Consider the following 55916-nt stretch of genomic DNA (forward strand, 5'->3'; position numbering starts at 1 on the left):
CCTTTCAGGAGGGGCGCCCCCATCGCCGTACCGGGAGCCGGGCTCAGCCCGCGAGGATCTTCTTCACGGCCGCCGCGACACGGCCGCCCTCCGCCTGGCCGGCGACCTTGGGGTTCACGATCTTCATGACCGCGCCCATGGCCCGCGGCCCCTCCGCGCCGGCCGCCTTGGCCTCCTCGACGGCCTGGGCGACGATCGCGTTCAGCTCCTCGTCGGACATCTGCCGGGGCAGGTAGGTGGCGAGCACCTCACCCTCCGCCTTCTCCCGCTCGGCCGACTCGGCACGACCACCCTGGGCGAAGGCGTCCGCGGCCTCGCGCCGCTTCTTCGCCTCCTTGGTGATCACCTTCAGGACCTCGTCGTCGGAGAGCTGACGCTTCTCCTTGCCCGCGACCTCCTCCTTCTGGATCGCGGCGAGCGTCAGCCGGAGCGTCGAGGAGCGGAGCTCGTCGCGCTCCTTGATCGCGGCGTTGAGGTCTTCCTGCAGCTTCGACTTGAGCGTGGTCATGACGTCGATTGTCGCAGGTGTGCACAGCCGGACGCCCGTTGATTTAAGGGGCGGTCGGACGCGGGGTCCCGACGGGGTCTGACACGATGGTCGTATGCGCGCGCGATACGGAGTACCCCTCGGCATCACGGCGGTCGCGGCCGCCGGTCTCCTCTACTCGGCCGGGTTCGAGGCCCGTTCCTTCCGCCTGCGACGGGTGACCGTCCCCGTGCTGCCCGCGGGCATGCACCCGTTGCGCGTGCTGCACGTCTCCGACATCCACATGGTCAGCGGCCAGCGCAAGAAGCAGCGCTGGCTTCGCTCGCTGGCCGGCCTGCGCCCCGACTTCGTGATCAACACCGGCGACAACCTCTCCGACCCGCAGGGCGTGCCGGAGGTGCTGGACGCGCTGGGCCCCCTGATGGAGTTCCCGGGCGCGTACGTCTTCGGCTCCAACGACTACTACGGCCCCAAGCTGCGCAACCCCGCCCGCTACCTGTTCGAGAAGGCCCAGGGCCGGCACGGGCTGAACGGCAACGCGCCCGCGGTCGGCGTCGTCCACAACCCGTGGGAGGACCTGCGGGACGGTTTCGACGCGGCGGGCTGGCTGAACCTCACGAACACGCGGGGCATGTTCAAGATCGACGGTGCCACGGTGGAGATGACCGGCGTGGACGACCCGCACATCAAGCGGGACCGCTACGTGCAGGTGGCGGGCGGTCCGTCGGCCGACGCGGACTTCTCGATGGGCGTGGCGCACGCGCCGTACCTGCGCTGCCTGGACGCCTTCACGGCGGACGGCTACCCCCTGATCCTGGCCGGCCACACCCACGGCGGCCAGCTGTGCATCCCGTTCTACGGCGCCCTGGTCACCAACTGCGACCTGGACACGGAGCGGGTGAAGGGCCTGTCGACGCACACGTCCGAGGGCCGGACGTCGTACATGCACGTGTCGGCGGGATGCGGGGCGAACCGGTACACGCCGGTGCGGTTCGCGTGTCCGCCGGAGGCGACGTTGCTGACGTTGGCGGGGCGCGAGTAGCCCCACGGAGAGCGCCAGGTCAGCCTCGCTGTCGGCGAGGCCGGGCAGGGCTTCGGCGTCACCCGCACAGCCCACCCGTGATGCCCCATTTGCCCTACATGCCTAGCGTGAGGGCATGACCGCCCCGATACCCAGGGACATCCCGGACCTCCCCGCGATCCCCGGCATCCCCGCGCTGCTGCCCCCGCCGGTCCCCGCCACGGCGGTGGTACCCCCCGTACGCCGCCCCCTGATCGCCGCCTTCCGCCTCCTCACCGCGGCGACGGCGGCGGCCGGGGTGGCGATCTTCCTGGTTCTCGGGAGCCCGCCGCGCGTGCTGAGCCACTTCACGATCCAGAGCAGCATCCTGCTGGCCCTGGTGCTCGTCGCCTCGGCCCGCCGGGCATGGACGGCCCGTCGCCCGCTGCGCTCCTCACTGACGGGCGCGGCACTCCTGTACGTCGTGGTCACGGCCCTGGTCCATCACCTGCTCCTGGCGACTGCGTCGAGCACCTACGCGATGACCAGCACGATGACAGGTACCACGACGTCGGCGCTGCTCCAGACGATCGCCGATCACGTGCTCCACACGGCGGTCCCGATCGCGGCCGTCCTGGATTGGCTGCTCCTCACGCCCCCCGGCCGCCTGCACCTCCGCCAGGCCAGCACCTGGCTGCTGTACCCCATGGCCTACCTGGCCTTCTCCTTCATCCGGGGCGAGTACCTGCTCCCCAGCACGCCGGGCCACTATCTCTACCCCTTCCTCGACGTCGACCAGCACGGTTACAGGAGCGTCCTGGGCAACGCCCTCCTCCTGGGCCTGTCCATCTACGCGCTGGCCGTCCTCGTGGTCGCCCTCGACCACGCCCGTCCGAACCCCGTCCGCCACCACGGCAAAACCGGATTTCGTCTCCAGCCACCAGTGGGCTAAAGTAAACGTCGTCGCCGCGACAGCAGCGACATCGGGGTGTAGCGCAGCTTGGCAGCGCGCTTCGTTCGGGACGAAGAGGTCGTGGGTTCAAATCCCGCCACCCCGACAGTGAAGTACCAGGTCAGGGGCCTGATCCGCAGTGCGGGTCAGGCCCCTGAGTGGTTCCTGGAGATCGTTTGCGAGAAATCTGGGAGAAGATCTTGGTCGGGTTCTCCCAGGAGCAGTCTCCAGTGCCGCAGGAACAGCGGCGCCCGCGCGCCCGATGACCTGCACATTCGCGAATCCCGGGCTCGTAGCTGACCGGTGATACCCGTGCGGGCCGCCAGCCGGTCGGGCTGGAGGCCGCGCATGTGCGCTGGTGGGCGTTCGACGGCCCGGACGACGTCGACAACGGACTGTGCCTGTGCTCGCTGCACCACAAGCTCTTCGACAAGGGCGTCCTCGGTGTCGGCGAGGGCCACCGCATTCTGGTATCCCAGCGCTTCGTCGGCCACAGTACCGCCGCCCGCGACCACGTCATCGCGCTCGCTGACCGACCACTCATCGGACCTCGACCGGGCGCCCACCCCATCGCCGCGACCCACCGCTCCTGGCACACCAGCCAGGTCTTCCACGGCAGCCCACGCCCTGCCACGGCCGCCTGACCGTCGCATCGCCGACCGCGCCCCACTGGTAAGGAGAACGACACCAAGAGTATGGTCTCTTGTATGGCGACGAAAAAGGTAACCGTGACCATCCCCGAGGACCTCCTGGACGAGATCCGCGCGGACGCGGCAGAGCGGGGCCTGTCGGCCTACGTCGCCGAGGCGCTGCGCTCCAAGCGCGACCGGGACCGGCTCCTGGAACTGGTCGACTGGCTGCAGGAAGAACACGGCCCCGTGACTGAGGACGAGCGTGTGGCAGCGCTCGACGAGTTGGAGGATCTGGACGCCGAACACGAGCGGCGCCGCGCCTCCGGACAACGCAACGCCGGAGAGGCTGCGTGAAGAAGCGAGTCGGTGAGCACAGGCAGAGGCCGCTCCGTGTCTTCGTCCTGGACTGTGAAGCTCTCTCCCTGGCCGTGCGCGGTGATCGGAGGATGATCGCCTGGCTCGACCTCGCGGCGCGAGGGGAGGCCGAAGTGGTGACGTCGCCGATGACATTGGTCGAGGCGTACGACGGCAGAACGACCGAACAGCGCTGGGACTGGGTACTGTCCAGGCTCCAGGTCGTCGACATCGGGAAGGACGAAGCCCGCCAGGCACGCCGGCTCCTGGCCGACGCCAAGTTGCAAGGCCACAAGCACGCGATCGACGCCGTGCTCGCCGTGATCGCGCGACAGCAGAAGGGACAGGTCACCGTCTTCACCTCGGACGTCGACGACCTGGAGAAGCTGGTCCCGGACACGATCGTCGTCAAGAAGGTGTGACCCGACCCGCGCCCCTCAAGGGCCCACAGCTGGGATGGCACCAGCCCGGGACCAGTACATCCGGGAGAAGGACGTGGAGTTCACCTCCCTGCCGGCCAACCTGGTGATCTGTTTCCGCCTCCATACGCCAATCGAACGCCGGGAACGGGGGCCGCCGCTACGCCGCCGAAGCGAAGTTCGGCAGGGCACCCACGGCGCGCTCGCTTATGCAAGTGGTATCCAAATGTGCAACCAGAGACGCATCGAGCAACCTGCGCCTCGGCCCAGGGCGGTCCAGATGGCCACGGAGGCCGCACAGTCACCGCGGGCCTACCCGACAACAGCCCCCTGACCTAGCATCAGCGCCCATGATCGCAGTGGTCGTCACGGTCGGGCTGGCCTTCGTCGGGTATGCCGTCACCTATCTCAACGGCCTGCGGCTGGCACAGCGGCAGGAGCGGCTCGCTCGGGTGAATCGGCAGCTCAGTGACTTCTACGGGCCCCTGTTCGCGCTCACTGAGGCCAGCGGTCGTACCTTCGCCGCGTTCATGCAGCGCAACGCCCGTCCTGACGGCAGGTCGCCCTTCGTCCATGAGACGCCGCCCAGCGAGGAGGAGCTCGCCGAGTGGCGGCTGTGGGTCACCACCGTTTTCCTGCCGAACATCCGGTCCATGCGCGACCTCGTCGTCAAGCACGCCGATCTCCTGAGCGAACCCGAGATGCCGCCGCTGCTGCTGCAACTGTGCGCGCATGTCTCGGGCTACGAGATCACGGCCGCCCGGTGGGCGCAGGGCAACCTACGACCAGCACCTTTCGGTGGTGCCGTTCCCCGGTGAGGAGATCGCCGAGTACGCGCGGTCGGAGTTCACGCGGCTGAAGGCGGAGCAGGCGCGGCTGCTGGGGCAGCGGTACACCCGTTGACCAGCCCTGCGTCGACGGCTCGGGCCGTCATGTTCCGCGCGCCGCCGGCCTCCTCGGCAATGTGATCAGGCGGCCCACCACGAACGTCGCCGGGATCGCCGCCGTCGACGCGATGACGGGCCGGAAACGCATGGTCAGGAATTCCGGCGGAAGTAGGAGTTCCGGTGAAATGGGTTGCCGCCAGGTGGGAAAGGAGGAGCGTCGTTACGGCCACGCGAGCCGCCCCGGAGGCGTTCCTGCGGGGCGGCTTGGGTAGGAGCCGGACATGATCTCGAGCCCGGACGCGACCTCGAGCAGCGTTGAGCAACGTCGTTCGGCACCGGTCCCTCCCCACGTGGAGACCGGTGCCGAACGACGCGCGCAGTGGAACTCAGGCTCACCTGTCGAGACCGTCGCCGCCGTCCGGTGACTTCGCGAAAGTTGTCCCAGAACAGACGGCGACTTGAGGTGCCTCTTCGAGCACTGAGCTGATGACCTGCCTGGGCGGCGTGCGGGTGGTGCCCTGCCTGGTCGTGATCCTGCCATTCGGGGCCCGCGACGAGGAGGTTCCGGCGCCCGGACAGCGGCTTCTGCGCAGGTCAGCCGTATAAAGTGAGTTTTCCGGTCCGGATGGCCAGGTGAGGCGGAAGGAAGGGGTGGAGACCTTGGGCTCGGACTCAGGGGCACGCACAGCCTTCGCGGAACGTCTCGCGCTGCTGTACAAGGAGGCCGGCAACCCTCCCCTGAAGAGCGTGTCCGAGGCCGTCGCCCGACTGAGGCGGGTGGACGAACGGGGCCGCCCCGTACGGGTCTCCGCGCAGCGGATCAGCGACTGGCGCCGCGCGAAGAACGTACCGGCTCACTTCGCCGCGCTCGCCGCCGTGTTGCAGGTGCTGATCCCGCACGCCCGGCGGGAGCGGCCCGTGCCGGTCTCCCCCGGACTGTACGACATGGGCCAGTGGCAGCGCCTGTGGGAGCGCGCGGTGGCCGATCCCATCGCCGAGCGTACGGCAGGCGGGGCGAGGGACCCGGACGAGGACGACGGGGCGACCGCCGACGGGGCGCCGGGCGTGCCGGGCGGGGTGTGCCCGTACCGCGGGCTGGCCTCCTACCGTCAGGAGGACGCGCGGTGGTTCTTCGGGCGGGAACGGAGCACGGACGCCCTTGCCGCCCAACTGCGCGCCGCGGAGCGCACGGGCGGTCCGGTGATGCTCGTCGGCGCCTCCGGGGCCGGGAAGTCCTCGCTGCTGAACGCCGGTCTGGTGCCCGCTCTTCGCAGCGGTGCGGGCCGGGAGGTGGTGCAACTGGTGCCGGGGGCCGACCCGCTGGGGGAGCTGACCTGCCGCATACCCGAACTCGCGCCGGTCACCACGGCGCAGGAGCCCGGAACCCCCGGGTTCGCGGACGCCGTACGGGCGGCCCTCGCCGCGTGGGCGCCGGGCGGGACCCGGCCGGTGGTCATCGTCGACCAGTTCGAGGAGACCTTCACCCTCTGCTCCGACGAGACCGGCCGGCGTACGTTCATCCAGCTCCTGCACGACGCGGCCTCCCCCGCGAGGCCCGGGGAACCGGCGCCCGTCCTCGTCGTGCTCGGCGTCCGCGCCGACTTCTACGAGCAGTGCCTGTCCTACCCCGAACTGGCCGACGCACTTCAGCACCGGCACATGGTGCTCGGGCCCCTCACCACCGCCGAGCTGCGCGAGGCGGTGACCGGCCCCGCCAAGGCCGTGGGGCTGGAACTGGAGCCGGGGCTGGCGGAACTGATCGTCCGTGAGGTCAGCTCCGACGGGCCGCGCGGGGCACATGACGCGGGCGCGCTGCCGCTGCTGTCGCACGCCCTGCTCGCCACCTGGCAGCGGCGCAAGGGGGGCCGCCTGACGCTGGCCGGGTACCGCGCGGCGGGCGGCATCCAGGGGGCGGTGGCGGCGACCGCCGAGCGGGCCTGGTCCAGGCTGGACCCGGCCGCGCGTACGGCCGCGCGGCTGCTGCTCCTACGGCTGGTCCGGCTCGGCGAGGACACTCAGGCGACCCGGCGGCGGGGCACGCGGCGGCAGCTCGCGGAGGAGTCGACGGACCCCGGCAAGACGGAGGAGTCCCTCGAGGAACTGGTCCGCGCCCGGCTGGTGACGCTGGACGCGGAGACCGTGGAGATCACCCACGAGGCGCTGCTGCACGCCTGGCCGCGGCTGCGCGACTGGATCGACGAGGACCGGGGCGGCAACCTGCTGCGCCAGCGGCTGGAGGAGGACAGCCGGGCCTGGGAGACGACCCAGCGCGACACCTCCCTGCTGTACCGGGGTTCACGGCTGGAGCACGCCCGCACCTGGGCACAGTCGGCCGGTGACACCTTCCTGACCCGCAGCGCGGTCGACTTCCTGGCCGCCTCCGCCCGGCTGCGCCGGCGCACCGTGTGGATAAGCCGGGGCGCGGTGGCGGCGCTGGTCGCGCTCGCGGTGCTGGCGGTCGGGTCGGCGGTGGTGGCGTGGCAGCAGCGGGACGACGCGGTGTTCGAGCAGGTGCTCGCCGAGGCCGACCGCGTGCAGTACACGGACCCGTCGCTGTCCGCCCAACTCGACCTGGTCGCCCACCGGCTGCGCCCCGACGACGAGGGCACCACGAACCGGCTGGTCTCGATCGTCAACGCGCCGCTGGCCACCCCGCTGCTCGGCCACACCGGCGCCGTCTACCTCACGACGTTCAGCCCCGACGGCAAGCTGCTGGCCACCGCGAGCTACGACCGCACGGTCCGCCTGTGGGACGTGGCGGACCCGCAGCGCCCCAAGCCCCTGGGCAAGCCCCTGGACGCCCACACGAGCTGGGTGAGCACCGCCGTCTTCAGCCCGGACGGCCGCACGCTCGCCAGCGCCTCGGACGACGGCACGATCCGGCTGTGGGACATCCGCGACCCCCGTCACCCGCGCCCGCTCGGCGCGCCGCTCACCGGCCACGACGGCACGGTCTACCTGCTCGTGTTCAGCCCGGACGGCCGTACGCTCGCCGCCGCGACCGAGGACCGCGTCGTACGGCTGTGGAACGTGGCCGACCCGGGCCGGCCGAGCCCGCTCGGCCCCCTCACCGGCCACACCGCCGCCGTACGCTCGGTCGCCTTCAGCCCCGACGGCCGGACCCTGGCCTCGGGCGGCGACGACACCACGGTGCGGCTGTGGGACATGACCGACCGGCGTCGTCCCGAGCGGCTCGGCGACCCGCTGACCGGCCACCGGGCCCTCGTCCACTCCGTCGCCTTCAGCCCCGACGGCCGCAGCCTCGCCAGCGGCAGCGCCGACGACACCGTCCAGCTGTGGGACGTGACCGACACAGGGGACGCGGCGCCGCTCGGTGCGCCGCTCACCGGGCACACCGGGCCCGTGTGGTCGGTGGCGTTCACCCCGGACAGCTCACTGCTCGCCGTCGCCAGCGCGGACAGCACGGCGAGCCTGTGGGACGTCAGCAATCCGGCGTTCCCGTCCCAGGTCGGCGAGCCGCTCGCGGGCAGCAGCGGCGAGATGTACGCCCTCGGCTTCAGCCCCGACGGCCGCACCCTCGCCACCGGCACCGGCGACAACAAGGTCCGTCTGTGGTCGATACCGACCTCGGACATGCTCGGGCGGATCGGGGTGTTCCGCCCGGACGGGCGGATGCTCGCCACGGCGGCGCGCGACCAGCGGATCCGACTGTGGGACGTCCGGACGCCCCGGCGGCCGGTGCTGCTGGGCAAGCCGTTCCTGCCCGTCGAAGGCGACGTCCGCACCGTGGTGTTCGCCCCCGACGGACGCACCCTCGTGGTGCTGACCGGCAGCCGCACGGTGCAGCTGTGGAACGTCACCGACCCGGCCAGGCCCGTCGCCTACGGCCCGCCTCTGCGGCTGCGCACCCGGTACGCCGGCCCCGAGGCGCTGGCCTACAGCCCCGACGGGCGCACCCTCGCCACCGCCTACGACGACCGCACCATCCAGCTCTGGAACATCGCCGACCCGTCCGAACCCCGCCGCCTGGGCGATCCGCTGACCGGCCACACCGGCTACGTCAACGCCCTCACCTTCAGCCCCGACGGCCGCACCCTCGCCAGCGGCAGCGCCGACACCACCATCCGCCTGTGGGACGTCTCCGGCCCGCGCCCCGTCACCCAGCTCGGCGCCGCGCTGCGGGGCCACCTCGGCCCCGTCAACACGCTCGCCTACAGCCCCGACGGCCGGACGCTGGCCAGCGGCAGCGACGACAACACGGTGGGGCTCTGGGGCGTCGGCGACCCGCTGAAGGCCCAGCAGCTCGGGTCCCCCCTCAGCGGCCACACCGAGGCGGTGGTGTCCCTGACGTTCCGCCGGGACGGGCGCACGCTGGCCAGCGGCGGCAACGACGACACGGTCCGCCTCTGGGACGTCGGCCGCCCGTCCACCGCCACGCCCATCGGGCAGTCGCTCAGCCCCAACGCAAAGACCGGCAACTTCCTCTCCTTCAGCCCCAACAGCCGTCTGCTCGGGGTGTCGAGCGGCGCCGGGACCGTACGGCTGTGGGACCTGAACGTGGACGACGCCGTGAAGCACATCTGTTCGACCACACGGGGTGTGCTGACGCCCGAGAAATGGCACGAATACCTGCCACGGTTGTCCTACGAACCACCCTGCCGGGAGTGATCCGCGTCACAGCGCCACGACGCACCTCATCGGTCGGGTCCCGCGTCGCCATCCGCCTTGTTAGTCTTGGCCACAGCCCGATCGCTGGTGCATCCCCCGTCGCCAGCGGTCGGGCGTTTTCGTGTCCCGGCGCCGCCGCGTGAAATCGCACGGCATTCTTCGATACGGCGCAGCGGCCCGAGCGCATTGCGGGCACGACGACTCCGATTTCGGCAATCCCGCTCCCTATTTCCCCCTGTGCCCGAGCCATACGGCCGATCCAGGTCAGCAAGACCTCTTCAGGAGCCGTACGCTGACGCATGTGCCGAAGGCGTACGAAGTGATCGCGGACGACATCCGCCGGTCCATCCGCGAGGGCGAACGCAGGCCCGGCGACCGGCTGCCGGCCGAGACGGAGCTCGCCGAGCGGTACCGGCGCAGTGTGCCGACGATCCAGAGCGCGCTGCGGCTGCTGAGCGAGGAAGGCCTCATCGACAAGCGGCACGGCCTCGGCAACTTCGTCCGCCGCCCCCGCACGCTCGCGGTCCGCGACAACAGACGCCACCAGTGGGAGAAGGACCGCGCCCGCCAGCCGTTGCGCCAGCGGGCGGCGACCGGCGCGACGGAACGTGAAACCGGGCTGGACCCCCAGGACTTGATCTTCCACGCGAGCTACCGCGAGGTCAAGGCGTCCACGGAGCTGGCGGAGGGGTTCGGCGTCCCCGAGCGCACGGTCCTGCTGGAGCGCACGTACCGCACCAGGTGCGCGGCGGAGACCGCGCCCTTCAGCCTCGTCACGTCCTACCTGGTCCGCGACGTGATCGCCGCGAACCCCGCCCTCCTGGACGAGAGCAACGAGCCCTGGCCCGGCGGCACCCAGCACCAGCTGCACACCGTCGGCATCGAGGTGGACCGCGTCGAGGAACGCTTCACGGCCCGTCCGCCGGCCCCCGAGGAGGCCGCCGAGCTGGATCTGCCGCCGGGGACCTCGGTGATCCTGCTGCACAAGACGTCGTACGACATCGAAGGCCGGGTGGTGGACATCACCGACGTCACGCTGCCGGGCGACCGGACCGAACTGCTCTTCACCACGATCCTGGAGAGGTGGTGAGCGCCTCCGTGACCCGGCACGTGGTCGTCGTCACCGCCGTGCACCCGCCGTCGGCCCGCTTCCTGCCCGACGCCTACAAGTCGCTGTGCGAGCAGCGGCTGCCGCAGGGCTGGGAGTGGCACTGGGTGATCCAGGAGGACGGCGGGTCGGAGGACGTCCTTCCGTATGTGCCCGAGGACGAGCGGGTGACGTTCCGTCAAGGTCGGCGCGGCGGGCCCGGGGTGGCGCGCACGATCGCGCTGGCGCGGGCCAAGGGCGAGTACGTGAAGGTCCTGGACGCCGACGACCAGCTGGCGCCGGGTGTGCTGGCCCGCGATCTGGCGGCGCTGGAGGCCGACCCGGCGATCGGATGGGTGACGTCACGGGTGCTGGACCTGTGGCCGGACGGCTCGACGGCCGGCTTCCCGGGCGATCCGCCGGACGGGCCGATCGAGCGGGGCGAAGTGCTCGGCTTCTGGAAGGCGAACGACTTCCGCGCCCAGGTCCACCCGGCGTCCCTCTTCGTACGCCGGGACCTGCTGGTGGCCCTCGGCGGCTGGATGGCGCTGCCCGCGTCCGAGGACACGGGGCTGCTGCTGGCGCTGAACGCGGTGAGCCGGGGGTGGTTCTCGGCGGAGGTGGGGCTTCTCTACCGCAAGTGGGAGGGCCAGGCGACGGGCCAGGCCCCGCACGTCGACCCGGACGAGCGGGCGGCACGCATGGCGGTGGCGGAGGCCCGGGCGCTGGCACTGGCGGAGTTCGGCTGGGGGTACCCGGCGAACGGGGTGTCGTAGGGGCGGGGTCCGCGCACGGGCGGGGTGTCATAGGGGCGGGGCCGAGAAGGGCAGGTCACGATGCCCGCAGGATGCGCTGAGTGAAGGAACCGGCGCGACGGCCGGGCGATGCGCTGAGGAGAACGACCGGGCACGACGACCGGGCCATGCGCCGGAAATGGACGCCGGGCGCGGCGACCGGGCCATGGGCCGGGTCCAGGAGCCCGTCAGGCGGGTCGGCCGATCTCCTGGGCGATGGTGACGACGTTTCCCGCCGGGTCGTTGACCGCGGCGATGCGATAGCGGCCGCCGGGGGTCTCCTGGACGGTCCCCAGGTCCAGGCCCCGTTCCGCGGCGAGCCGGACCTCGTCGGCGACGTCTTCGACGGCCAGCGTCAGCATGGCGGACCCCGCACGGTCGGGTTCGAGGAGCAGCTGGATCGCGCCGCCGTCGATGACCTCCCATTCCGCCAGGCCACTCATGGGGTCGCGGTCGGCCGGGCGCCCCCACAAGCGCTCGTACCAGGCGCGGGCCGCTTCGAAGTCGGCGACGGGAATGACGGCGTAAACGGTCCTGATGGCCACGATGGGTCCCCTTTCATCCGTTTCGCACCTTACTGAGTGCCCGTCGGATGTGGGCGGATGTCAGGGCAGCGCCTCGGCGTCCGTGCGCGAAAAGACCAGGTCGCTCTCACCGGTGACCGGGGCCCGCCACCGCAGGGGCACCCGGCGGGGTCCGCCGACCGCGGGCGGATAGCTCGCGGGGTCGTAGTCGTTGGCCAGCCGGTAGACGTGGAAGCCGGCCCCGGCCATGGTCTCCAGCAACTCCTCGACGGAGTCCCCGAGTGCGGCCATCCGCGCGGGCGTCACCTCGATCGTGATCTCGGCATCGGGCCGCAGCCTGCGCAGCAGGGGCGCGAGGCCCCGCACGACGGCTCCCTCCGCCCCCTCGACGTCTATCTTGATCACCCGGGCGTGTTCCAGCTCGCCCGGGGCGAGCAGGTCGGGAAGCGGTGCGGCGTCGACCTCGAAGACCGCCTCGGCGGGACCGTCGTACGGGACGATGCTGTTCGCGCCGGTGTTGCGCGAGCTGGCGAGGGTGAAGGTCAGCTTTCCGCGGCGGTCGGACGCGGCGGCGTTGACGGCCCGGACCGTGCGGCAGCCGTTGAGCCGAACGTGCCGCTCCAGGCGCCGGTGACAGGCGGGGGACGCCTCGACGGCCACGACCCGGCCCGTGGGCCCGACGAGTCGGGCGGCCATGACGCTGAAGACCCCTATGTTCGCGCCGACGTCGACGAAGCCGTCACCGGGTCCGAGGCGGCTGCGCAGCCAGCCGGTCAGATGGGGTTCCCAGGCTCCGAAGAGGTAGAGGTACCGCTGGATCAGGTCCTCGGTGTCGACCGCGAAACGGGCGCCCGAGCGCGTCTCGACGACACGCCGGCGCGGGTGGTCCCGCAGATACGGGTTCAGCACGCGCGCGGCGAGGGCCGCCTTGCCGAGGGTGCCGGGAGCGTGCCGTACGTACCGGCTGCCGAGGGTGATCAGGGCTTCCGTGGCCGCAGTGCGGGAACGGCTCATCCGGTGCGGGCCCCGGCCCTATTCGGTGACCGTGATGGCCTGGGACGGGCAGCCCTCGACGGCCTCCCGGACCTCGGGCTCGCCTCCGCTGTCCTCACGCCCCGGGACGACCGCGCCGCAGCCGTCCACCACCGTGAAGACGGACGGAACCCGGTACGCACAGTCGCCGGAGCCGTAGCAGCGCTCGGGGTCGACGGAGAGCTTCATTCCCACTCCAGACGCCCTGGGCCCGGGGGCCCGCGGGCGGATCGGAACCGACACCTACGTCCCTTTCCCTGCCCGTCGGGCCCACCACCGAACCGGCGGCGCCTAGTCGGCGGCGAGAGCGAGCCAGTGGGCGACCCGGCGGACGGTCGTCTCGTCGAGCTGGTCCACGACCGCCCGCACGGCCGCCTCGTCGTCCGGGGCGAGGTCGTACAGCCCGGCGCGGTTCAGCGCGGCGAGGAGCACCTGGTGGCGGCGGTCGGTCAGGCGCTCGATGAGCTTGGAGGGCTGAGCGGGGCTCGCGGGGGGCGGCTCGGGCGCGGGGGCGGGGGCGGCCTCCGTGGCGGCGGACGCGTCGATCCGCTGCCAGGCGCCGTCCTTCGGGCCCCACAGGGCCATGACCGGATCCTGGCCGCGGGCCCGCAGGGTCTGGGTCATCTCCCCCATGGCGTACTGCACGGGGACCCGGTACGGCGACTCCGCACCGACCCGCCAGGACGCGGAGGAGGGCTCGTAGAACATCGCGACCCAGCGTGGAGCGCCCGTCGGCTGCGGACTCTGGGGACGTGACGGCACTGGACATCACCCCTTCGGAACGGCAGATCGGACCATAGCTGACGGCTCGTCAGTTCGCCAGGGAGGCCGAGGGGTCGGTCCTCTCAGTTGTTCCAGCTCTCGTCGTACGGGTCTGCGGGCGCCCGTACCGGCTCGGCGGCCGTGACCTCGATGAACGGGATGGGGCCGCCGCCCACCGGGTCGCGGGTCCGCTTCGGGGTGTAGGTGCCGGTGACCTCCAGCCAGGTGTCCGGTTGCAGCACCGGCGGGACGCGCCCGACCAGCCCGACCTTCACCGGCTGGGCGTCGGCGGCACAGCAGTTGAGAGCCATGCGGACCAGGTACGGGGTGCCGGCCCGGTCCAGCGCCACGAACCCCGTGATCCGGACCCTGCGTTCGCGCAGGGTGCGGCCGTCGTCGTACGCCGCCCGGCCGGCGTAGTCGGTGACACCGAGGCGGACGGGGTCGCCGGAAGGCAGCGGGGCGTAGGCGGGGGGCCGTTGCAACGCCGTGCCGGTGCGCATCGCGCTGTACGAGCCGAGGGCGGGCGGGGCGATGAGGATCAGCGCGAGGACCGGCAGGAGCAGCAGCCAGGCGACGCGCGGTTCATGGTGGGGAACGGCCACCGGTCGCCGGCGCTCGTACCAGACCGTCGCCACCGCCGCCGCGACCAGCACCACCCCCGCCACCAGCAGCAACGGCCGTAGCCCCGCCTTGACGTAGCGCAGCGACAGATCCGTGGCCCCGGCGTGCAACAGTGACACGCCGAGCAGGCACAGCACGGCCACCTGCGTGTGCCGGTTCACAGCAGCACCGCCCCGGTCAGCGCGGACACCCCGCCGGCGACGGCGAAGGTCGCCGGTGCGAAGCGGAGGGCGAAGCCGCGGCCGAACGTGCCCGCCTGCATGGCGAACAGCTTCAGATCGACCATCGGCCCGACCACCAGGAACGCCAGCCGCGCCGTCGGCGAGAACTGCGTCAGCGACGCCGCCACGAACGCGTCCGCCTCCGAGCAGATCGACAGCAGCACGGCGAGCACGGCCAGCGCCAGCACCGCCACCACCGGGTTGCCCGCCGCCGCCCGCAGCCACCCCTCGGGCACGACCGCCTTCAGCGTCGCGGCCGCCATCGCGCCGATCACCAGGAACCCACCCGCGTGCATCACGTCGTGCCGCACCGACCCCCAGAACGCCGCTCCCCTGCCCTGCCCCTCGTACGACGGACGCGCCGGCGGGCGCAGCCACTCGGCGCGGCCGAGCCGCTGCCACAGCCACCCCATCGCGCACGCCACGGCCAGACTCGCGACGAACCGGGCCAGCACCATCTCGGGTCTCCCGGGGAAGGCCACCGCCGTCGCGGTCAGCACGATCGGGTTGATCGCGGGCGCGGCGAGCAGGAACGCCAGGGCGGCAGCCGGGGCGACTCCCCGGCGGATCAGCGCCCCCGCCACCGGCACCGACGCGCACTCGCAGCCAGGGACGACCGCTCCGGCCAGTCCCGCCACCGGTACCGCCGCGGCGGTCCGGGCCGGCAGCGCGCGGGCGAAGACGGACGCCGGTACGAACACGGCGACGGCCGCCGACAGCAGCACCCCGAGCACCAGGAACGGCAGTGCCTGCACGACCACCGCGACGAACACCGTTGTCCAGCTCTGCATCACCGGCGCGGACAGCGCGCGGCGGATCGGGGCCTGGGCGAGCAACAGGAGGAGCAGGGTGACGGTGAGGACCAGGGGGGAGCTGAGGTGCCAGCCGTCGTCCCTGCCGGGGGCGGCGGGCGGCGTCGGGGACGGCGGGGACGCCGGGGGCGCCGACCGGGACGGAGACGGGGGTGGTGGCTCAGGGACGGTGACGGCCACGGGTGGGGTCCTCCGTTGCGCGGGGTGGCTCCCCTTCGATACGGCCGATTTGGAACGGGCGTTCAATCCGTTGCTGGAACCATCGGTCTTGTTGAGGCAGTCTTTCCCCTCGTGGCGAGCGTTCCGAATCAAGGCCGGCCGGGCGACGCGCCCGCGCACATGGTGGTGTGCGGCGACGACGGGCTCGCGCACCGGCTCGCGGCCGAACTCAGGGGTGTGTACGAGGAGCAGGTGACCCTCGTCGCGCCGCCCTCCGAACGCCCCGTGCCGCAGCCGGTCGTGGGGCGGGCCCGGGCCGCGTCGGCGGCGCTGCTCGACCGGATGGTGAACGCGGCCGGCCGGGCCGCGGGCAACGGCGCCCTGATGAACGGCGACAGCACGGGCGGCGTGCGGCTGGTGGAGGCCGCCGAGCCGTCCGAGGCCGTGCTCGCCGAAGCGGGCGTGGAGCGGGCGACCGCGCTGGCGCTCGTGTACGACGACGACGAGACGAACATCCGCGCCGCGCTCACCGCACGCCGTCTCAACCCCCGGCTGCGCATCGTCCTGCGCCTCTACAACCGGCGGCTGGGCCAGCACATCGAGGAACTCCTCGACCAGGCGGCCGCGTTGGCGACCGGCGACCCGGACGGGACGGGCACCGGCTTCGACGCCTCCACCACCGTGCTGTCCGACGCCGACACCGCCGCGCCCGCGCTGGCCGCGACCGCCCTCGTCGGCACCAGCAAGGTCGTACAGACCGACGGGCTGCTGCTGCGCGCGGTGGAACGCACACCACCGGCGCCCGGGCAGGTAGCCGATCCGGGGCTGTGCACGCTGGCGCTGCTGTCGGCGACGAGCAGCGACCCGGCGGGCGCCGACGGGTCGGAGAGCAGCGGCGAGCGCGGTCCCCGGCTGCTGCCGGACGAGGAGGAGGTGGCGGCGGCCACCGGGCGCGGCACGGTCGTGCTGGAACAGGTGTCGTACGCCGGCTCGCCCCGGTCCGCCGGGCGCGCGGTCGGTGTCGTCCCGCCTATCTCCTCCCTGTTCTCCCGGCGGCTGCGCTGGTCGCTGGCCGGTCTGGTGGGCGCCGTGGTGGCGCTGGCGATCGCGCTGACCGTGGTCACCGACGACCATCCGCTGCACGCCACCTACCTCACGCTGCTCGACATCCTCGGTATCGACGATCCCGCCACCAACGACTCCCTCGGGCGGCAGATCCTCCAACTCCTCTCCGCCGTGGTCGGGTTACTGCTGCTGCCGGTGCTGCTGGCCGCCGTGCTGGAGGCCCTCGGCACCTTCCGCAGCGCGTCCACGCTGCGCAGGCCGCCGCGTGGGCTCAGTGGGCATGTCGTCCTGCTCGGCCTCGGCAAGATCGGCACGCGGGTGCTGACCCGGCTGCGGGAACTGCACATCCCGGTGGTCTGCGTCGAGGCCGACCCCGAGGCGCGGGGGATGGCGACGGCCCGGCGGCTGCGGGTGCCGGTGGTGCTCGGGGACGTCACGCAGGAGGGCGTCCTGGAGGCCGCGAAGGTCCATCGCGCCCACACGCTGCTCGCGCTGACCAGCGTCGACACGACCAACCTGGAGGCCGTCCTCTACGCCCGGTCCGTCCGGCCCGACCTCCGGGTCGTGCTCCGCCTCTTCGACGACGACTTCGCCGCCGCCGTCTACCGCACGCTGCGCGCCGCGCACCCCCGGGCGCTCACCCGCAGCCGCAGCGTCACGCATCTCGCGGCGCCGTCGTTCGCCGGGGCGATGATGGGGCGGCAGGTGCTGGGGGCGATCCCCGTGGAGCGGCGGGTGCTGCTGTTCGCGGCCGTGCCCGTGCGGGGCATCCGGCAGCTGGAGGGCAAGACGGTGGCCGACGCCTTCCGGGCCGGTTCCTGGCGGGTGCTGGCCCTGGACACGGCGGCCCCGGGAGAGCGCCGCGCCGACCTCGCGGCGAGCCCGGCGCCCGCGGGCCGACAGACGGCCTCGGACCTCCTGTGGGATCTGCCGCCCACCTATGTGCTGCGCGCCGAGGACCGCGTGGTCCTGGCAGCCACCCGCCGCGGCCTCGCGGAACTCCTCGGCCGCAGACGCCGGGAGCGGACGGGGGCGTGAGCGCGGCCGGGAGCCGGCGGGCCCGGACGTGCGGGGCCTTCGTGCCGTTCGCCTCCCGGGCCGTTCGGCTCCCGGTGCCCGCCGGGCGGACGCCGGGGTTGCCGGGCCCGGGAGGCGAAGTGTGGCGGGGGTGCCGTCAGTTCCCCGTGGACGCCTTGAGGTGGCGCTCCGCGAAGTCCAGTTCCAGCCGTACCTGCTTGATGCGCTCGTCGACGACCAGGGAGCCGTGCCCCGCGTCGTAGCGGTAGACCTCGTGGACCGCGTCACGTGCCTGGAGGCGCTTGACGTAGTTCTCGATCTGGCGGATGGGGCAGCGCGGGTCGTTGACGCCGGCGGAGATGTAGACCGGCGCCTTGACCTGGTCGACGTAGGTCAGCGGCGAGGACGCCTCGAAGCGCTCCGGGACCTCCTCCGGGGTGCCGCCGAGCAGCGTGCGGTCCATGGCCTTCAGGGCCTCCATCTCGTCGTGGTACGCGGTGACGTAGTCCGCCACCGGGACCGCGGCGATGCCCATCGTCCACGCGTCGGGCTGGACGCCGAGGCCGAGGAGCGTGAGGTAGCCGCCCCAGGAGCCGCCGGTCAGGATCAGCCGCTCCGGATCCGCCAGCCCCGAGCTGATCGCCCACTCCCGGACCGCCGCGATGTCCTCCAGCTCGATCAGGCCGACCCGGTGCCTCAGGGCGTCCGTCCAGGCCCGCCCGTAGCCCGTCGAACCGCGGTAGTTGACCCGGACGACCGCGTACCCGTGGTCGACCCAGGCCGCCGGGCCCGCCGCGAACGAGTCACTGTCGTGCCAGGTCGGGCCGCCGTGGATGTCGAAGACGGTCGGCAGCGGCCCACTGGCCCCCGCCGGCTTCTGCACAAGTGCGTGGATCCGGCCCCCGGGCCCCTCCACCCACACGTCCTCCACCGGCACCGAGCCGGGCGACTTCATGCCCGGCGGGTCGAGCACCACGCCGCCCGCCGTGGAGCGCACGGACGACGGCTGTGCCGCCGACGACCACAGGTACTCCACGCTGCCGTCCGGCCGGGCCGTCGCCCCCGAGACCGTGCCGGTCGGGGTGGGGACCTTCACCAGCTCGCGCGTGCCCAGGTCGTAGCGGAAGAGCTCGCCGCGCGCCTCGCGGCTGTGCCCGATCAGCAGGCCCGAGCCGTCCGGATACCACTCGGCGCTCACGTCCCCCGGCAGGTCCAGCGCCAGGTCCGTCTCCTCGCCCGTGGCGACGTCCCACACCAGCGGCTCCCAGCGACCGCGCCGCTGGTGCCCGATGAGCAGCCGGGTGTCCCCGTCGACCGGCGCGAAGCCCAGCACCTCAAGGCCCAGCTCGACCGTGCCGCCCTTGGTGTCGTCGAGCTCGGCGACCGGCGTGCCGTCGGGGCGCAGCACGCGCAGCGCGGAGTGCATGGCGTCGCCGTGCTCGGTGTGCTCGACGGCGATCAGCGATCCGTCGCGGGAGAGGTCGCCCACACCCGCCGACTCACGGTGCCGGTAGATCTCCACCGGCGCCTCGCCCACGCGCGCGAGATGGATGGTCGTACCGTCCTCGTCGGTGGACCGTCCCACCACCGCCGTCCGCCCGTCCCGGCCGAGCGCGAGGCCTGCGGGGTAGGACGGGTCGAGGCCCGGGACGGCCAGCTCGTCCTCCCCGCCCGTGAAGGGCTGGCGGCGCCACACGCCGAACTCGTCGCCGTCCTTGTCGTCGAACCACCAGATCCACCCGCCGTCCGGGGAGAGCAGGCCGTCCGTCGTGCCGTTCGGCCGGTTCGTCACCTGGCGCTGCTCACCCGTCGCACGATCCCAGGCGTACAGCTCGTACGTCCCCGTCGCGTTGGACACGAACAGGGAGTGGTCGGGGGCGTCCTCCGCCCAGTCGGGCAGTGACACCCGCGGCGCCCGGAAGCGCTTCTCCCAGTTCGGCATGGCCTCGCGCCGCTCGGGCGAGGGGGACCCGTTGCTCTCAGTCATGACCCCATACTGCCCGCCCCGGCCCGCATCCCGCTCCCGAGGTCCCCAGCCTGTGGATAACTTCGGGACCCCGCGCCCCACGCGGCCCCGCGCCCCCCGTACCTTAGGGGCGTGTACCGGTTTCTGCTGACGCCCCGATGGTGGGGGATCAACCTCTTCGTGCTGCTCGCCATCCCCTTCTGCGTCTTCATGGGGTCCTGGCAGCTGAGCCGGTTCGAGGCACGGATCGAGGATCACCGCAGCGCCGAGGAGCAGGCCGCCTCGGACGGGAAGCAGGCCGCCCGGCCGCTGGACGAGCTGCTGCCCGTCGACAAGGAGACCTCCGGCGACCCGACGACCGTCGAAGGCCGGTACGGGGAGCAGCTGCTCGTGCCGGGCCGGGAGCTGGACGGCGAGCGGGGCTACTACGTGCTGACCCTGCTGCGCACCGACGGCGGCAAGGCCCTGCCCGTGGTGCGGGGCTGGCTGCCCGGTGAGCCCGGCTCGGCCGAGGTGCCCGCACCGCCGCGTGGCGAAGTGACCGTCACCGGCGCGCTCCAGGCCTCGGAGAACCCCGGCGAGAACGGCGTCAGCGCGCGGGCCGGGCTGCCGGCCGGCCAGACCGGGGCGATCAGCGCGGCCTCGCTGGTGAACCTCGTGCCGTACGACCTCTACGACGCGTGGGTCACGCTCGACAAGGGCGACTCCGGGATGAGGGCCGTGCCGGTGAGCGCGGCCCCGGACACCGGGCTCGACCTCAAGGCCTTCCAGAACCTGGGGTACACCGGCGAGTGGTTCGTCTTCGCCGGGTTCGTGGTGTTCATGTGGTTCCGGTTGTTCCGCCGTGAGGTGGAGTTCGTCCGCGACGCCGAGATGGGGCTCCTGGCCGCGGACACTCCCCCGGGCGCTCTCCCCGACTCCGCGCGGGTGACCGCCTCGGACGCCTACGAGACCGACAGCACGCCCGTCCGGTAGACCGTCCCCGCGCACGCGTTGGGCACCGTCGCCGAGACCGTGGGGGACCCGGCCTCCGCCGTGTAGGAGACGACGACGCTGCCGTCCTCCGTGCCGACCTCGGTCATCAGCTGCGTCGACGTGCCCGTGTCGCCGCCCGTGGAGCTGCCCGACGTCGTCCCGGGGTTGTCCGTGGGCGTCGGGTCGGGCGAGGGGCCGCCGGTCTCGCCGCCGTTGTCACCGCCGGGGTCGGTCGGGCAGGTCTCCGAGGGCACCCAGGCGAACCGCACCTCGTAGGCCGAGCCCGGCTCCAGCACCAGCTGCGGGACCTCGAGCGCCGGGTCGGGCAGGCCGGCCGCCGCGTCGCCCGCCGTGTGCGCGGCGACGCTGATCTTGGTGGCGTCCGCCGCGCCCTGCGCGAGCGGGGTCACCGCGCCGGCGCCGCCGACCGTACACGCGGCGGTGGAGACGTTGGTGATCCGGAACGTGCCGTACACCGCCCCGGCCGAGTCGGCGACCGCGGCGGTCGCGGTGGCCGAGCCGAGCTGGGCCGTCGTGCAGACCGGGGCCGTGACCGCGCTGGTCGCCGACGGGTAGACATCGTCGGTGCTGTCGTCGACGACACCACTGCCCGGGGTGGCGCCGGTGCCCTTGTCGTCCTTCTCGGGGCTGTCCTGGCCCTTGTCCTGGGCCGTGCCCGTGGACCCGCCAGAGGTGCCGCCCGTGCCGTCGGTGCTTCCGCCCTCGCTCGCGCCGCCCTGCGTCTGCGCGCCGTGGCCGGCGATAGAGGGGTTGGCGTCGGGGCCGGTGGAGTTGGAGACGTGCACCAGCGCGGGCACGGCGGTGCACACGAAGAGCGCCGCCGCAGCCATGCCGACGGCGGCCTGCCGCTTGCGCGCCCGGCGTGCGGGCACCGCCCGCCGCAGATGGTCCAGCGTGCCGTCGCGCGGCTCGATCTCCTGCACCGCGTCATGCAGCATCCTGCGCAGTGCCAGCTCGTCCGAGTCGAGCCCTTCGGGGCTCTGGTCGTCGAGGCCGTGGTTCACAGTTCCGTTCCCAGCGTGCGGTTGCTTCGGCTCCTGCTCGTGCGCCTCGGTGGGCTCACGCAAGATATCGGACGAGGAGTCGTCGGACGCCTCACGCGCCCGGCCCCACCGCGCGGACTCCCCCCGCTCACGAGGCTCCCCGGTCATGCCGGCGCCTCCATGGCTATCCGTAGCGCCGCGATGCCACGGGAGCCGTACGCCTTCACCGAGCCCAGCGAGATGCCGAGCGTCTGGGCGACCTGTGCCTCGGTCATGTCCGCGAAGTAGCGCAGGACCAGAACCTCGCGCTGCCGGCGCTGCAGCCCCTTCATCGCCTTGATGAGGGAGTCCCGCTCCAGCTGGTCGTACGCCCCCTCCTCGGCGCTCGCCATGTCCGGCATCGGCTTGGAGAGCAGCTTGAGGCCGAGGATGCGGCGGCGCAGCGCGGAGCGCGAGAGGTTGACGACCGTCTGGCGCAGATAGGCGAGGGTCTTCTCGGGGTCCCGGACGCGCTTGCGGGCGGAGTGGACGCGGATGAAGGCCTCCTGGACCACGTCCTCGCAGGAGGCCGTGTCGTCGAGGAGGAGCGCGGCGAGACCGAGCAGCGACCGGTAGTGCGTGCGGTAGGTCTCGGTGAGGTGGTCGACGGTGGTGCCGGCCGCCGCTGCGTCCTCGGCACCGTCACGCTGACCGGGGATGCGGGCGGGCCGCGCTGCGGGCATGGGCGCGATCACCGGCATGCCGCCGGCCGTGCCGGGCATGCGGGTGCGTGCGGGCCGCCGGGGCGGCCGTAGGGCCGCGCCGCCGGCCACCGCGGGGAAGTCGAGTACCTCTGCCACGCCAGTTGGACACGTTCACCCCCGTCAGGGTTGTACGTGCCGGACGTCACTCTTGTTCTCGCGTCAGGCAGCACGACTGACGGTGCCCCATATGCCCTCATGAGTCCCGCTCTTCCCCTATGTCCCATACGAGCGAGCGTCCCCACGCCCACTCATCGGCGTCCCCACGCCTCGGATCAAACGCGTCCCACAGCCCAGGAAGGGCGACGGCATAGACGCTCCCCGGCCCCCGCACGGTTGCGGAGGCCGGGGAGGAAAATCCTTACGTTGATCCTACAAATAGATCAGGACATCGCCAGGGGCAATTTTCCCTCACGTCATCTCGGCGGCCACCAGCTCCGCGATCTGAGCGGTGTTCAGCGCGGCACCCTTGCGCAGGTTGTCCCCGCACACGAAGAGCTCCAGAGCGGTCGGGTCGTCCAGCGCCCGCCGCACCCGCCCGACCCACGTCGGATCGGTGCCCACCACGTCGGCGGGGGTCGGGAACTCGCCGGCCGCCGGATCGTCGCAGAGCACCACACCCGGCGCGGTGGCGAGGATCTCCCGCGCCCGGTCCACCGTCACCTCGTCCTCGAAGCGGGCGTGCACGGTCAGCGAGTGCACGGTCACCACCGGCACCCGGACACAGGTCACGGCGACGGGCAGCTTCGGCAGGCCGAGGATCTTGCGGGACTCGTCCCGCACCTTCATCTCCTCCGACGACCAGCCGTCCTCCCGCACGGACCCGGCCCACGGCACGACGTTCAGCGCGACCGGCTCCGGGAAGGGTCCGGTGTTGTCCCCCACGGCCCGCCGTACGTCGCCCGGGCTCGTCCCCAGCTCCGTACCGGCCACCAGGGCCAGCTGCTGCCGCAGCGTCTCGACGCCCGCCCGCCCGGCGCCGCTCACCGCCTGGTACGACGAGACCACGAGCTCGCGCAGGCCGAACTCGGCGTGCAGCGCGCCCAGAGCGACGATCATGGACAGCGTGGTGCAGTTCGGGTTGGCGAGGATGCCGCGCGGCCGGGCCCGCACCGTGTGCGGGTTGACCTCCGGCACGACCAGCGGCACGTCCGGGTCCATCCGGAAGGCGGCGGAGTTGTCCACGACCACCACGCCCTTGGCCGCGGCGATCGGCGCCCAGTGCGCGGCGACCTCGTCGGGGACGTCGAACACGGCGATGTCGACCCCGTCGAAGACCGCCTCGGACAGGGCCACCACCTCGACCTCCTCACCCCGCACGGCCAGCTTGCGGCCTGCCGAGCGCGGCGAGGCGACGAGACGGATCTCGCCCCAGATGTCCGCGTGCTGGGACAGGATCTGGAGCATGACCGTGCCGACGGCTCCGGTCGCCCCCACGACCGCGAGCGTCGGTCGTCCGGTCATCGGCCTGTGCCCCCATAGACCACGGCCTCGTCGCTGTCGGAGTCGAGTCCGAAAGCGGTGTGCACGGCGCGCACGGCCTCGGCCACGTCGTCGGCGCGGGTGACGACCGAGATACGGATCTCGGAGGTCGAGATCAGCTCGATGTTGACCCCGGCGTCGCTGAGCGCCTCGAAGAAGGCGGCCGTGACGCCCGGGTTGGTCTTCATCCCCGCGCCCACGAGCGAGATCTTGCCGATCTGGTCGTCGTAGCGCAGCGAGTCGAAGCCGATGCCCGGCTTGTTCTTCTCCAGCGCGTCGATGGCCTTGCGGCCCTCGGTCTTCGGCAGCGTGAACGAGATGTCCGTGAGCCCGGTGGAGGCGGCGGACACGTTCTGCACGACCATGTCGATGTTGATCTCGGCATCGGCGATCGTGCGGAAGATCGCGGCGGCCTCGCCCGGCTTGTCCGGCACGCCGACGACCGTGACCTTGGCCTCGGAGGTGTCGTGCGCGACACCGGAGATGATGGCCTGCTCCACGTGCTCTTCCCCTTGCTCGATCGGCTCGCTGCTGACCCACGTGCCCTGCAGCCCGCTGAAGCTGGAGCGGACGTGGATCGGGATGTTGTAGCGGCGCGCGTACTCCACGCAGCGGTGGAGCAGCACCTTCGACCCGGACGCCGCCAGTTCGAGCATGTCCTCGAAGGAGATCCAGTCGATCTTCCGGGCCTTCTTCACCACCCGCGGGTCGGCGGTGAACACACCGTCGACGTCCGTGTAGATCTCGCAGACCTCGGCGTCCAGCGCGGCGGCCAGCGCGACCGCAGTGGTGTCGGAGCCGCCGCGGCCCAGCGTGGTGATGTCCTTGGTGTCCTGGCTGACGCCCTGGAAACCGGCCACGATGGCGATGTTGCCCTCGTTCAGCGAGTCCCGGATCCGGCCCGGTGTGACATCGATGATCCGGGCTTTGTTGTGGACCGAGTCGGTGATGACACCTGCCTGGCTTCCGGTGAAGGACTGGGCCGAGTGGCCCAGGTTTTTGATCGCCATGGCCAGCAGGGCCATGGAGATCCGCTCTCCGGCCGTCAGCAGCATGTCGAGCTCGCGGCCGGCAGGAATCGGGGATACCTGCTCGGCGAGATCGATCAGCTCGTCCGTCGTGTCGCCCATCGCGGAAACCACGGCCACCACCTGGTGGCCGTTCTTCTTGGCTTCCACGATCCGCTTGGCGACGCGCTTGATGCCCTCGGCATCGGCTACGGAGGAGCCTCCGTACTTCTGCACGACAAGGCCCACGTGCGCTCCTCGCTCAGTCCGTCGTATTTTCCGCAGTCCACAGATACGCACATGCACTGCGGTCGGCTCAGTCTAACGAGCGGCCGAAAATCACCTTCGCGATATCGCATGGTGAGATCTCCGCCGCCCGCTCCGGAGAGGCACATGCCCGCAAGGGCCCGAGGCCACTCGGAAAAGTGCCCCGCATCACAAAGAACACGCGTATCGGAGGCCGTGAATTGACTTTCCAGCGTCGCGCGCTACTTCACCCGCACGCCCAGCGGTGCCGCGATCTCCTGCTGCATGACCTTGCCGGCCTCGATCTCCAGGGTGTCGTCGCCCATGCCCTGGTCGGTGTCCAGGCCGTCCAGCTCCGCCAGCGGCTGGTCGAGGCGGACGTGGATGAGGACGGACTGGAGGGCGCGCAGCGTGGCCGACGCCGTGGGGCCCCAGTTGGAGAAGTAGGAGAACTGCCACCACCACAGGGCCTCGGTGGTGCGGCCGGCGCGGTAGTGGGCCATGCCGTGGCGGAGGTCGGTGATGATGTCGGCCAGGTCGTCGGAGACGCGGGCCGGGACGGGGGCCTCGCGCGGCTCGTAGGGGTCGAACACCTCGGAGTAGACGTCGATCGGCTCCAGCAACCGGGCGAGGTTCTCCCGGAGTTCGTCCACGTCGGGCTCGGGGCCGGAGTCGGGCTCGTAACGCTCGTCCGGGACGATGTCCTCGTGGGCGCCCAAACGGCCGCCTGCCAGCAGGAGCTGGGAGACCTCCAGCAGGAGGAAGGGCACGGCCGAGGCCGGCTCGTCGCCCCTTGCCACCTCGGCGACGGCTACCAGAAAGCTCTCTACCTGGTCCGCGATCTGGACCGCGAAGTCGTCCGGGTCCCGGGTCGTGGAGTGCAGCGTGGCGTCAGACATCTAGGAGTCGTCTCCCCTCGAAGGCGCGGCCGAGGGTCACCTCGTCCGCGTATTCCAGGTCGCCGCCCACTGGGAGGCCGCTGGCCAGGCGGGTGACCTTCAGGCCCATGGGCTTGATCATGCGGGCGAGGTACGTCGCCGTGGCCTCGCCTTCGAGATTGGGGTCCGTGGCCAGGATCAGCTCGGTGACCGTGCCGTCGGCCAGACGGGCCAGCAGTTCTCGTATCCGCAAGTCGTCCGGGCCGACGCCCTCGATGGGGCTGATGGCACCGCCGAGCACGTGGTACCGGCCGCGGAACTCACGCGTGCGCTCGATGGCGACGACGTCCTTGGGCTCCTCGACCACACAGATCACCGCCAGGTCGCGACGGCTGTCACGGCAGATCCCGCACAGCTCCTCCTGCGCGACGTTGCCACAGATGGCGCAGAAGCGGACCTTCGCCTTGACCTCCAGAAGGGCGTGCGCGAGCCGGCGGACGTCCGTCGGCTCGGCCTGCAGCACGTGGAAGGCGATCCGCTGGGCGCTCTTGGGACCGACGCCGGGAAGCCGCCCCAGTTCGTCGATGAGGTCCTGGACCACGCCTTCGTACAACGGACTGCCGCCCTTCCTCAGTGTTGTTGGTACGTACGGTAGTTTCCCGCGGCCCGTCTTAGAAGGGCAGTCCGGGAATGCCACCGCCGCCGAGACCCTGGGCCAGCGGGCCCAGCTTCTGCTGCTGGAGGGTCTGCGCGTTCTCGTTGGCCGCGTGCACGGCCGCCACGATCAGGTCGGCGAGGGTCTCGGTGTCCTCCGGGTCCACCGCCTTCGGGTCGATCCGCAGGGCGCGCAGCTCCCCCGCGCCGGTCACCGTGGCCTGCACCAGACCGCCGCCCGCCTGGCCGTCGACCTCGGTCTGCGCCAGTTCCTCCTGCGCCTTCGCCAGGTCCTGCTGCATCTTCTGGGCCTGCTGCAGCAGCTGCTGCATGTTGGGCTGGCCACCACCGGGGATCACGATCAGCTCCTCCTCCAGGGCTCACGATCACGGGATTTTCCCGCTCAGCACGAGCCTACGTGGTCCACGCGGCCGTCGCCCCAGCACTCTTTCGAGTGAGAGGACTGCATTTCCTATACCTGATCAAGGCCCACTTCCGGGCGGAAAACAGGGGAAGCAGGCCCTTCGCCACCCATTGGGCGGTAGGAAGGGTCACGGCGCATCGGCGTCACCATCAGGCGGGACGTCGTGACGACGGGTGCGCCGTAACGATGTGTCACGCACCGTGATCAGTTGTGGTCGATAGGGAGTGCCGGGTGGGTCAGCCGGAGATGCAGCCCGAGGGTCCGCCTCAGGACGGGCGGGGCGAGGGTGCGGCCGGGCTGCGGCCGGGCGATCTGGCCGGGCGGTCGTTTCCGCTCGGGGACTGGGCGGAGCCCGCCCTGCGCCTGGACGAGCTGTACCGGTGGGTGGAGCGGGGGGCGCTGGACACGGCGGCCTGGTATCTCGCCGACCGGGTGTGGAAGCGGCGGCAGGCCCGGGTGCTGCGGTGCGGAGCGGCGGTGGGGGCCGTGACCGCGGCCGCGCTGCCGTTCCTCGACCTGACCGGCGTGGTGGGCGGGGTGGCGCCCTGGGGGTATCTGGCGCTGCTGCTCGGGGTGTCCTGCGTGGCGGTGGACCGGTACTTCGGGGTGACGTCCGGGTGGATGAGGGACGTGGCGACCGCGCAGGCCGTGCAGCGCAGGTTGCAGGCGTTGCAGTTCGACTGGGCGGCGGAGAGCGTGCGGGAGGTGCTGGGGCCCACCGAGGGGACGGCCGGGGAGGCGGCCGAGCGGTGCCTGGGGGTGCTGCGGAGGTTCTCGGAGGACGTCACCGAGCTGGTGCGTACGGAGACGGCGGACTGGATGGGCGAGTTCCGGTCCGGGCCGGCGCTCGGCATCCAGTCCGCGCTGGCCTCGGGAGGCCGGCCTGAGGGCACGGGCGGGCAGGGCAGGTTCCCGTTGCCCCCGGGAGCGGCGGCCCGCCCCAACATGCCCCGGCAGCGGCCGCCCGAGCCGCGCTGACCTGCGCGCGGGCGCCCTGCCGCGGCACCCGTGAGGGCGTCAGCCGCACAGGCCCGGGTCGCGCAGGCACGGCAGGTGCCCCTTGTTCCGGATGACGTTCTGGCTGGTGGACTCGTCGACGTAGGCGAGGAAGCTGGCGGCGAGGGAGCCGGGCTGGGGCGTGCCGTAGGTATAGGCGTACTCGACGTCCTTGTACGGGTAACGGCTGCCGCCCAGCTCGATCTGCCGGTCGTCGGGCCGGTCGCCGCCCAGGGGCACCCTGTTCACGTCGTGGCCCCGCTCCCTGGCGAGGCTGAGTTCGCTGTAGCCGATGGCGCCGGGCTGTTCCACGACCTTGTCCAGCACGGCGCGGGTCGAGCCGAGTTCGCAGCGCGTGACGGTGTCACCGGCCGACGCGGACGGCCGGCAGTCCAGTGACGTGCTCGGCGCCTGTTCCCAGCCGCGCAGCACCCGGTCCTGGAAGATCTGCCGCGTGCCCGACTCGTCCCCCCGGCTGACCAGGACGATCGGCAGGTCCGCGATCTCCTGGACACCGGGGACGACCTGCCCCCAGCGCTGGTACCGGCCCGCGTAGATGTCCCGCACCTCGTCCAGGGACAGTCCGTGCGGGCCGAGTTCGACGTCCTTGTGGACGACGAGGGTGAAGACGGAGAGCGCGATGGGCTCTCCCGTCAGGTCCCAGCGTTCGCCCATCGGGCCGTCCGAGAAGGCGATCATCGACCGGGCGGCGTTCTTCGAATGCCCGCCCAGCTCGGCGAGTGCGGCGACGCCGTCCTCGCTGCCGCGCGCCTCGACCGCGATGTCGGCGCCCTCGCACTTGTTCTCGTACTGCTCGGCGAGCGTGCTGACGACGGGCTCGAAGGCGGTCGAGCCCGTCACCCGCAGCTCGCCCTGCTCGCACTCGATCGGGTTGCCGTCGCGCAGCACGATGATGCCGGCGAGGAGGATCAGGGCGAGGGTGAGCGCGGCGCTGAGCAGCCGGGCCGGGGGGCTGAACGTGCGCTGCTTCTCGTCGGGCTTGGGGGCGCTGTTGCGGTGGACCTTTCCGTCCCGGAGGCCCCCGATCAGCCTGACCTCCCCTTCCGCCGGCCCGCCGGAGAGCAGCACGAGCAGCTTGAAGTGGTCGCCCGGGTTGAGCGGGACGCGGGGGATGGTCACGGTGCTGCCGACGTGCTCGAAGCCGTTGGCGTTCGTGAAGTGGCTGTTGATGTGGTCGATGCCGGACGGCTGGGTGACCGCGACGGCCTGGACCGTGCGTCCCGTGAAGTCGGCGGTCAGGCCGTGGACCTCGGACGAGGTGTAGTCGTTGTCGGCGACGCTCTGGGAGCCGTCGTTCTCGATGCGCAGCAGGACCAGCGAGGCGTCGGCCATGTTGGGTACGTCGAAGTCGCCGAGGCGGGGGTTGGACGAGCCGTCGCCTATGGGGCTGTCCATCTGCACGCGGTAGCCGATCAGCTTGCGGCGTGGCACGCGGCGGTCGTAGAGGAACATCACGATCGGCACGAAGAGACCGAGGACGGACGTGCCGATGGCGATGACGTTCTCGATGTTCAGCCACTCCACTGGTGGTCCCCCGCCACTCCCAGAGCTCAGATGGTGGGGTCACCGTACGTCTGTCCGAACCGCCCGTCAGGGCCCTCCCGTCAATGTTCGCCGGGCGTTCAACTTCCTCACGGAACCCGTGACTTCTACCGTCTCCCGGCACCCGTCACGGGCGCCGGTACGTCAGTTCCTCCCCGGTGGTCCCGTTCACGCGCTGGAGGCTGCCGTCCGGCTGAAGGGTGATCTCGGTGGCCGCGCCCGGTGTGCAGGCGGTCGGCGGTTCGCCGACCGTCACCGTGGACGGGCCGACCCGCACCGGACCGTCCGTGCCAGGCTGCTCCGCCAACTCCGCCTGGAAAACGCAGTGGTAGCTGCCGCCGTCCTCGGCGGGCCCGTCCGCCACGAGGGACAGGACGGTGTCGCCGACCTCGCCCTGCTGGAGGGTGAGCCGCCGGGTGTGCTGCCCGCTCGCGTTGTCGATCGTGGTCGTCCAGGTGCCGAGGTAGCCGGTGGGTATCCCCCCGTCGGCGGGCGGGGACGAGGCCGGTGACGAGGGCTCGGGCGCCGGGGTGGACGCCTCGGGGCCGGCCGTTCCGGGGGAGCTGACGGGCGCGGTGGCGGTCGGGCCGGCCTGCGGGCTCTCGCTGCCGTCCATCAGCGCGTACACCGTCCCGCCGGCGGCGAGCGCGACGACCACGGCCATGGCGACCAGCGCGACGGTGGTGCGGCCGCTTCTGCGCTCCGGGGTGCCGGTGGGCAGCGTGCCGTAGGGAGAGGTGGCACCGGGACCACCGCCGTACGGACCGCCGCCGTAGGGGCCGTTGCCGTAGGAGCCGTTCGTGTGGGGGGCGTCGGCGTAGGGGCCGGCGTGGTGCGGGGCGCCCGCGTACGGGCCGCCGGCCGGCGCGCCGCCGTTCTCGGGGCCGTGCACCGGGACGTACGGCGGTGGCGGCCCCGCGGCCGGTGCGGAGCCGGTGCCCTGGGGCTGCTGGGGCTGCTGGGGCTGCTGGGGCTGCTGGGGATGGCCGTACCCCTGCTGTGGATAGCCGTACGCCGGATGCGGCGGGGCCGGTGGCGCGGTGCTCTGGGCGGCGGCCTGCGTGGGCATCCGGTCCAGCGGCTGCGGCCCCGGATCCTGCGTCACGGCCGCCGGTGCCGCCTCGTCGGCGGCGGACGCGTGCTCGGGTGAGGTGCCCCGGTCGGCGTCGGCGCCCCCGGCCGCCTCCGGGTCCTCCGTGTCCAGCAACCGCACCGCGTGCCGCCCGAGTTGGGCGACCAGCGCGCCCGGCAGCCAGGGGTCCCGGGAGCGCCCGCTGGTGACGGTGTCCTCCGCGCCCGTGCGGCGCAGGATGTCGTCCAGCGAGGGCCGGGCGTCCGGCTCCTTGCGCAGGCAGTGACGTACGAGGTCGGCGAGGCCCTCGGGCACGCCGTCCAGGTCGGGTTCCTCCTGGGCGATGCGGAACATCAGGGCGTGCACCCCGCTGTCGGCGCCGCCGAACGGGAGGTGGCCGGTGGCGGCGTAGGCGAGGACGGAGCCGAGGCAGAACACGTCGCAGGCGGCTGTGATGCGGTCGCCGCGCACCTGCTCGGGCGCCATGAAGCCGGGCGAGCCGACGAGCGCACCGGTCCGGGTCAGTCCGCCGTCCGTCACGGTCTCCATCGCCCGCGCGATCCCGAAGTCGATGACCCTGGGGCCGTCGATGGTGACGAGCACGTTCGACGGCTTGAGGTCCCGGTGCACGATCCCGGCGGCGTGGATGTCCCGCAGCGCGTGCGCGAGCCCGGCCGCCATGATGCGTACCGAACGCTCGGGCAGCGCCCCGTGGTCCCGCCCGACCACCTGTTGCAGGCTCGGACCGGCGACATAGCCGGTGGCCACCCACGGCACGGCCGCCTCGGTGTCGGCGTCGAGCACGGGCGCGGTCCAGTGGCCGCCGACCTGCCGCGCCGCCTGCACCTCCTGCCGGAACCGCGCGCGGAACTCCTCCTGCGCGGCGAGCTCGCCCCGCACCAGCTTGACCGCGACGGTCCGCCCCCGGTCCGAACGCGCCAGATACACCTGCCCCATGCCGCCGGCGCCGAGCCGCGCCAGCAGCCGGTAGGCACCGATCCGCGGTGGATCCCCAGGCCTCAGTCTGTCCACGGCGAACCCCTCCCCCAACCACCCTGTGCGTTGACCGAAGAATAATGCGGCGAAACGGGGAGACGACGCGTCCGCTTTCCACGGTTCCGTGACGGGGGCCGTACCGGGGGTCCGTGACGACGGTTCCCCGGCGGAAGCCGGGCTCCGGTGACGGCGCGCGGCCCTACGGCTCGGCGTCGGCGGCCGGCCTCCCCACCTCGTCGAGCACCCGCGACAGCCGCTCCAGCATCCGTACCGTCGCCTCGAACTCCTCCTCCCCCAGCGCCTGGGCCAGCCGGTCCGCGAACTCCGCGTGCCCGGGGTCGATGCGGCGCACCGCGGCGAAGCCCGCCTCGGTGGGGGCGAGGAGCTTGGCGCGGCGATGCGCCGGGTTGGGGCGGTATTCGGCCAGCCCTCGTTCGACCAGCAGGTCGGCGATGCGCTGGACGCTCTGCCGGGTGATGCCCATGGCCCGGGCGATCCCGGCGACGGGCAGCGGCTCGGGCAGCACCGCGCCCAGCACCTGCCACCAGGCCGCCGTGAGCCCGGCCGGGCTCGCCAGTTCCTCCGCCACCGCGAGGAACTGGCCGTTGAGCCGGAAGACGCCGAGCGCACCCCGGCTGAACAGGTCCTGCCGTCGCCGGCTCACCGCGCGCCCGCCTGTTCGAGGATGGCGTAGGCCTCGGCGTCGGAGTCGTGGAACAGCCGGTACCAGGCGTCCAGCACCTCACCCTCGTACACCCCGAGCAGCCCGAGGATCTCCCGCGCGAAGGCGACCGGCTCGGTCGGTCCGGCGGTGATCAGGCCGCGGTCGGTGACCGCGTCGGCGTCGACGTACCGTTCGCCGCCCCGGTAGCCGGTGGCGGCGAGGTAGAAGGAGATCGCGCTGGTGTGGTCCCGGTCGTCGAGCAGGCCCTCGTGGGCGAGCCCGGCGGTGGCCCCGCAGATCGCGGCGACGGGCACCCTGGCGGCCAGGAACTCGCGGGCCTTGCGGGCGACCGGGGCGAGGACGTCGCCGCCCGCCGCGGTAGCGGCTGATGTCCCGGTCCAGAGGTCGGCGCCCGGGAGGATCAGCAGGGAGCTGTCCTCGGGCCGCAGGCCGTCCAGGGCCAGGTCGGGCCGGACGCACAGGCCGCCGAGGCTGGTGACCGGGTCGGTGGTGACGCCGACGGTGCGGATCCGGTGGCCGGCGCGGGCGAGATACGCCGTCGCGTGGCCGGTCTCCCAGTCGGCGAACGTGTCGTAGACGGCCAGGTGGACGGGCTTGCGGCTGCTGTTCATGACTCCTCCTCGGGTCATGCGGCGAACGCCTTATGACAGGATGCTGTCATTCACGACAGCATCCTGTCAATGAGGTCCGACGGTCACCGTCGACAATCTGTCGCGGATTACGCGAGACCCCATACAGGACGCCGATGTCGCGTCCGCATCCCGGACATTTACCCTCGGCGGCATGACCCCTCAGCCCCATTCCGCCACCGGCGCCGCCGTGAAGGCCGCGGACCGCGCGCACGTGTTCCACTCCTGGTCCGCGCAGGAGCTCATCGACCCGCTCGCCGTCGCCGGTGCGGAAGGGTCGTACTTCTGGGACTACGACGGCAACCGCTACCTCGACTTCACCAGCGGCCTCGTCTACACCAACATCGGCTACCAGCACCCGAAGGTCGTCGCCGCGATCCAGGAACAGGCCGCGACCCTGTCCACCTTCGCGCCCGCCTTCGCCGTCGAGGCCCGCTCCGAGGCCGCCCGCCTGATAGCCGAGCGCACGCCCGGCGACCTCGACAAGATCTTCTTCACCAACGGCGGCGCCGATGCCGTCGAGCACGCGGTGCGGATGGCGCGGCTGCACACCGGCCGGCCGAAGGTCCTCTCGGCGTACCGCTCGTACCACGGCGGCACCCAGCAGGCCGTGAACATCACCGGCGACCCGCGCCGCTGGGCCAACGACAGCGGCACCTCCGGCGTCGTGCGCTTCTGGGCGCCCTTCCTGTACCGCTCCCGCTTCTACGCCGAGACCGAGGAGCAGGAGTGCGCCCGGGCGCTGGAGCACCTGGAGACCACGATCGCCTTCGAGGGCCCGGCGACCGTCGCGGCGATCATCCTGGAGACGATCCCGGGCACCGCGGGGATCATGGTGCCGCCGCCGGGGTATCTGGCGGGTGTCCGCGAGATCTGCGACAAGTACGGCATCGTCTTCGTCCTCGACGAGGTGATGGCGGGCTTCGGACGCACCGGTGAGTGGTTCGCGGCGGACCTGTCCGGCGTCGTGCCGGACCTGATGACCTTCGCCAAGGGCGTGAACTCCGGCTACGTGCCGCTCGGCGGCGTCGCCATCTCCGCGGAGATCGCCGCGACCTTCGGCAAGCGGCCCTACCCGGGCGGTCTGACCTACTCCGGCCATCCCCTCGCCTGCGCCGCCGCCGTCGCGACGATCGACGTCATGGCCGCGGAGGGCGTCGTCGAGAACGCGGCGCGGCTCGGCGCCGACGTCGTCGGTCCGGCGCTGCGGGAGCTGGCGGAGCGGCACCCCTGCGTGGGCGAGGTGCGCGGCACCGGCATGTTCTGGGCCCTGGAGCTGGTGCGGAACAAGGAGACCCGCGAGCCGCTGGTGCCGTACATCGCGGCCGGTGAGGCCAACGCGCCGATGGCCGCGTTCGCGGCGGCGGCGAAGGCGGGCGGGGTGTGGCCGTTCGTGAACATGAACCGGACGCACGTCGTGCCGCCGTGCAACGTGACCGAGGCGGAACTGAAGGAGGGGCTGGCGGCGCTGGACGCGGCCCTGTCGGTGGCCGACGAGCACACCGAGTAAGCGCCTGCCGGGATCCGACCGCGTATGGTGGCGTGCTCGTGGACCCGCACCACGAGCACGCCCCCCGCACGCGACGAGGAGACCGCCCGACCATGCCCGGCAACGGCGCCGTGACCCGCAGCACCCTGCGGCAGCAGATCGCGGACGCGCTACGCGACGAGGTGCTGGCCGGGCGGCTGCAGCCGGGGCAGGAGTTCACGGTCAAGGAGATCGCCGACCAGTACGGGGTCTCCGCGACGCCGGTCCGCGAGGCGCTGGTCGACCTGTCCGCGCAAGGCCTGCTCGACGCGCTCCAGCACCGCGGTTTCCGGGTGCGTGAGTACTCCTTCGCCGACTTCCGCGGGCTGGTCGAGGCGCGGAGTCTGGTCATAGACGGCATGTTCCACGCCCTGGAGCAGGGCCTCGGCGGTCCGCCACGGTTCCAGGATCCCGGCGACCCGTACACGGCGGCCGCGCTCGCGGGCGTGCGGCGGCGCGGTGAGGAGGCGCAGCGCGCCGCGGGCGCCGGGGACCTCACCGTGCTGATCGGCTACGACCTGCGTTTCTGGCGCGAGTTGGGCAGCCTGTTCGGCAACCCCTACCTGGTGGACTTCCTGCACCGGCTGCGCGTGCAGTCCTGGGTGTGCGCGGTGCAGCAGCTGCGCCGGCTCCCCGATCTGCGCGGTCATCTGTGGGCCGGCCACACCGAACTGATCGACGCGCTGTCCCGGCGCGACGTCGACGCCGCGCGCTCCATCGTCGCCGCGCACAACGCGCACGCGCTGGCTCTCGTCGAGCGGCTGGTCAACGGCTGACGTGGGTATGGGACCTGCACACGGGGCCCGCCCCGCAGCACACGGATTACTCTTCTTCGACCAACGTGCCATGCGCTGCCTGTGACGAACCCCGCGCCGCCTGCGTGATGAGGAGCCCTCTTTTGGCCTGTGACCTGTGGCTGGTACCGCTAGTCGACGTGTTGTGCCACACGCCCGACAACCCGTTCGCCGAGGAACTCGCGCAATACAACAAGGTGCTCGCCGAGGCCGGGCTGCCGCCGGTGCCGGTGTACCAGTACATGCCGGGCCTGTCGGGCGAGGTCGCCCCGGTGGCCGGCTTCGACTACGACGCGCTGCACTTCCTGCGCCGCGCGTATCTGCTCCAGGTGTGTGGCCTGGCGGTGGCGCCGGTCGACGACCTGGGCGGCGACTACGAGCAGCTCCTGGAGATGTTCGAGGCCACGGCCCAGCAGTCCCATCTGGTCTGGCACTACGACCACGCGGGTGCGTACGTCCCCGTCGACTTCCCGCATCCGCTGTCGGACGACGAACTCCTCGCGGGCGGCGGCCCGCTGGGCTCCTCGCAGGCGCTGCTGCGCGAGCTGGAGTTCGTGGCACCGTCGATCGGCATCGACCCGGCCAATCCGCCGACGGCGCCCCAACCCCCCTCAGCTCCCACGGAGTTGGAGGAGCCGGCCGTGCCCGCCCCGTACGATCCGAGCCCGTTCGCCCGCGAGCGCCACGTCTGGCTCGGCCTGCACGCGGCGGCGACGCGGAGCCTGGCGCAGGGGTCGATGATCGTCTTCAGCTGAGCGCCCCGGCCCCGCGGCCCCGGTTCACGTCCGCCCGATGACGTTGATCGCGGGCGGCCACAGCACTCCGGCCGCCATCAGCAGGGACGGCCCGAGATGGACAGGGCACACCCGCAGGGGCGCCCGGTGGTGGCGGGAGACCTCGAAGACAGCGGGGTCGGAGCACTCCGACCCCGCCGCGTCGGCGCCCCCTCCGCCGTACGGGCCACGGCACGGCACCATCCCGTGGTTGCTCATACGCCGATTGCACCGCCCCTGACGGCCGCGTGCCCGCCGAACGCACCCGGAGGGCGTAACGGCGGGCACGGACGGAGCGGCGGACCGCACCGGAGGGCGGGTCAGAGGAACGAGTTGATCTCGATCGTCTCGTCCCGGCCCGGACCCACGCCGATCGCGGAGATCGGGGCGCCGGACATCTCCTCCAGCGCCTTGACGTAGGCCTGCGCGTTCGTCGGCAGGTCGGTGAAGGACTTGGCCTTGCTGATGTCCTCCGACCAGCCCGGCAGCATCTCGTAGACCGGCTTCGCGTGGTGGAAGTCGGTCTGCGAGTACGGCAGTTCCTCGACGCGCCTGCCGTCGATCTCGTACGCCACGCAGACCGGGATCTGCTCCCAGCCGGTGAGGACGTCGAGCTTGGTGAGGAAGAAGTCCGTCAGGCCGTTCACGCGGGTCGCGTAGCGGGCGATCACCGCGTCGAACCAGCCGCAGCGGCGGTCCCGGCCCGTGGTCACGCCGCGCTCGCCGCCGATGCGGCGCAGCGCCTCGCCGTCCTCGTCGAAGAGCTCCGTCGGGAACGGACCCGCGCCGACACGGGTCGTGTAGGCCTTGAGGATGCCGATGACCCGGCTGATCTTCGTGGGGCCGACGCCGGCACCCGTGCAGGCACCGCCCGCCGTCGGGTTCGACGACGTCACGAACGGATACGTGCCGTGGTCGATGTCCAGGAGGGTGCCCTGGCCGCCCTCGAACAGGACGACCTTGTCCTCCTCCAGGGCCTGGTTCAGGACCAGGACGGTGTCGGCGACGTACGGCGCGAGCTTGTCCGCGTAACCGAGCAGTTCCTCGACGACCTGGCCGACGGCGATCGCGCGGCGGTTGTAGAGCTTGGTGAGGATCTGGTTCTTGACGTCGAGCGCCGCCTCCACCTTCTGGGTGAGGATCGACTCGTCGTACAGGTCCTGGACCCGGATACCGACGCGGTTGATCTTGTCGGCGTACGTCGGGCCGATGCCACGGCCGGTCGTACCGATCTTGCGCTTTCCGAGGAAGCGTTCCGTCACCTTGTCGACCGTCACGTTGTACGGCGTGATGACGTGCGCGTTACCGCTGATCAGGAGCTTGGACGTGTCGACGCCACGCTCGTTCAGTCCGCTCAGCTCGGAGAGCAGGACAGACGGGTCGACGACGACGCCGTTGCCGATGACCGGCGTGCAGCCGGGGGACAGGATTCCGGAAGGGAGGAGGTGCAGTGCGTACTTCTGGTCGCCGACGACGACCGTGTGGCCGGCGTTGTTGCCGCCCTGGTAACGCACTACGTAGTCGACCGAACCGCCTAGCAGGTCCGTCGCCTTTCCCTTGCCTTCGTCACCCCACTGAGCACCGAGCAGCACAAGTGCGGGCACGCGCGTACACCCCTTCCGGGCGGGGCATGTCCAACGTCAGGGGCGAACGCGGTGGGTCGTGCCGCCGCGTGCCCCGCGGCCGTCGTTGGCCGCGACCGTCGGACCGGATGCCCCGGAATAGACGAAGCCCCTGGCGCAATAGCGCAAGGGGCTCTTGCACAAAGATGCTACCCGAGGAAGCGAGGCATGACCGAGGTGGCGACTTCTCCGACGTCCGATCAGCTGCTGGTGATCATCGATCCGGTCGCTCGGAGGACGGACGGGGAGTCCGTCCGCATCGCGAAAGACGTGCTCAGCGCGGGTGCGTCCACCAAGGTGTGCCTGCCGGACGGACCGGAGGAGTTCGCCCGGATCCTGGCCCGCAGGGGGTCACGGCGGCCGGTGGTGATCGGCGACGACCGCGCCCTGGTGCGCACGGTGGCCCTGTTGCACCGGCAGCGGGAGCTGGCCGGAAGTGTGCTGTCGCTCGTCCCCGTGGGCCCCGCTCTGGGTCTCGCCACGGCACTGGGGGTGCCGGTGAGCACGGTGTCGGCGGCGCGGGCCGTGCTGGAGGGGGCCGAACGGCGCCTGGACCTGCTCGTCGACGACAGCGACGGGGTGGTGCTGGGGGCGCTGCGGATCCCGCCGGTGCCGCTGAGCGAGGGCGGCGCGGTCTCTGCGCGGGCGCCCTGGCTGCGGACCTGTCAGTCCCTGGTACGCACCCTGGTGGCGGCCCGTCCGGTGCGGCCGCCGTCGGCGCCCGCGCCCGGGCCGGCGCGGCTGCGGATCGAGGTCGACGGGGTGACGCTGATCGATCTGGACCAGCCGGTCGAGGCCGTCTCCGTGGCCCCGGACGGCTCCGGCGCCGCGGAGATCGAGGTACGCCCGCTGTCACTGGGCGCGGAGGCCACGCCCCTGCGGGCGGAGGGAAGGACGGTGACCGTCTCGGGGGCGGACTTCCGCTACCGCTCGGACGCGGGCGTGAGCGGCCCGGTACGGACCCGGACGTGGCGGGTGCGGGAGGGGGCCTGGGGGTTGACGTTGCCTGGGCGGTGAGGGGTGCCGTGGACGTGCCGCCGTCGCGCGGGGTGCCCCGGACGTGCCGTTGTCGCGAAAGGTTGCCCCGGACATGCCGTCGGCGCGAGGGGTGTGGACGGGAGTCGGCGTCGTGGGGTCAGCCGCGGCCGAAGAGCTGCTCGCGGTGCGCGCGCCAGCGTTCCATCAGCGCGTCCAGCTCCCCGGCGAGGTATTCGAAGAAGGCGAGGGTCTCCGCGAGCCGGCGGCCCGCCGGGGTGTCGGGGCCGAGGGTGTCGACGCCGTCGCGCAGGGCGTCCTCCCAGCGTTTGAGCACGGCCTCGCGGTTGGTGAGGGCCTCGTACCACTGGTCGCCGTGCACCCGGTACCGCTCCCGGCGCGAACCGGGCTCGCGCTCCCGCGAGACCATGTGGACCTGGGCCAGATAACGCACCGCGCCGGAGACCGCGGCGGGTGAGATCTGCAGCTGTTCGCCGAGTTCGGCGGAGGTCAGGGCCCCGGCGTCGGCGGCGAGCAGGGCGGCGAAGACGCGGGCGGGCATCCTCGGCATGCCGGCCTCCACGAGCTGGGCCGCGAAGTGCTCGACGAAACGGGAGACGGTCTCGCGGTCCCGCGCGCTCGCGCCGTCGGCGGCACCCGGTCCGTTCGCGCCCGCCCGCACGTGCGCGCCCTCGCTCCGTTCCGTCATCGCTTCATCATCTCCCCTGCTCAGCGCCCACCCTCGAGTGTACCGACGATTTACACGCTTCCTTAACTTCACAAATTTCTGAAGTAAGCGTACGTTCTGAATCATGACCAAGGCAATCACCGTCTCCGGCCTGCACAAGTCGTTCGGCCGGACCCATGCGCTCGACGGCCTCGACCTGGACGTCGAGTCCGGTGAGGTACACGGCTTCCTCGGCCCGAACGGCGCCGGCAAGTCCACCACCATCCGCGTCCTGCTCGGCCTGCTGCGCGCCGACTCCGGCGCCGCCCAGCTGCTCGGCCGTGACCCGTGGGCGGACGCCGTCGAACTGCACCGCCGCATCGCGTACGTCCCCGGCGACGTGACCCTGTGGCGCAACCTCTCCGGCGGCGAGGTCATCGACCTGTACGGCCGCCTGCGCGGGGGCCTCGACAAGCGGCGCCGCGCGGAACTGGTCGAGCGGTTCGAACTCGACCCGACCAAGAAGGGCCGCACGTACTCCAAGGGCAACCGGCAGAAGGTCGCCCTCGTCGCCGCCTTCGCCTCGGACGTCGACCTGCTGATCCTGGACGAACCGACCTCAGGCCTGGACCCGCTGATGGAGGAGGTCTTCCAGCGGTGCGTCGCCGAGGAGCGGGAGCGCGGCCGGACCATCCTGCTGTCCTCCCACATCCTCAGCGAGGTCGAGGAGCTGTGCGACCGGGTCAGCATCATCCGCAAGGGCCGCACGGTGGAGACGGGTTCCCTCGCCGACCTGCGCCATCTGACCCGCACCAGCGTGACCGCCGACCTGACCGGGCCCCCGGACGGGTTGTCGCACCTGCCCGGCGTGCACGGCCTCGACGTCCAGGGCCACCGCGTCCGCCTCCAGGTCGACACCGACAACCTGAACGACGTCCTCCGGTCCCTCAGCGGCTCCGGCGTGCGGTCCCTGACCTCGACGCCGCCCACCCTCGAGGAGCTGTTCCTGCGGCACTACCAGGAAGAGACCGGCCGGACGGGCGAGCTCGGCGAGGTGGCCGCGCGATGACCGCCACGACGTTCGCGGTACGGGGCACCGGATCCCGTCAACTCGCGGGCACCGGCACCCTGCTGCGCTTCGCGCTGCGCCGTGACCGGGCCATGGTCCCGATCTGGGTCGGCGTGAACGCCCTGATGGTGCTGTCCATGCCGAACACCCTCAAGGGCTTGTACGGCACCGCCGCCGAACGCGCCGACCTGGTCGGCCAGATGGCGACCAACGCCTCGCTGCGTGCCATGACCGGCCCGGTCTTCGGCGACTCCCTCGGCGCACTGACCGCGTGGCGCGTCGGCGTGTACGCGGGTGCGCTCGCGGCGGTGATGAGCCTGCTGATCGTCGTACGGCACACGCGGGACGAGGAGGAGAGCGGCCGGCAGGAGATGATCTCGGCCGGGATGGTCGGCCGCCGGGCCCCGCTGACGGCCGCGCTCCTGACGGCGGCGGTGGCCGACGCCGTGCTGGCGCTGGTGATCGCCGGCGGCCTGGCCGGTCAGGGCGCCGGCGGGGCGCTGGCCCTCGGCCTCGCGATCGCGGGCGTCGGCATGGTCTTCGCGACGATGGCGGCGATCGTCGCCCAGTTCACGGAGAGCGCCCGGCTGGCCCGCGGGCTGACGGCAGGCCTGCTCGGCGCGGCCTTCGTGCTGCGCGCGGCGGGCGACTCGGCGACGGACGACGGGTCCTCGGTGCTGACCTGGGTGTCGCCGATCGGCTGGCTGGAGAACCTGCGGCCGTTCGCTGCCGAACGGTGGTGGGTGCTGCTGTTGTTCGCCGGGGCGGTGGTCGCGCAGGGCACGGTGGCCTACGGGCTCGCCGGGCGGCGGGACGTCGGCATGAGCTTCCTGCCCAGCCGACCGGGGCCCGCGCAGGGGCGGCTGGGCACGGCCGGGGCGCTGGCCTGGCGGTTGCAGCGGGGCAGCGTGCTCGGCTGGAGCATCGGCTTCCTCCTCGCCGGGGTGGTGTACGGCGGGATGACCGAGGGCGCGGCCGACCTGGTCGGCGACAACGACAACGCCCGCGAGATCTTCCAGCGGATGGGCGGCCAGTCCGGCCTGACGGACGCGTTCCTCGCGGCGATGGTGGGGATGCTCGGCCTGGTCGCCGCGCTCCACATCGTGGCGTCGGTACTACGGCTGCACGGTGAGGAGACATCGGGCCGGGCGGAACCGGTGCTGGCGAACGCGGTGGGGCGCCTGCGCTGGGCGGCGGGCCATCTGGCGATCGCGTTCGGCGGCTCGGTCCTGCTCATGCTCCTGGCCGGCCTGGGCCTCGCGGCCGGCTACGGCAGGGACTTCGGCCCCGTCCTGGCCGCCTGCCTGGTGCAGCTCCCGGCGATCTGGGTGATCGGCGGCGTGGCGGTGCTCCTGCACGGGGCGTCGCCGCGGCTGGCGACGGCGGCGTGGGGGGTTGCCGGGGCGGTCCTGCTGATCGGCTGGATCGGGCCCGCGCTGGACGTTCCGCAGGCGGTCCTGGACGTGTCGCCGTTCGGGCACCTGCCGAAGCTGCCGGGCGGGGAGATGCAGTGGACGCCGGTCCTGCTCCTCACCGGCCTCGCGGTGGCGCTGGTGGCGGCGGGACTGGCGGGGTTGCGGCGGCGGGACGTGCTCAGCAGTTGACGGGGTGCGTCAGTCGACGGGTTGCTTGAGCCGAAGCACTGCGTCGAAGGGCACCGTGCGGCTGTCCCGGTATCCGACGCCCGCTCAGCCGAACGGTGATCAGTTCAGCTCCACGCTCAAGCCTTGCAGGCCCCGGATCACGAAGTTCGGCTTGCGCTCGGGCTCCGTCGCGAGGCTCAGGTTCGGGGCCAGTTCCAGCAACGCCCGCATCGACGCCGCCAGTTCGACGCGGGCCAGGGGGGCGCCTATGCAGTAGTGGATGCCGGCGCTGAAGGAGATGTGGGGGTTCTCCCGGCGGGTGAGGTCCAGGCGTTCCGGCGCGGTGAAGACCTGGCCGTCGTGGTTCGCGGAGCCGAAGAGCATCGCCATCTCCGCGCCCCGCGGGATCGTGGTGCCGTCGATCTCGAGGTCGTCCAGGACCCAGCGTTCGAAGAGCTGGAGCGGGGTGTCGTAGCGCATCAGCTCCTCGACGGCGGAGGGGACGAGGGAGTGGTCGGCGCGCAGGGCCGCCAGCTGGTCCGGGTTGCGGAACAGCGCCCACCAGCCGTTGACCGTGGCGTTCACCGTCGCCTCGTGGCCGGCGTTCAGCAGCAGCACCGCCGTCGAGATCATCTCCTGCTCGGTCAGCCGGTCACCCTCGTCGTGCGCCGCGATCAGGCCGGAGATCAGGTCCTCGCCGGGCTCCTCGCGACGCCGGGCGATCAACTCCCTCAGGTACTCCGAGAATTCGACCGACGCCCGCACCGCCCGCGCCGCCGTCTCCTGCGACGGGCTCAGCTCGTACATCCCGCAGATGTCCGCCGACCAGGGCCGCAGCGGGGCCCGGTCCGCCTCGGGGATGCCGAGCATCTCGGCGATCACCGCGACCGGCAGCGGCTCCGCCACGTCCGTCAGCAGGTCACCGCCGCCCGCCTCGGCCAGAGCCGCGACGAGGTCACCGGCCAGCTTGTCCACGTACGGCTTCAGCCGCTCCACCGTGCGCGGGGTGAACGCCTTCGACACCAGGCGCCGGATCCGCGTGTGGTCCGGCGGCTCCAGGTCCAGCATCCCGTGGTCGTTCAGCGTGTGGAACGGCTCGTGCTCCGGCGCGGGCGCGGTGCGCCCGAAGTCCTCGTGCGTGAACCGGTGCCGGTAGCTCCGGCCGAGGCGCCGGTCGCGCAGCAGCGCCGAGACGTCCGCGTGGTGCGGGACCAGCCACTGGTCCGTGCGCTCGAAGTACAGCACCCGGCCACGAGCCCGCAGCTCCGCGTAGGCGGGGTACGGGTCGGCCAGGAACGCCGGGTCCCATGGATCGAAGGCGAGATCGGAAGCAGCTGCCATGAACGGACGCTAGCCCGGAAGCATACTCACTGACCAGGGTGGTCCGACGACGTGACGCACGGCATGCCACCGGTCGCCGACCGGCATCCGCGTGCCGCCGTCCCGCCGCCTCTCAGCCCGGCGTCACCAGCCGTGCCTCGTAGGCGAACACCGCCGCCTGCGTACGGTCCCGCAGGCCCAGCTTCACCAGGACACGGCTGACGTGGGTCTTGATCGTCGACTCGGCCACGACCAGCCGCCCGGCTATCTCCGAGTTCGACAGGCCCTGGGCGATCAGCACCAGCACCTCCGTCTCCCGCTCGGTCAGATCCCCGTACGCCGCCTGCGCGGTGGCCGGGATGCCCGGGGCGTCGGACAGCTTCGAGAACTCCTTGATCAGCCGCCTGGTGACCGACGGGGCCAGCAGGGCCTCGCCGGAGGCCACCACCCGCACCCCGTCGGCGAGCTGCCGTGCCGAGGCGTCCTTGAGCAGGAAGCCGGAGGCTCCGGCCCGCAGCGCCTGGTACACGTACTCGTCGAGATCGAACGTCGTCAGCACCAACACCTTCGCCGTGCCGTCCGCCGCGATGATCTCCCGCGTCGCCTCGATGCCGTTCAGCTCGGGCATCCGGATGTCCATCAGCACGACGTCCGGCGAGAGCTCGCGGACCTTCTCGACCGCCTCCCGGCCGTTGACCGCCTCACCGACGACCTCGATGTCCGGCATCGCGTTCAGCAGGACCGAGAAGCCCTCGCGCACCATCATCTGGTCGTCCGCGACCAGCACGCGGATGGTCATGCCTCACCTTCGCTCACCGTGGCCACCGGCAGGAACACCGTCACCTCGTAGCCCTCCTCGTCCGTGCGGCCCGCCGTCATCTCGCCGTTCAGCATGGTGACGCGCTCGCGCATCCCCGTGATGCCGTGTCCCGCGCCGGGTGAGGGCTTGACCAGGGCCGGCGCCGGTGGCGGGCCGTTGACTATCCGCAGGCCCAGTCCGCCGAGGACATAGCCGATCTCCACCTGGGCGCTCGCCCCGGGTGCATGCCGCAGGGTGTTGCTCAGCGCCTCCTGGACTATGCGGTAGGCCGAGAGTTCCACACCCTGTGGAAGCTCGCGCACCGCCCCGGTCACCGTCTTGTCGACGGTCAGACCCGCGTCCCGCACGTTGGCTAGGAGCGCGTCCAGGTCGGCGAGGGTGGGCTGCGGGGCCTCGGGCGCCTCGTAGTCCTCGGCGCGCACGACCCCCAGGACGCGGCGGAGCTCGGTCAGCGCCGCGACCGCGTTCTCCCGGATCGTGACGAAGGCGTGCTCCAGCTCCGGCGGCGGGTTCTCCACCCGGTAGGGCGCGGCCTCCGCCTGGATGGCGACGACCGACATGTGGTGGGCGACGACGTCGTGCAGCTCGCGGGCGATCGTGGTGCGCTCCTCCAGGAGCGTGCGGCGGGAGCGCTCGTGCTCGGTGACCGTCTGCTGCGCGGTCACCTCCTGCTTGGCCTGACGGCGGATGTGCAGCACGGCGACGAACAGCAGGATGAGCGCCGACAGGACGAGCATCGGGCCGGTGTTGGAGTCGTAGTAGCCCGAGCTGAGGATGGAGTCCGCGAAGAAGCCGTAGAGCGCGGTCAGCACCCACATCCACGCGGCCGTACGGGGCCGGGTGCGCATGGCGACGATCGTCAGCACGGTCAGATGAGCGAGGAAGGCGCCGGGGGGCCAGGGCCACTCGTACCAGCCGCCGTAGAACATGCCCGAGACCGGAGCCGCGGCCATGGAGGCCCAGAAGGCGCCGACGGGACGGACGAGGATCAGCAGGACCGGGGCCAGCGCGAGGAGACCGACGAGCGCGCTGAGGGTCTCGCCACGACTCGACTCGTACCCGACGAGCATCGCCAGCAGGGCCGCCCACGTCACCACCGCGTGCGGTGTCCACGCCGCGTAGTGGCGCAGCCGGCCCTTCAGCCGGCGCGTTATCGGCCCGTCGACGCTCATGCGGGGCAGCGGGCGGTAGGCGAAGGCGTCGTGGAACAGATCCTGGCGCAGCCCCCGCAGGGCATCCAGGGCCAGCCGGTACTCGGGGCTGCGCGCCGCGGCACCGCTCGGCGGTGTCGGGGGCCTGTGCGTCTGGGTCGTCTCGGTCACGTTCAAAACCGTACGGCGCGGTGGGGGTCGCGGTCGTCACCAGTGAGAGGGGTCATTCGGTATCCCTCTCAGGTACTACGGGTCCGCCGCCGCACGTCGGCCTGCTCGCCCGGCAGGTGGCTTCCGTCAGTAACCGGAGGGCCTGACCAGGCCCGACTCGTACGCGAACACCGCTGCCTGGGTGCGATCACGAAGGCCCAGTTTGACCAGGATGCGCCCCACATGGGTCTCGACCTGCGGCACCTCCATGCCCACGCCCCCCTCGGCCGGCGGCTTCTCCCCGTGCGTGTCCCGCTGTTCGCCCCGCTCTTCGGGAGCCCCCCTGCCCGTCATGCCGCTCACCCTAGACAGACCGTGCGGTGGGGTGGGCTTCCCGCTGGGCGGGTGGTGGCGCCGTCGGGGCATCCGGGGCCTCCTCGGCGGTACGACGGCCGCGGTGGACGCGGACCACGTGCGAGCGGGGGGAGCGCGTGCGTCGGCCTCGGTGCGGGCCCTGTCCGTCGGAGCGCAGCTCGTAGGCGCGGAACGCCGCCCAGCAGACCGCCAGGGACAGGGCGAACACCGGGAGCCAGCCGAGGCGGGCCGCGATCCAGACGGGGGCGTCGGGGCGGGTGTGCAGGCCCGGGAGGTGGCCGACGAGCAGGCCCGTGGCCGTGGTGGCCATCAGCGCCGTCTGGTGCCACAGGAAGAGCGTCATCGCGGAGAGGTTGAGCAGGGCGACCGCGGCCCAGCACGACGGCCGGCGCATCCCCCGGCGCAGCGGACCGCGCAGCAGCAGGGCGAGCCCGCACAGGGCCAGCCCGAAGCTGACGGCGGCCAGCGTCGGCGGGTTGAGGTTGGAGACCTCGGCGCCGGGCACGCCGACCATCGACGCCGGATACCCGGCCCAGGCCACCAGAGCCGCCGTCACCGCCGCCCCGCCGACGAGCAGGACCCACCCGGCGCGGCGGCGCTCCAGCTCACCCCGGGACCAGGCGGCGCCCAGGGTGAACGGCACCAGCCAGCCCGCGGCCACGTTCACCCAGCCGAGCCAGGACGGGCCGCCGAGACCGAAGCGCACGAGGTCCACATGGAGAACGACCGCCAGCGGCCACAGCGGGTTGACCCGTGTCAGCAAGGGGGTCGCCGCCGTCAGGGCGGCGAAGACCAGCAGGAACCACAGGGGTGACATGGCGAGCTTCACCAGCGTGCGGACCGTCGTGAACTCCGCGCCCGTCAGCAGCAGCGCGACCGCCGCCACCGTCCACAGCGCCGGCACGTCGGTCACCGGCGCGAAGAGTCTGGCCAGGCGGGCGACAAGCCAGTTCCGGTACGGCACGCCGCGCGCTCGCGCCGAGGTGTGACTTCGGGTCGCCACATGGCCGCCCACCAGGAAGAACACGGCCAGCGTCTGGAAGCCCCAGGAGATCGGGGACAGCCAGGGCATGTGCTGGAGCGGACTGGACGCGCGCAGGGTGCCGCCGTCCGCCACCAGGGCGGTCACCAGCCAGTGGCCGAGCACGACCCCGAGGATCGCGAGGGCCCGCAGGGCGTCGACCGCGCGGTCCCGGTCCGGGGGTGTGGCCGCGTCGATACGGGCGGCGGACTTCCGGACGTACCGGACGGTCCGGTCGGGGATGTCACGCACGGGTCACCTCCGAGGTGTCGCCGAGAACGATCCGGGCGAGGTTGGCCAGGGAGACCGAGCCCGGGGTGTAGTAGTCGCTGTGGCCGCCGTCGCCGGCCGCGAAGACGCGGGCGCCGTAGGCCGGTGACACCGGGTCGGTGCCGAAGCCGAGGGTGGTGCCGAACAGTTCGGTCCTGACGTACGGGACCTCGGCGATCCAGTCGTCGGCGCCGCGGGCCGCCCAGACGCGGGCGGACGTACGCAGCGCCGCCGCCGAGTCCACGCCCGTGCCGGGGCTGCCGACGAACGCGATGTCGCCGACGCCGGGTCCGGTGGAGGCGGCGCGGGCGCAGACGACCGAGCCGTAGGAGTGGCAGAGCAGCGAGACGCGGGCCTCGGGGCCGGCGATCACGTGCAGCCGCCGTATCAACTCACCGAGCCGCGGCCCGGCTTGGTCGGCACGGGCGGTGGTGAGGGCCGTGGTGCTGATCGTGCGTGGGGTCTCGTAGCCGAGCCAGGCGATCACCGTCGGGCGCGAGCCCTTCGGGGCGTGCCGGGTCAGTTGGCCGTACAGGGCCGTGGCCGTCGCACGGAAGCGGGGGTAGGTGTCGAGGGAGGTGTCGGAACCCGGGACCAGGACGGCTATGCGGTCGGCGTGGGCCAGGTCGCCGAACACCTCGGTCGCCAGGCCGGAACCACGGCCGTCGAAGGCGAGGAGGGTGCGGGACGGCTCGGCCAGGGCGCGGTCGGCGGCGGCGCGGGCGTGGTCGCCGTGTGCCGCGGCCGTCCGGGACGCCGCCGCGGCGTTCGCGCGGTTGGCGGCGTAGGCCTCGTCCAGGGTGGATGCGGTGAGCGGCCTGAGCACGGCCGGGGCGGGAGCCGGGATGCGGGGCCGGGCCGCCGCGGAGAGGGGGATCACGACGGCGGCGGTGATGAGGAGGGCGAGGAGAGAACGACGTAGACGGCGGGCGGTGAGGAGAGTAGCCCTCGCCCCCCTCGCCCGTCCGGCCACCCTGGCGACGACCTCGAACCCCAGCCCCATGGCCGTCTTCCTCCCCGTCCGCCCGTCCATCGGGCGCTTCTGGCAGGGAAGTTACGGATCAGGACACGTCGTCCGCGTCACGCCAGGGAGCTCTTCCGGCAGGTAGCTCTCAGGTATTACGGGTATGAGGAAGACACAGAGCACACAGAGCACACAGAGCACACAGAGCACGGAGCGCACACAGCGCACACAGCGCACACAGCGCACACCCAGCATGCACCGGCCGCACCTTCACAAGCCGGCCGACCGCGTCACCAAGCCAACTGCGCGATCTCCTCCGCCACCACCGCACACGCGTCCGCCACCGGATCGATCAGCGGAAAGTGCCCGACATCCTCCAGCAGGGTCAGCCCCACCACCTCCCCCGCCTTCGCCGCCGCATCCGCGTACGACTCGGCGACGGCCTGGGGGACGACCTCGTCCGCGCGCCCCTGGACGAGCGTCGTCGCGATGCCGGTCGGCAGCAGGAGCGCCGGGTCGGCGTACGGCTGCCGCCCCGCGAAGTGCTCCGTACCGCCGAGGAGTTGGCCCGCCGCACCGCGGCACACGTCCAGCTTCTCGGCCACCGCGAAGTCGGCGATCGGGGCCAGGGCCACCACGCCCCGCAGCGGCGCGGGCCGGTCCGTGCGCCAGGGTGCGTCCGCCGGAAGCACGTGCCGGGCGGCCGCCCACAACGCCAGCTGCCCGCCCGCCGAATGTCCGGTGATCACGGTACGGCGGAAGTCGGCCTGCGGCAAGGCCTCCCGTACGAGGGCGGGCAGCGCGTCCAGCGCGGCGGCGACGTCGTCGAAGGTCTCCGGCCAGCGACCGGCGACCGGCCCGACAGCGGCACCGGCACCGGCACCCGCACCACCACCGGCGCTCTCGCCCGCACCCGCACCCGCACCCGAGTCGGCACCTCTCCGGTACTCGACGCTCGCCACGGCGAACCCCCGGTGGGCCAGGAAGCCCGCGAACGGGCTGATGTGCCGGCGGTCGTACGGCGCCCGCCAGGCACCCCCGTGCAGCACCACGACGAGGGGGGCGACTTCCGCGGGCCCGGCGGCTTCCGTGCCGCGCGGGGCGTAGAAGTCGATCAGCTGGTCGGGGTGGTCGCCGTACGCGGCCGTGGCGTCGGGGTCGACGGCCGGATGCGAGAAGGCGGACTCCTCCTCGGCGGCGGCCCGGGCTGCTGCGGCGTCGTCCGGCATGCTCCAACCTCTCAACGACGTAACGGGTTTGGCGGACCAGAGGGGAAATCGGCCGTTGGCCGGGACGGTATCAGGCCGGTGACGTGGGGCTGCACGCGGATGTCACGCTCGGTGAGGGGCAGGTAAACGGTTCCGTCGTTTCGTTTACGCTGGTGAGTCACGGTGATGTCCCGCCGTACGCGCCGCATCGAGGAGACCGCCCATGACCGCCGAACCAGGCACCGTACGCCCCGGCGGCCGTACCGCACGCGTGCGTGCGGCCGTTCTGCGGGCGGCCGGGGACGTCCTGGCCGAGCAGGGGTTCGCGCATCTCGACCTCGCGGATGTCGCACGGCGGGCCGAGGTGGGCAAGACGACCGTGTATCGGCGGTGGGGGTCCGTGACCGGGCTGGTGGCCGATCTGCTCGCGGACATGGCCGAGCAGTCGCTGCCGCGCGAGGAGACCGGGTCCGTACTGGGGGATCTGCGGGCGAACGCCCGCCTGGTGCGGCGGACGCTGGCGGATCCCCGGCAGGGTGCGCTGTTCCGGGCGGTGATCGCGGCGGCCGTGTGCGACGAGCGGACGGCCGCCGCGTTGCGCCGGTTCTACGAGGTCCGGGTCGCCGAGTGGGCACCCTGCGTGGAACGGGGCGTGACCCGTGGCGAGTTGCCGGAGGGGACGGATGCGGGGGCGGTGGTACGGGCGGTTTCGGCACCCCTCTACTACGAGCTGCTGACGACCGGGGTGGCCCCGGACGCCCCCGCCGCGGAGCGCGCCGCGCGGGCCGCGCATGCGGCTGCCGTGGCGGGGGTGTATGTCAAAAAGTGAGCACGCGCACCCGCACCCAGGCCCAGCACTCGCACCCAAGCCCCTCGCCCAGCACCCGCACCCAAGCCCCGGCGCCCGCAGCCAGGCCCCCAGCACCCGCGGCTAGGCCCCCAGCACCTCCCCCAGCACCCGCCCCGCCCGCTCCACGTCCGCGAACCCCACATACAGCGGTGTGAAGCCGAAGCGCAGGATGTCCGGGGGGCGGTAGTCGCCGACCACGCCTCGCTCTATCAGCCGCTGCATCACGTCCCCGGCGTCCGCGCACCGCAGCGCCACCTGGCTGCCGCGCTCCGCGTGGGCGAGCGGAGTCACCGGCTCCACCCGCCCGCTCGGCACGTACTCCCCCACGCACTCCAGGAAGAAGTCCGTCAGGGCGAGCGACTTCTCGCGTACGGCCTCGATCGGGACGCCGTCCCACACCTCCAGCGCGGCCTCCAGGGCCAGCATCGAGAGGATGTCCGGCGTGCCGACGCGCCCGCGGACCGCACCCGGCGCCGGTTCGTACGCGCCGCGCATGCCGAAGGGCTCCACGTGCGAGTTCCACCCCGGCAGCGGTGAGTCGAAGCGGTCCTGGAGGTCCCGGCGCACGTACAGGTACGCGGGCGAACCGGGGCCGCCGTTGAGGTACTTGTACGTGCAGCCGACCGCCAGGTCGACGCCGTGCTCGTCGAGCCCGACCGGCAGCGCGCCCGCGCTGTGGCACAGGTCCCAGACGGCCACCGCGCCCGCCTCGCGCACCGCCGCCGTCAGCGCCGGCAGGTCGTGCAGCCGGCCCGTGCGGTAGTCGACGTGGTTCAGCAGGACCGCGGCCGTACGCCCCGACAGGGCGTCGTCCACCTCGCCCGGCACCACCGCGCGCAGCGAGCATCCCGTCATGCGGGCCGCCGACTCGGCGATGTAGCCGTCCGTGGGGAAGGTGGTGGCGTCCACGAGGATCTCGTCCCGCCCCGCACCGGCGATCCGGACCGCCGCCACCAGCGCCTTGAAGACGTTGACGCTGGTCGAGTCGCCCACGACGATCTGGCCGGGGGCCGCGCCGACCAGCGGGGCGATGCGGTCGCCGATCCGCTCCGGCGCCGTCCACCAGCCGCTCTCCTCCCAGGAGCGGATGCGCAGTTCGCCCCACTGCCTGCGGACGACGTCCGCCAGGCGGTCCGGGACGTGCGCGGGCAGGGCGCCGAGGGAGTTCCCGTCCAGGTAGACCACGTCGTCGAGGACGAATCGGGTGCGCAGCGGGGCGAGTCCGTCCGCCCCGTCCAGCTTCTGTGCCCGCAGGGCGAGTTCAGACATACGACCGCGCCGTCCACAGCTCGGGGAACACGTTCTTGCGGGCGCGCTTCTCCAGCCAGGCCACGCCGGCCGAGCCGCCCGTGCCGGCCTTGGCGCCCATGGCGCGGCGGGTGGCGACCAGGTGGTCGTTGCGCCAGCGCCACACCAGTTCGGCCACATCGGTCAGCGCCTCCCCGAGGCGCACGAGTTCGGCGTTCTGGTCGCCGGCGTAGAGGGCGGTCCACACCGCCTCGACCTCGTCCGACGGCTCGTAGCGCCGCGACACGTCACGCCGCAGCACGGACTCGGGCACGGCGTGGCCGCGCCGGGCCAGCAGCCGCAGCACCTCGTCGTAGAGGCTCGGCTCGTGCAGCGCCTTCTCCAGCTCCGCGTGGACGCGGGGGGCGCCCCGGTGCGGGACCAGCATGGACGCGGACTTCTCGCCGAGCAGGAACTCCATCCGCCGGTACATCGCCGACTGGAAGCCGGAGCCCTCGCCGAGGGCCGAGCGGTACGAGTTGAACTGGGCCGGCGTCAGCTGCCCGAGCGGCGTCCAGGAGGCGTTCAGCGCCTCCAGCTCGCGGACGGAGCGCTTCAGCGCCGCCACCGCCACCGGGATGTCGTCCTCGCGGAGCGCCTTCGCGGCGGTCTCCCACTCGTGGACGACGACGGTGAACCACAGCTCCATCACCTGGGTGGTGACCAGGAAGACCATCTCTCCGGGGTCGTCGGAGAGGGTGTGCTGGAGATGCGTCAGCACGTCCGCGTTGACGTAGTCCTCGTAAGGCGTCGTGCCTGCGAAATCGAGATGCGGGGTCTCGGGCTCCTGCGTTTCGTGAGCCTCTTGGGACATCGCTGTCTCCTGTTGTTACTCCGGGTAGCGGTCCGCCCCTGCCGTTACCGACACGGGGGCCCCGGTCCCCACCGGCATCCTCAGGGATGCCCCGGAACATCGCAAGGCCCGTCTGGATCACAGACGGGCCCCGCGAAAGTGTGCCTAGCCCAGCGTCTGCGCCGCCGCCGGCGAGGAGTCCTTCAGGAACTGGGTGCAGCGCTCGTACTCCTCCTGCTCACCGATCGAACCCGCCGCGCGGGCCAGGGCGTGCAGGGCGCGCAGGAAGCCGCGGTTCGGCTCGTGCTCCCAGGGCACGGGTCCGTGGCCCTTCCAGCCGCTGCGGCGCAGGGCGTCCAGGCCGCGGTGGTAGCCCGTACGGGCGTAGGCGTACGACTCCACGACGCTGCCCCGCTCGAACGCGTCGTCGGCCAGCTGCGCCCAGGCCAGCGAGGACGTCGGGTACTGTGCCGCGACCTCGGAGGGCGCGGCCCCGCCCGCGAGCAGCTCACGCGGCTCCGGGTCGTCGGGGAGGTGGGTCGGGGGCGGTCCCCCGAGGAGGTTCTCGTGAATCGTCATAGGACCAGTCTGGTACATCCCCGCGGAACGGGAGCGGCTGCCGTCCTGCCCTGCCCCGCTCCCCCGCGCCACACCTCCGCCGGGCCCGCCCCGCTCCCCCGTGCTACACCTCCGCCGGCCCCGGCCTCTCCAGCGGCGGGGACAGCACGTTGCCGTGCGTGCGGCATTCGGGGCGTTCGCAGCCCGGGGCCGGGTGGCGGACGTAGGTGAAGGCGAGGAACGAGCCGACCAGCAGGATCGCGGCGCAGACCACCATGGCCCGGCCGAACGCCGCGTCGAAAGCGGCCGGTGAGCGGTAGGCCTCCGGGCCCATCCCGGCCACCAGGGGCAGCGCGGCGACCGCCACCAGGCCCGCCGCCCGCGCCGCCGCGTTGTTGATGCCGCTGGCCAGACCGGCCCGGGCCGTGTCGACGGAGGCGAGGACCGTGGCGGTGAGCGGGGCGACCAGGGTGACCATGCCCAGGCCCAGCACCAGCAGCGCCGGCAGGATGTCGCGCAGGTACGAGGCGTCCTCGCCCACCCGCAGCATCAGCAGCATTCCCGTCCCGGCCAGCAGTGGCCCCACGGTGAGCGGGATGCGCGGGCCGATGCGCTCCCCCAGCGCTCCGGAGCGGGCGGAGAACAACAGCATCAGGGCCGTGGTCGGCAGCAGGGCCGTACCCGCGGCCAGGGCCGAGTAGCCGGAGACCACCTGGAGCTGGAGCGCGGCGAGGAAGAAGAAGCCGCCGAAGGCCGCGTACACGCACAGCGTGACCAGGTTGACGGCGGTGAACTGCCGCGACGAGAAGATGTCGAGCGGCATCATCGGATCGGGCCGGTGCTTCTCCAGGTACACGAAGGCGACGCCCGCCGCCACACCGGCGATCGCCGTCAGGGCGACCACGAGGGAGCCCTCCGTGGCCTCGATCAGGGCGTACGTCACCAGTGCCAGCGACATGGCGACCAGCACCGCGCCGAGCACGTCGAAACGGCCGTGCTTGCGGCCGTCGGCGGACTCCGGGACGTGCCGCAGGGCCACCGGAACGCACACCAGGGCGAGCGGGACGTTGAGCAGGAAGATCCAGCGCCAGCCGGGGCCGTCCACCAGCCAGCCGCCGAGGAAGGGCCCGACGGCGGCGCCGATCCCGCCGAAGCCGGACCACAGGCCGACCGCCCGCGCCCGGTCGTCGGCGTGGAAGGACGCCTGGATGAGGGCCAGCGAGCCCGGCGTGAGCAGCGCTCCGCCGATGCCCTGAAGGGCCCGCGCGGCGATCAGCACCCCCGAGTCGGGCGCGAACCCGCACAGCAGCGAGGCCGCCGCGAACCACACGACGCCGATGACGAAGATCTTCCGGCGGCCGTAGGTGTCCCCCAGCGAGCCGCCCAGCAGGATCAGCCCCGCCAGCGTGAGCATGTACGCGTTGACCGTCCACTGGAGCGCCGCCAGGTCGGCGTTCAGGTCGGCGCCGATATGGGGCAGGGCCACGTTGACGACGGTCGAGTCCAGCAGGGCCATGCTGGAGCCGAGCACGGTGGTGAGCAGGATCCACTTGCCCTGGGACGAGGACAGCCGGACATCAGGCATGTTCCCAGGTATACAGCGGGCCCGGCGCTGTCGCGCCGGGCCCGAGGGGGACATCCGGGTACTACTTCAGCTTCGTACCGGCCGAACGCAGGTGCCGGCAGGCCTCGGTGACGCGCGAAGCCATGCCCGCCTCGGCGAGCTTGCCCCAGGTCCGCGGGTCGTAGGTCTTCTTCGAACCGACCTCGCCGTTGACCTTGAGGACGCCGTCGTAGTTCTTGAACATGTGGTCGACGACCGGACGCGTGAAGGCGTACTGCGTGTCGGTGTCGATGTTCATCTTGACGACGCCGTTCTCCAGCGCGGTCTGGATCTCCTGCTCGGTGGAGCCGGAGCCGCCGTGGAAGACGAAGTCGAAGACCTTGGCGTCGGCGGGACGGCCGTACTTGGCGGCGACGCCCTCGTTGAGCTCCTTCAGCAGGTCGGGGCGGAGGACGACGTTGCCCGGCTTGTACACGCCGTGCACGTTGCCGAAGGACGCGGCGAGCAGGTAGCGGCCCTTCTCGCCCAGGCCCAGCGCCTCGGCCGTACGGATCGCGTCGTCGACCGTGGTGTACAGCTTGTCGTTGATCTCGTGCGTGACGCCGTCCTCCTCGCCCCCGGTCGGCGTGATCTCCACCTCAAGGATGATCTTCGCGGCGGCGGCGCGGGCGAGCAGTTCCTGGCCGATGGCCAGGTTGTCGGCCAGGGTCTCGGCGGAGCCGTCCCACATGTGCGACTGGAAGAGCGGGTTCTCGCCGCGGGCGACGCGCTCCTCGGAGACCGCGATCAGCGGACGGACGTACCCGTCGAGCTTGTCCTTCGGGCAGTGGTCCGTGTGCAGGGCGATGGTCACGTCGTACTTCTGGGCGACGATGTGCGCGAACTCGGCCAGGGCGACCGCGCCGGTGACCATGTCCTTGTTGTGCTGGCCGCCCAGGAACTCGGCACCGCCCGTCGAGATCTGGATGATGCCGTCGCTCTCGGCCTCGGCGAAGCCACGCAGAGCCGCGTGCAGGGTCTGGGACGAGGTGACGTTGATGGCCGGGTAGGCGAACTTGCCTGCCTTCGCCCGGTCGAGCATCTCGTTGTAGACCTCGGGGGTTGCGATGGGCATCTGTCCGCTCCTTGTATGTGCGGGTTGGCGTTCTGCGTACTTACGGCCCTGACCTAGACCTGGGGTGCGACGTCATCGTCGGCCCCATCTTTCCAGACGGGACGGGATGCTCCGAGGGCCCCCGGCAGGGGTGGCTCAGTCCAGTCCCAGCTCGTCCTTCGAGTACGCGTACAGGTAGGGCACCCCGGCGCCCTCCTCGATCTTCTCGGCGGCGCCGGTCGCCCGGTCGACGATCGTCGCGACGGCGACCACCTCGGCGCCGGCCTCGCGCACCGCCTCGACGGCGGTGAGCGGGGAGCCGCCGGTGGTGGAGGTGTCCTCGACGACCAGCACGCGGCGGCCCGCGATGTCCGGCCCCTCGACCCGCCGCTGCAGGCCGTGCGCCTTCGCGGTCTTGCGGACGACGAACGCGTCCAGCCCGCGGCCGCGCGCGCCGGCGGCGTGCAGCATCGCGGCGGCGACCGGGTCGGCGCCCATGGTGAGCCCGCCGACGGCGTCGAACTCCAGGTCGGCGGTCAGGTCGAGCAGCACCTGGCCGACCAGCGGGGCGGCCTCGCCGTCGAGCGTGACGCGGCGCAGGTCGACGTAGTAGTCCGCCTCCAGGCCCGAGGAGAGGGTCACCTTGCCGTGCACCACGGCCTTGTCCTTGATCTGCTGCAGCAGCGCGTCACGTACGTCCGTCATGC

The 55916-nt window shown here is 72.3% G+C and carries 51 protein-coding genes, 1 tRNA gene and 3 pseudogenes; 20 read left to right on the plus strand and 35 right to left on the minus strand.

Features of this window, described 5'->3' with window-relative positions:
• Positions 1–43: 43 nt before the first annotated feature.
• Positions 44–508, minus strand: a complete 465-nt coding sequence (locus tag ACFV6X_RS09295; RefSeq protein WP_365458823.1) for a GatB/YqeY domain-containing protein — start codon at positions 506–508, stop codon at positions 44–46.
• 94 nt (positions 509–602) lie between these two features.
• Here ACFV6X_RS09295 and ACFV6X_RS09300 point away from each other — a divergent pair, with 94 nt between their 5' ends.
• The 10 genes and pseudogenes from ACFV6X_RS09300 to ACFV6X_RS09345 all read left to right on the plus strand — a co-directional run bounded on the left by ACFV6X_RS09300 (position 603) and on the right by ACFV6X_RS09345 (position 11223).
• Positions 603–1529, plus strand: coding sequence for a metallophosphoesterase (locus ACFV6X_RS09300; RefSeq protein ID WP_385379940.1), 927 nt, complete (start codon positions 603–605; stop codon positions 1527–1529).
• 115 nt (positions 1530–1644) lie between these two features.
• Entirely contained in the window at positions 1645–2439 is a 795-nt protein-coding gene (locus ACFV6X_RS09305; protein ID WP_385379942.1) for a Pr6Pr family membrane protein, read from the plus strand.
• A 32-nt stretch (positions 2440–2471) separates the two neighbouring features.
• A tRNA-Pro gene (locus tag ACFV6X_RS09310) sits at positions 2472–2545 on the plus strand.
• A gap of 199 nt (positions 2546–2744) precedes the next feature.
• A pseudogene (locus ACFV6X_RS09315) lies at positions 2745–3083 on the plus strand (HNH endonuclease); the annotation flags it as partial.
• A 63-nt stretch (positions 3084–3146) separates the two neighbouring features.
• On the plus strand, positions 3147–3425 hold the full coding sequence (locus ACFV6X_RS09320; protein ID WP_385379945.1) for a CopG family transcriptional regulator: 279 nt from the start codon (positions 3147–3149) through the stop codon (positions 3423–3425).
• The gene (locus ACFV6X_RS09325; RefSeq protein WP_385379947.1) at positions 3422–3847 is read left to right on the plus strand and encodes a PIN domain-containing protein; all 426 of its coding nucleotides are present in this window, start codon (positions 3422–3424) and stop codon (positions 3845–3847) included. Before ACFV6X_RS09320 ends, ACFV6X_RS09325 begins: the two co-directional genes overlap by 4 nt.
• Before the next feature lie 347 nt (positions 3848–4194).
• A pseudogene (locus ACFV6X_RS09330) lies at positions 4195–4747 on the plus strand (hypothetical protein).
• A 635-nt stretch (positions 4748–5382) separates the two neighbouring features.
• Entirely contained in the window at positions 5383–9360 is a 3978-nt protein-coding gene (locus tag ACFV6X_RS09335; RefSeq protein ID WP_385379950.1) for an NACHT and WD repeat domain-containing protein, read from the plus strand.
• Positions 9361–9661: 301 nt separating this feature from the next.
• Positions 9662–10450 carry a GntR family transcriptional regulator gene (locus ACFV6X_RS09340; protein WP_385379953.1) on the plus strand — a complete coding sequence of 263 codons (789 nt, stop codon included), beginning with the start codon at positions 9662–9664 and terminating at the stop codon, positions 10448–10450.
• The gene (locus tag ACFV6X_RS09345; RefSeq protein WP_385379955.1) at positions 10447–11223 is read left to right on the plus strand and encodes a glycosyltransferase family 2 protein; all 777 of its coding nucleotides are present in this window, start codon (positions 10447–10449) and stop codon (positions 11221–11223) included. The genes ACFV6X_RS09340 and ACFV6X_RS09345 overlap by 4 nt, the downstream gene beginning before the upstream one ends.
• 206 nt (positions 11224–11429) lie before the next feature.
• Here the strand turns inward: ACFV6X_RS09345 and ACFV6X_RS09350 are convergent, their stop codons facing one another.
• The 6 genes from ACFV6X_RS09350 to ACFV6X_RS09375 form a co-directional block, all read right to left on the minus strand.
• Positions 11430–11786 carry a VOC family protein gene (locus tag ACFV6X_RS09350; protein ID WP_385379958.1) on the minus strand — a complete coding sequence of 119 codons (357 nt, stop codon included), beginning with the start codon at positions 11784–11786 and terminating at the stop codon, positions 11430–11432.
• A gap of 60 nt (positions 11787–11846) precedes the next feature.
• Positions 11847–12779, minus strand: a complete 933-nt coding sequence (locus ACFV6X_RS09355; protein WP_385379961.1) for an FkbM family methyltransferase — start codon at positions 12777–12779, stop codon at positions 11847–11849.
• Between the two features lie 18 nt (positions 12780–12797).
• Entirely contained in the window at positions 12798–12986 is a 189-nt protein-coding gene (locus ACFV6X_RS09360; protein ID WP_365456923.1) for a ferredoxin, read from the minus strand.
• Between the two features lie 102 nt (positions 12987–13088).
• Positions 13089–13505, minus strand: coding sequence for a hypothetical protein (locus ACFV6X_RS09365; RefSeq protein ID WP_385379964.1), 417 nt, complete (start codon positions 13503–13505; stop codon positions 13089–13091).
• 137 nt (positions 13506–13642) lie between these two features.
• Positions 13643–14344, minus strand: a complete 702-nt coding sequence (locus tag ACFV6X_RS09370; RefSeq protein WP_385379967.1) for a TIGR03943 family putative permease subunit — start codon at positions 14342–14344, stop codon at positions 13643–13645.
• Positions 14341–15396, minus strand: coding sequence for a permease (locus tag ACFV6X_RS09375; protein WP_385379969.1), 1056 nt, complete (start codon positions 15394–15396; stop codon positions 14341–14343). Before ACFV6X_RS09375 ends, ACFV6X_RS09370 begins: the two co-directional genes overlap by 4 nt.
• Positions 15397–15555: 159 nt before the next feature.
• Here ACFV6X_RS09375 and ACFV6X_RS09380 point away from each other — a divergent pair, with 159 nt between their 5' ends.
• The gene (locus ACFV6X_RS09380) at positions 15556–17478 is read left to right on the plus strand and encodes an NAD-binding protein (protein ID WP_385380464.1); all 1923 of its coding nucleotides are present in this window, start codon (positions 15556–15558) and stop codon (positions 17476–17478) included.
• Positions 17479–17614: 136 nt separating this feature from the next.
• On the opposite strand, the gene ACFV6X_RS09385 is transcribed toward ACFV6X_RS09380, so the two are convergent.
• A complete protein-coding gene (locus ACFV6X_RS09385; RefSeq protein WP_385379971.1) occupies positions 17615–19444 on the minus strand; it encodes a prolyl oligopeptidase family serine peptidase in 1830 nt (609 codons plus the stop codon).
• A 111-nt stretch (positions 19445–19555) separates the two neighbouring features.
• Between ACFV6X_RS09385 and ACFV6X_RS09390 the strand changes: the two genes are divergently transcribed.
• A complete protein-coding gene (locus ACFV6X_RS09390; protein ID WP_385379974.1) occupies positions 19556–20398 on the plus strand; it encodes an SURF1 family protein in 843 nt (280 codons plus the stop codon).
• Here ACFV6X_RS09390 and ACFV6X_RS09395 read toward each other — a convergent pair.
• The 7 genes from ACFV6X_RS09395 to ACFV6X_RS09425 form a co-directional block, all read right to left on the minus strand.
• Positions 20368–21423 carry a hypothetical protein gene (locus ACFV6X_RS09395; RefSeq protein WP_385379976.1) on the minus strand — a complete coding sequence of 352 codons (1056 nt, stop codon included), beginning with the start codon at positions 21421–21423 and terminating at the stop codon, positions 20368–20370. The genes ACFV6X_RS09390 and ACFV6X_RS09395 overlap by 31 nt on opposite strands.
• Positions 21424–21566: 143 nt before the next feature.
• Positions 21567–22142, minus strand: coding sequence for a SigE family RNA polymerase sigma factor (locus tag ACFV6X_RS09400; protein ID WP_385380467.1), 576 nt, complete (start codon positions 22140–22142; stop codon positions 21567–21569).
• A gap of 411 nt (positions 22143–22553) precedes the next feature.
• Positions 22554–23606, minus strand: coding sequence for an aspartate-semialdehyde dehydrogenase (locus ACFV6X_RS09405; RefSeq protein ID WP_385379979.1), 1053 nt, complete (start codon positions 23604–23606; stop codon positions 22554–22556).
• The gene (locus tag ACFV6X_RS09410) at positions 23603–24880 is read right to left on the minus strand and encodes an aspartate kinase (protein ID WP_385379982.1); all 1278 of its coding nucleotides are present in this window, start codon (positions 24878–24880) and stop codon (positions 23603–23605) included. The genes ACFV6X_RS09405 and ACFV6X_RS09410 overlap by 4 nt, the downstream gene beginning before the upstream one ends.
• Before the next feature lie 239 nt (positions 24881–25119).
• Complete coding sequence (locus ACFV6X_RS09415) at positions 25120–25776, minus strand: DUF5063 domain-containing protein (protein ID WP_385379985.1); 657 nt, start codon at positions 25774–25776, stop codon at positions 25120–25122.
• Positions 25769–26368, minus strand: a complete 600-nt coding sequence (gene recR / locus ACFV6X_RS09420; protein ID WP_385379988.1) for a recombination mediator RecR — start codon at positions 26366–26368, stop codon at positions 25769–25771. The genes ACFV6X_RS09415 and recR overlap by 8 nt, the downstream gene beginning before the upstream one ends.
• A 58-nt stretch (positions 26369–26426) precedes the next feature.
• Positions 26427–26768, minus strand: coding sequence for a YbaB/EbfC family nucleoid-associated protein (locus ACFV6X_RS09425; protein ID WP_141310988.1), 342 nt, complete (start codon positions 26766–26768; stop codon positions 26427–26429).
• Positions 26769–27064: 296 nt separating this feature from the next.
• Here ACFV6X_RS09425 and ACFV6X_RS09430 point away from each other — a divergent pair, with 296 nt between their 5' ends.
• Positions 27065–27811, plus strand: coding sequence for an SLATT domain-containing protein (locus tag ACFV6X_RS09430; RefSeq protein ID WP_365452091.1), 747 nt, complete (start codon positions 27065–27067; stop codon positions 27809–27811).
• A gap of 39 nt (positions 27812–27850) precedes the next feature.
• Here ACFV6X_RS09430 and ACFV6X_RS09435 read toward each other — a convergent pair whose 3' ends face one another.
• The 4 genes from ACFV6X_RS09435 to ACFV6X_RS09450 all read right to left on the minus strand — a co-directional run bounded on the left by ACFV6X_RS09435 (position 27851) and on the right by ACFV6X_RS09450 (position 32756).
• Entirely contained in the window at positions 27851–29374 is a 1524-nt protein-coding gene (locus ACFV6X_RS09435) for a substrate-binding domain-containing protein (RefSeq protein ID WP_385379992.1), read from the minus strand.
• 145 nt (positions 29375–29519) lie between these two features.
• Positions 29520–31496 carry a serine/threonine-protein kinase gene (locus tag ACFV6X_RS09440; protein ID WP_385379995.1) on the minus strand — a complete coding sequence of 659 codons (1977 nt, stop codon included), beginning with the start codon at positions 31494–31496 and terminating at the stop codon, positions 29520–29522.
• A 163-nt stretch (positions 31497–31659) separates the two neighbouring features.
• Complete coding sequence (locus ACFV6X_RS09445) at positions 31660–32124, minus strand: MarR family winged helix-turn-helix transcriptional regulator (RefSeq protein ID WP_385379998.1); 465 nt, start codon at positions 32122–32124, stop codon at positions 31660–31662.
• The gene (locus tag ACFV6X_RS09450; RefSeq protein ID WP_385380000.1) at positions 32121–32756 is read right to left on the minus strand and encodes a DJ-1/PfpI family protein; all 636 of its coding nucleotides are present in this window, start codon (positions 32754–32756) and stop codon (positions 32121–32123) included. Before ACFV6X_RS09450 ends, ACFV6X_RS09445 begins: the two co-directional genes overlap by 4 nt.
• 172 nt (positions 32757–32928) lie before the next feature.
• Between ACFV6X_RS09450 and ACFV6X_RS09455 the strand changes: the two genes are divergently transcribed.
• The 3 genes from ACFV6X_RS09455 (at position 32929) to ACFV6X_RS09465 (ending at position 35851) form a co-directional block, all read left to right on the plus strand.
• Positions 32929–34284 (plus strand): aspartate aminotransferase family protein, encoded by a 1356-nt coding sequence (locus ACFV6X_RS09455; RefSeq protein ID WP_385380003.1) that lies wholly within the window; start codon positions 32929–32931, stop codon positions 34282–34284.
• A 92-nt stretch (positions 34285–34376) separates the two neighbouring features.
• Positions 34377–35078 carry a GntR family transcriptional regulator gene (locus ACFV6X_RS09460; RefSeq protein ID WP_385380004.1) on the plus strand — a complete coding sequence of 234 codons (702 nt, stop codon included), beginning with the start codon at positions 34377–34379 and terminating at the stop codon, positions 35076–35078.
• A 122-nt stretch (positions 35079–35200) separates the two neighbouring features.
• Positions 35201–35851 (plus strand): hypothetical protein, encoded by a 651-nt coding sequence (locus ACFV6X_RS09465; protein WP_385380007.1) that lies wholly within the window; start codon positions 35201–35203, stop codon positions 35849–35851.
• 24 nt (positions 35852–35875) lie between these two features.
• Here ACFV6X_RS09465 and ACFV6X_RS09470 read toward each other — a convergent pair whose 3' ends face one another.
• Positions 35876–36088 carry a hypothetical protein gene (locus tag ACFV6X_RS09470; RefSeq protein WP_385380009.1) on the minus strand — a complete coding sequence of 71 codons (213 nt, stop codon included), beginning with the start codon at positions 36086–36088 and terminating at the stop codon, positions 35876–35878.
• A 101-nt stretch (positions 36089–36189) separates the two neighbouring features.
• Complete coding sequence (locus ACFV6X_RS09475) at positions 36190–37473, minus strand: adenylosuccinate synthase (protein WP_385380012.1); 1284 nt, start codon at positions 37471–37473, stop codon at positions 36190–36192.
• Between the two features lie 186 nt (positions 37474–37659).
• Here ACFV6X_RS09475 and ACFV6X_RS09480 point away from each other — a divergent pair, with 186 nt between their 5' ends.
• Positions 37660–38508 (plus strand): diacylglycerol kinase, encoded by an 849-nt coding sequence (locus tag ACFV6X_RS09480; protein WP_385380014.1) that lies wholly within the window; start codon positions 37660–37662, stop codon positions 38506–38508.
• A 118-nt stretch (positions 38509–38626) separates the two neighbouring features.
• Here ACFV6X_RS09480 and ACFV6X_RS09485 read toward each other — a convergent pair whose 3' ends face one another.
• Positions 38627–39175, minus strand: a complete 549-nt coding sequence (locus ACFV6X_RS09485) for a GbsR/MarR family transcriptional regulator (RefSeq protein WP_385380016.1) — start codon at positions 39173–39175, stop codon at positions 38627–38629.
• Between the two features lie 103 nt (positions 39176–39278).
• Here ACFV6X_RS09485 and ACFV6X_RS09490 point away from each other — a divergent pair, with 103 nt between their 5' ends.
• Positions 39279–40202 (plus strand): ATP-binding cassette domain-containing protein, encoded by a 924-nt coding sequence (locus ACFV6X_RS09490; protein ID WP_385380018.1) that lies wholly within the window; start codon positions 39279–39281, stop codon positions 40200–40202.
• Complete coding sequence (locus ACFV6X_RS09495) at positions 40199–41806, plus strand: ABC transporter permease (RefSeq protein ID WP_385380021.1); 1608 nt, start codon at positions 40199–40201, stop codon at positions 41804–41806. Before ACFV6X_RS09490 ends, ACFV6X_RS09495 begins: the two co-directional genes overlap by 4 nt.
• 99 nt (positions 41807–41905) lie before the next feature.
• Here ACFV6X_RS09495 and ACFV6X_RS09500 read toward each other — a convergent pair whose 3' ends face one another.
• The 7 genes and pseudogenes from ACFV6X_RS09500 to ACFV6X_RS09530 form a co-directional block, all read right to left on the minus strand.
• Positions 41906–43126, minus strand: coding sequence for a cytochrome P450 (locus ACFV6X_RS09500; RefSeq protein WP_385380024.1), 1221 nt, complete (start codon positions 43124–43126; stop codon positions 41906–41908).
• 112 nt (positions 43127–43238) lie between these two features.
• Complete coding sequence (locus tag ACFV6X_RS09505) at positions 43239–43904, minus strand: response regulator (RefSeq protein ID WP_385380027.1); 666 nt, start codon at positions 43902–43904, stop codon at positions 43239–43241.
• Positions 43901–45247 (minus strand): sensor histidine kinase, encoded by a 1347-nt coding sequence (locus ACFV6X_RS09510; RefSeq protein WP_385380030.1) that lies wholly within the window; start codon positions 45245–45247, stop codon positions 43901–43903. Before ACFV6X_RS09510 ends, ACFV6X_RS09505 begins: the two co-directional genes overlap by 4 nt.
• 126 nt (positions 45248–45373) lie before the next feature.
• Positions 45374–45481, minus strand: a pseudogene (locus tag ACFV6X_RS09515) (DNA-binding response regulator); the annotation flags it as partial.
• Between the two features lie 109 nt (positions 45482–45590).
• The gene (locus tag ACFV6X_RS09520; RefSeq protein ID WP_385380033.1) at positions 45591–46874 is read right to left on the minus strand and encodes an acyltransferase; all 1284 of its coding nucleotides are present in this window, start codon (positions 46872–46874) and stop codon (positions 45591–45593) included.
• A complete protein-coding gene (locus tag ACFV6X_RS09525; RefSeq protein WP_385380036.1) occupies positions 46867–47895 on the minus strand; it encodes an alpha/beta hydrolase in 1029 nt (342 codons plus the stop codon). Before ACFV6X_RS09525 ends, ACFV6X_RS09520 begins: the two co-directional genes overlap by 8 nt.
• 251 nt (positions 47896–48146) lie before the next feature.
• Positions 48147–49085, minus strand: a complete 939-nt coding sequence (locus ACFV6X_RS09530; RefSeq protein WP_385380039.1) for an alpha/beta hydrolase family protein — start codon at positions 49083–49085, stop codon at positions 48147–48149.
• Positions 49086–49287: 202 nt separating this feature from the next.
• Here ACFV6X_RS09530 and ACFV6X_RS09535 point away from each other — a divergent pair, with 202 nt between their 5' ends.
• Positions 49288–49893: a TetR/AcrR family transcriptional regulator gene (locus ACFV6X_RS09535; protein ID WP_385380042.1), complete on the plus strand. Its 606-nt coding sequence runs from the start codon at positions 49288–49290 to the stop codon at positions 49891–49893.
• A gap of 102 nt (positions 49894–49995) precedes the next feature.
• On the opposite strand, the gene kynU is transcribed toward ACFV6X_RS09535, so the two are convergent.
• From kynU to pyrE, 6 genes are all read right to left on the minus strand, one after another.
• Complete coding sequence (gene kynU / locus ACFV6X_RS09540; RefSeq protein ID WP_385380045.1) at positions 49996–51183, minus strand: kynureninase; 1188 nt, start codon at positions 51181–51183, stop codon at positions 49996–49998.
• A complete protein-coding gene (locus ACFV6X_RS09545) occupies positions 51176–52015 on the minus strand; it encodes a tryptophan 2,3-dioxygenase family protein (RefSeq protein WP_385380048.1) in 840 nt (279 codons plus the stop codon). Before ACFV6X_RS09545 ends, kynU begins: the two co-directional genes overlap by 8 nt.
• A gap of 144 nt (positions 52016–52159) precedes the next feature.
• The gene (locus ACFV6X_RS09550; protein WP_385380051.1) at positions 52160–52573 is read right to left on the minus strand and encodes a DUF3151 domain-containing protein; all 414 of its coding nucleotides are present in this window, start codon (positions 52571–52573) and stop codon (positions 52160–52162) included.
• Between the two features lie 103 nt (positions 52574–52676).
• Positions 52677–54137 carry an MFS transporter gene (locus ACFV6X_RS09555; protein ID WP_385380054.1) on the minus strand — a complete coding sequence of 487 codons (1461 nt, stop codon included), beginning with the start codon at positions 54135–54137 and terminating at the stop codon, positions 52677–52679.
• Positions 54138–54198: 61 nt separating this feature from the next.
• Positions 54199–55230 (minus strand): class II fructose-bisphosphate aldolase, encoded by a 1032-nt coding sequence (gene fbaA / locus ACFV6X_RS09560; protein WP_385380057.1) that lies wholly within the window; start codon positions 55228–55230, stop codon positions 54199–54201.
• A 135-nt stretch (positions 55231–55365) separates the two neighbouring features.
• Positions 55366–55914 (minus strand): orotate phosphoribosyltransferase, encoded by a 549-nt coding sequence (gene pyrE / locus ACFV6X_RS09565; protein ID WP_385380060.1) that lies wholly within the window; start codon positions 55912–55914, stop codon positions 55366–55368.
• Between the last annotated feature and the right edge of the window lie 2 nt (positions 55915–55916).

The organism is Streptomyces sp. NPDC059861 (assembly GCF_042731435.1).
GTDB lineage: Bacteria > Actinomycetota > Actinomycetes > Streptomycetales > Streptomycetaceae > Streptomyces.

What these genes read in the sequence shown, in the direction of transcription:
- ACFV6X_RS09295 (WP_365458823.1), bottom strand. Translation starts at nt 508, where the DNA reads ATGACCACGCTCAAGTCGAAGCTGCAGGAAGACCTCAACGCCGCGATC.
- ACFV6X_RS09300 (WP_385379940.1), top strand. Translation starts at nt 603, where the DNA reads ATGCGCGCGCGATACGGAGTACCCCTCGGCATCACGGCGGTCGCGGCC.
- ACFV6X_RS09305 (WP_385379942.1), top strand. Translation starts at nt 1,645, where the DNA reads ATGACCGCCCCGATACCCAGGGACATCCCGGACCTCCCCGCGATCCCC.
- ACFV6X_RS09320 (WP_385379945.1), top strand. Translation starts at nt 3,147, where the DNA reads ATGGCGACGAAAAAGGTAACCGTGACCATCCCCGAGGACCTCCTGGAC.
- ACFV6X_RS09355 (WP_385379961.1), bottom strand. Translation starts at nt 12,779, where the DNA reads ATGAGCCGTTCCCGCACTGCGGCCACGGAAGCCCTGATCACCCTCGGC.
- ACFV6X_RS09360 (WP_365456923.1), bottom strand. Translation starts at nt 12,986, where the DNA reads ATGAAGCTCTCCGTCGACCCCGAGCGCTGCTACGGCTCCGGCGACTGT.
- ACFV6X_RS09365 (WP_385379964.1), bottom strand. Translation starts at nt 13,505, where the DNA reads ATGTTCTACGAGCCCTCCTCCGCGTCCTGGCGGGTCGGTGCGGAGTCG.
- ACFV6X_RS09380 (WP_385380464.1), top strand. Translation starts at nt 15,556, where the DNA reads ATGGTGGTGTGCGGCGACGACGGGCTCGCGCACCGGCTCGCGGCCGAA.
- ACFV6X_RS09385 (WP_385379971.1), bottom strand. Translation starts at nt 19,444, where the DNA reads ATGACTGAGAGCAACGGGTCCCCCTCGCCCGAGCGGCGCGAGGCCATG.
- ACFV6X_RS09400 (WP_385380467.1), bottom strand. Translation starts at nt 22,142, where the DNA reads ATGCCGGTGATCGCGCCCATGCCCGCAGCGCGGCCCGCCCGCATCCCC.
- ACFV6X_RS09405 (WP_385379979.1), bottom strand. Translation starts at nt 23,606, where the DNA reads ATGACCGGACGACCGACGCTCGCGGTCGTGGGGGCGACCGGAGCCGTC.
- ACFV6X_RS09415 (WP_385379985.1), bottom strand. Translation starts at nt 25,776, where the DNA reads ATGTCTGACGCCACGCTGCACTCCACGACCCGGGACCCGGACGACTTC.
- ACFV6X_RS09450 (WP_385380000.1), bottom strand. Translation starts at nt 32,756, where the DNA reads ATGAACAGCAGCCGCAAGCCCGTCCACCTGGCCGTCTACGACACGTTC.
- ACFV6X_RS09455 (WP_385380003.1), top strand. Translation starts at nt 32,929, where the DNA reads ATGACCCCTCAGCCCCATTCCGCCACCGGCGCCGCCGTGAAGGCCGCG.
- ACFV6X_RS09460 (WP_385380004.1), top strand. Translation starts at nt 34,377, where the DNA reads ATGCCCGGCAACGGCGCCGTGACCCGCAGCACCCTGCGGCAGCAGATC.
- ACFV6X_RS09470 (WP_385380009.1), bottom strand. Translation starts at nt 36,088, where the DNA reads ATGAGCAACCACGGGATGGTGCCGTGCCGTGGCCCGTACGGCGGAGGG.
- ACFV6X_RS09480 (WP_385380014.1), top strand. Translation starts at nt 37,660, where the DNA reads ATGACCGAGGTGGCGACTTCTCCGACGTCCGATCAGCTGCTGGTGATC.
- ACFV6X_RS09485 (WP_385380016.1), bottom strand. Translation starts at nt 39,175, where the DNA reads ATGACGGAACGGAGCGAGGGCGCGCACGTGCGGGCGGGCGCGAACGGA.
- ACFV6X_RS09490 (WP_385380018.1), top strand. Translation starts at nt 39,279, where the DNA reads ATGACCAAGGCAATCACCGTCTCCGGCCTGCACAAGTCGTTCGGCCGG.
- ACFV6X_RS09495 (WP_385380021.1), top strand. Translation starts at nt 40,199, where the DNA reads ATGACCGCCACGACGTTCGCGGTACGGGGCACCGGATCCCGTCAACTC.
- ACFV6X_RS09500 (WP_385380024.1), bottom strand. Translation starts at nt 43,126, where the DNA reads ATGGCAGCTGCTTCCGATCTCGCCTTCGATCCATGGGACCCGGCGTTC.
- ACFV6X_RS09505 (WP_385380027.1), bottom strand. Translation starts at nt 43,904, where the DNA reads ATGACCATCCGCGTGCTGGTCGCGGACGACCAGATGATGGTGCGCGAG.
- ACFV6X_RS09525 (WP_385380036.1), bottom strand. Translation starts at nt 47,895, where the DNA reads ATGGGGCTGGGGTTCGAGGTCGTCGCCAGGGTGGCCGGACGGGCGAGG.
- ACFV6X_RS09530 (WP_385380039.1), bottom strand. Translation starts at nt 49,085, where the DNA reads ATGCCGGACGACGCCGCAGCAGCCCGGGCCGCCGCCGAGGAGGAGTCC.
- ACFV6X_RS09535 (WP_385380042.1), top strand. Translation starts at nt 49,288, where the DNA reads ATGACCGCCGAACCAGGCACCGTACGCCCCGGCGGCCGTACCGCACGC.
- kynU (WP_385380045.1), bottom strand. Translation starts at nt 51,183, where the DNA reads ATGTCTGAACTCGCCCTGCGGGCACAGAAGCTGGACGGGGCGGACGGA.
- ACFV6X_RS09545 (WP_385380048.1), bottom strand. Translation starts at nt 52,015, where the DNA reads ATGTCCCAAGAGGCTCACGAAACGCAGGAGCCCGAGACCCCGCATCTC.
- ACFV6X_RS09550 (WP_385380051.1), bottom strand. Translation starts at nt 52,573, where the DNA reads ATGACGATTCACGAGAACCTCCTCGGGGGACCGCCCCCGACCCACCTC.
- ACFV6X_RS09555 (WP_385380054.1), bottom strand. Translation starts at nt 54,137, where the DNA reads ATGCCTGATGTCCGGCTGTCCTCGTCCCAGGGCAAGTGGATCCTGCTC.
- fbaA (WP_385380057.1), bottom strand. Translation starts at nt 55,230, where the DNA reads ATGCCCATCGCAACCCCCGAGGTCTACAACGAGATGCTCGACCGGGCG.
- pyrE (WP_385380060.1), bottom strand. Translation starts at nt 55,914, where the DNA reads ATGACGGACGTACGTGACGCGCTGCTGCAGCAGATCAAGGACAAGGCC.